Source organism: Pseudomonas asplenii, assembly GCF_001293465.1.
Taxonomy (GTDB): domain Bacteria; phylum Pseudomonadota; class Gammaproteobacteria; order Pseudomonadales; family Pseudomonadaceae; genus Aquipseudomonas; species Aquipseudomonas fuscovaginae_B.
The window spans coordinates 59802-117472 of the sequence record NZ_JSYZ01000003.1 but is presented as its reverse complement, the minus strand read 5'-3'; the positions used below and the strand labels follow the sequence as shown (position 1 = coordinate 117472).

Annotated in this window: 49 protein-coding genes and 1 tRNA gene (2 of these 50 cut by a window edge); 20 read left to right on the top strand and 30 right to left on the bottom strand. The window is 64.7% G+C overall.

All coding sequences use genetic code 11. The annotated features are described in order from the left end of the window. The 4 genes from PF66_RS04470 to betT all read left to right on the top strand — a co-directional run. A protein-coding gene (locus PF66_RS04470) for a hypothetical protein (RefSeq protein ID WP_054060574.1) crosses the window boundary here: on the top strand, positions 1-727 show its 3' portion. Its footprint begins 50 nt before the window's first position; 727 of the gene's 777 nt are visible here — the last part of the coding sequence; its start codon lies beyond the left edge, outside the window; its stop codon occupies positions 725-727. 7 nt (positions 728-734) lie between these two features. Continuing rightward, positions 735-941 (top strand): hypothetical protein, encoded by a 207-nt coding sequence (locus tag PF66_RS04465; protein ID WP_054061995.1) that lies wholly within the window; start codon positions 735-737, stop codon positions 939-941. A 106-nt stretch (positions 942-1047) separates the two neighbouring features. Next, entirely contained in the window at positions 1048-1674 is a 627-nt protein-coding gene (ycaC, locus tag PF66_RS04460; protein WP_054061994.1) for an isochorismate family cysteine hydrolase YcaC, read from the top strand. 587 nt (positions 1675-2261) lie between these two features. Beyond that, positions 2262-4223 carry a choline transporter BetT gene (gene betT / locus PF66_RS04455; protein WP_193394191.1) on the top strand — a complete coding sequence of 654 codons (1962 nt, stop codon included), beginning with the start codon at positions 2262-2264 and terminating at the stop codon, positions 4221-4223. 133 nt (positions 4224-4356) lie between these two features. On the opposite strand, the gene PF66_RS04450 is transcribed toward betT, so the two are convergent. Together PF66_RS04450 and PF66_RS04445 are read right to left on the bottom strand one after the other, a co-directional pair. Further along, positions 4357-4806: a DoxX family protein gene (locus tag PF66_RS04450; RefSeq protein WP_054060577.1), complete on the bottom strand. Its 450-nt coding sequence runs from the start codon at positions 4804-4806 to the stop codon at positions 4357-4359. Between the two features lie 98 nt (positions 4807-4904). Next, positions 4905-5645 (bottom strand): SDR family oxidoreductase, encoded by a 741-nt coding sequence (locus tag PF66_RS04445; RefSeq protein WP_054061992.1) that lies wholly within the window; start codon positions 5643-5645, stop codon positions 4905-4907. Positions 5646-5769: 124 nt separating this feature from the next. Between PF66_RS04445 and PF66_RS04440 the strand changes: the two genes are divergently transcribed. After that, positions 5770-6660 (top strand): LysR family transcriptional regulator, encoded by an 891-nt coding sequence (locus tag PF66_RS04440; protein WP_054061991.1) that lies wholly within the window; start codon positions 5770-5772, stop codon positions 6658-6660. 9 nt (positions 6661-6669) lie between these two features. Here the strand turns inward: PF66_RS04440 and PF66_RS04435 are convergent, their stop codons facing one another. Next, the gene (locus PF66_RS04435) at positions 6670-7713 is read right to left on the bottom strand and encodes a LacI family DNA-binding transcriptional regulator (RefSeq protein WP_054060580.1); all 1044 of its coding nucleotides are present in this window, start codon (positions 7711-7713) and stop codon (positions 6670-6672) included. Positions 7714-7923: 210 nt separating this feature from the next. Between PF66_RS04435 and PF66_RS04430 the strand changes: the two genes are divergently transcribed. From PF66_RS04430 to mgrA, 3 genes are all read left to right on the top strand, one after another. Beyond that, positions 7924-10173 (top strand): TonB-dependent receptor, encoded by a 2250-nt coding sequence (locus PF66_RS04430; protein ID WP_054060581.1) that lies wholly within the window; start codon positions 7924-7926, stop codon positions 10171-10173. A 44-nt stretch (positions 10174-10217) separates the two neighbouring features. After that, entirely contained in the window at positions 10218-11555 is a 1338-nt protein-coding gene (locus PF66_RS04425; RefSeq protein WP_054061990.1) for an LLM class flavin-dependent oxidoreductase, read from the top strand. A 451-nt stretch (positions 11556-12006) separates the two neighbouring features. Beyond that, positions 12007-13044 (top strand): L-glyceraldehyde 3-phosphate reductase, encoded by a 1038-nt coding sequence (gene mgrA / locus PF66_RS04420; RefSeq protein ID WP_054060583.1) that lies wholly within the window; start codon positions 12007-12009, stop codon positions 13042-13044. A gap of 193 nt (positions 13045-13237) precedes the next feature. Here mgrA and PF66_RS04415 read toward each other — a convergent pair whose 3' ends face one another. From PF66_RS04415 to PF66_RS04405, 3 genes are read right to left on the bottom strand one after another with little or no spacing between them, the layout of a single operon-like run. Next, positions 13238-16291 carry an efflux RND transporter permease subunit gene (locus tag PF66_RS04415; RefSeq protein WP_054060584.1) on the bottom strand — a complete coding sequence of 1018 codons (3054 nt, stop codon included), beginning with the start codon at positions 16289-16291 and terminating at the stop codon, positions 13238-13240. Continuing rightward, complete coding sequence (locus PF66_RS04410; RefSeq protein WP_054060585.1) at positions 16288-17358, bottom strand: efflux RND transporter periplasmic adaptor subunit; 1071 nt, start codon at positions 17356-17358, stop codon at positions 16288-16290. Before PF66_RS04410 ends, PF66_RS04415 begins: the two co-directional genes overlap by 4 nt. Beyond that, complete coding sequence (locus tag PF66_RS04405; protein WP_054061989.1) at positions 17355-18455, bottom strand: efflux RND transporter periplasmic adaptor subunit; 1101 nt, start codon at positions 18453-18455, stop codon at positions 17355-17357. Before PF66_RS04405 ends, PF66_RS04410 begins: the two co-directional genes overlap by 4 nt. Positions 18456-18625: 170 nt before the next feature. Between PF66_RS04405 and PF66_RS04400 the strand changes: the two genes are divergently transcribed. Further along, positions 18626-19786: an AAA family ATPase gene (locus tag PF66_RS04400; protein WP_054061988.1), complete on the top strand. Its 1161-nt coding sequence runs from the start codon at positions 18626-18628 to the stop codon at positions 19784-19786. Positions 19787-20076: 290 nt separating this feature from the next. On the opposite strand, the gene PF66_RS04395 is transcribed toward PF66_RS04400, so the two are convergent. The 7 genes from PF66_RS04395 to PF66_RS04365 form a co-directional block, all read right to left on the bottom strand. After that, on the bottom strand, positions 20077-20859 hold the full coding sequence (locus tag PF66_RS04395) for a MetQ/NlpA family ABC transporter substrate-binding protein (protein WP_054058288.1): 783 nt from the start codon (positions 20857-20859) through the stop codon (positions 20077-20079). A gap of 251 nt (positions 20860-21110) precedes the next feature. Further along, positions 21111-22007 carry a sigma 54-interacting transcriptional regulator gene (locus PF66_RS04390; protein WP_054058287.1) on the bottom strand — a complete coding sequence of 299 codons (897 nt, stop codon included), beginning with the start codon at positions 22005-22007 and terminating at the stop codon, positions 21111-21113. Positions 22008-22063: 56 nt separating this feature from the next. Further along, positions 22064-22645 (bottom strand): alpha/beta hydrolase, encoded by a 582-nt coding sequence (locus tag PF66_RS04385; protein ID WP_054061987.1) that lies wholly within the window; start codon positions 22643-22645, stop codon positions 22064-22066. 320 nt (positions 22646-22965) lie between these two features. Beyond that, a complete protein-coding gene (locus tag PF66_RS04380; RefSeq protein ID WP_054061986.1) occupies positions 22966-23367 on the bottom strand; it encodes an ExbD/TolR family protein in 402 nt (133 codons plus the stop codon). A 1-nt stretch (position 23368) separates the two neighbouring features. Next, positions 23369-24094 carry a MotA/TolQ/ExbB proton channel family protein gene (locus PF66_RS04375; RefSeq protein WP_054061985.1) on the bottom strand — a complete coding sequence of 242 codons (726 nt, stop codon included), beginning with the start codon at positions 24092-24094 and terminating at the stop codon, positions 23369-23371. Between the two features lie 41 nt (positions 24095-24135). Next, on the bottom strand, positions 24136-24960 hold the full coding sequence (locus PF66_RS04370) for an energy transducer TonB (RefSeq protein ID WP_054061984.1): 825 nt from the start codon (positions 24958-24960) through the stop codon (positions 24136-24138). A 245-nt stretch (positions 24961-25205) separates the two neighbouring features. After that, complete coding sequence (locus PF66_RS04365; RefSeq protein ID WP_054061983.1) at positions 25206-27578, bottom strand: TonB-dependent receptor; 2373 nt, start codon at positions 27576-27578, stop codon at positions 25206-25208. 153 nt (positions 27579-27731) lie between these two features. Here PF66_RS04365 and PF66_RS04360 point away from each other — a divergent pair, with 153 nt between their 5' ends. Both PF66_RS04360 and PF66_RS04355 read left to right on the top strand, forming a co-directional pair. Further along, positions 27732-28679: a LysR family transcriptional regulator gene (locus PF66_RS04360; RefSeq protein ID WP_054061982.1), complete on the top strand. Its 948-nt coding sequence runs from the start codon at positions 27732-27734 to the stop codon at positions 28677-28679. Between the two features lie 195 nt (positions 28680-28874). Further along, entirely contained in the window at positions 28875-30479 is a 1605-nt protein-coding gene (locus tag PF66_RS04355; RefSeq protein ID WP_054061981.1) for an alkaline phosphatase family protein, read from the top strand. A gap of 58 nt (positions 30480-30537) precedes the next feature. Here PF66_RS04355 and PF66_RS04350 read toward each other — a convergent pair whose 3' ends face one another. After that, positions 30538-31446 carry a TauD/TfdA dioxygenase family protein gene (locus tag PF66_RS04350; RefSeq protein WP_054061980.1) on the bottom strand — a complete coding sequence of 303 codons (909 nt, stop codon included), beginning with the start codon at positions 31444-31446 and terminating at the stop codon, positions 30538-30540. Positions 31447-31628: 182 nt separating this feature from the next. Between PF66_RS04350 and PF66_RS04345 the strand changes: the two genes are divergently transcribed. Beyond that, positions 31629-32549, top strand: a complete 921-nt coding sequence (locus PF66_RS04345) for a LysR family transcriptional regulator (protein WP_054060965.1) — start codon at positions 31629-31631, stop codon at positions 32547-32549. A gap of 54 nt (positions 32550-32603) precedes the next feature. Here PF66_RS04345 and PF66_RS04340 read toward each other — a convergent pair whose 3' ends face one another. Next, on the bottom strand, positions 32604-33629 hold the full coding sequence (locus PF66_RS04340; protein WP_054060964.1) for an ABC transporter substrate-binding protein: 1026 nt from the start codon (positions 33627-33629) through the stop codon (positions 32604-32606). A 306-nt stretch (positions 33630-33935) separates the two neighbouring features. Here PF66_RS04340 and PF66_RS04335 point away from each other — a divergent pair, with 306 nt between their 5' ends. Genes PF66_RS04335 through PF66_RS04325 form a run of 3 tightly spaced genes read left to right on the top strand, consistent with a single transcriptional unit; the run spans position 33936 to position 37970 of the window. Next, positions 33936-35534 carry an ABC transporter permease gene (locus tag PF66_RS04335; protein ID WP_054061979.1) on the top strand — a complete coding sequence of 533 codons (1599 nt, stop codon included), beginning with the start codon at positions 33936-33938 and terminating at the stop codon, positions 35532-35534. Continuing rightward, positions 35531-36346 carry an ABC transporter ATP-binding protein gene (locus PF66_RS04330; protein WP_054061978.1) on the top strand — a complete coding sequence of 272 codons (816 nt, stop codon included), beginning with the start codon at positions 35531-35533 and terminating at the stop codon, positions 36344-36346. Before PF66_RS04335 ends, PF66_RS04330 begins: the two co-directional genes overlap by 4 nt. Positions 36347-36359: 13 nt before the next feature. Then, on the top strand, positions 36360-37970 hold the full coding sequence (locus tag PF66_RS04325; protein WP_054058219.1) for an arylsulfatase: 1611 nt from the start codon (positions 36360-36362) through the stop codon (positions 37968-37970). 122 nt (positions 37971-38092) lie between these two features. Here PF66_RS04325 and PF66_RS04320 read toward each other — a convergent pair whose 3' ends face one another. Continuing rightward, the gene (locus PF66_RS04320) at positions 38093-39181 is read right to left on the bottom strand and encodes a fatty acid desaturase (protein ID WP_054061977.1); all 1089 of its coding nucleotides are present in this window, start codon (positions 39179-39181) and stop codon (positions 38093-38095) included. Between the two features lie 96 nt (positions 39182-39277). On the opposite strand from PF66_RS04320, the gene PF66_RS04315 reads away from it, so the two are divergent. Beyond that, on the top strand, positions 39278-40282 hold the full coding sequence (locus tag PF66_RS04315) for an AraC family transcriptional regulator (protein ID WP_054061976.1): 1005 nt from the start codon (positions 39278-39280) through the stop codon (positions 40280-40282). 57 nt (positions 40283-40339) lie between these two features. Here the strand turns inward: PF66_RS04315 and PF66_RS04310 are convergent, their stop codons facing one another. Next, complete coding sequence (locus PF66_RS04310) at positions 40340-41026, bottom strand: Crp/Fnr family transcriptional regulator (RefSeq protein ID WP_054061975.1); 687 nt, start codon at positions 41024-41026, stop codon at positions 40340-40342. A gap of 86 nt (positions 41027-41112) precedes the next feature. On the opposite strand from PF66_RS04310, the gene PF66_RS04305 reads away from it, so the two are divergent. Further along, a complete protein-coding gene (locus PF66_RS04305) occupies positions 41113-41637 on the top strand; it encodes a DUF962 domain-containing protein (RefSeq protein WP_054058216.1) in 525 nt (174 codons plus the stop codon). 146 nt (positions 41638-41783) lie between these two features. Here PF66_RS04305 and PF66_RS04300 read toward each other — a convergent pair whose 3' ends face one another. The 6 genes from PF66_RS04300 to dibA all read right to left on the bottom strand — a co-directional run bounded on the left by PF66_RS04300 (position 41784) and on the right by dibA (position 48207). Beyond that, positions 41784-42773 (bottom strand): sulfate/molybdate ABC transporter ATP-binding protein, encoded by a 990-nt coding sequence (locus PF66_RS04300; protein WP_054061974.1) that lies wholly within the window; start codon positions 42771-42773, stop codon positions 41784-41786. 3 nt (positions 42774-42776) lie between these two features. Next, positions 42777-43649 (bottom strand): sulfate ABC transporter permease subunit CysW, encoded by an 873-nt coding sequence (gene cysW, locus PF66_RS04295; protein ID WP_054058214.1) that lies wholly within the window; start codon positions 43647-43649, stop codon positions 42777-42779. 12 nt (positions 43650-43661) lie between these two features. Then, positions 43662-44480 (bottom strand): sulfate ABC transporter permease subunit CysT, encoded by an 819-nt coding sequence (gene cysT, locus PF66_RS04290; protein WP_054058213.1) that lies wholly within the window; start codon positions 44478-44480, stop codon positions 43662-43664. Between the two features lie 83 nt (positions 44481-44563). Next, positions 44564-45574, bottom strand: a complete 1011-nt coding sequence (locus PF66_RS04285; protein WP_054058220.1) for a sulfate ABC transporter substrate-binding protein — start codon at positions 45572-45574, stop codon at positions 44564-44566. 164 nt (positions 45575-45738) lie between these two features. Further along, complete coding sequence (gene oscA / locus PF66_RS04280; RefSeq protein WP_007941032.1) at positions 45739-45921, bottom strand: sulfur starvation response protein OscA; 183 nt, start codon at positions 45919-45921, stop codon at positions 45739-45741. 351 nt (positions 45922-46272) lie between these two features. Beyond that, entirely contained in the window at positions 46273-48207 is a 1935-nt protein-coding gene (dibA, locus tag PF66_RS04275; protein ID WP_054058212.1) for a phosphodiesterase DibA, read from the bottom strand. Between the two features lie 167 nt (positions 48208-48374). Here dibA and desA point away from each other — a divergent pair, with 167 nt between their 5' ends. Both desA and PF66_RS04265 read left to right on the top strand, forming a co-directional pair. After that, positions 48375-49559: a delta-9 fatty acid desaturase DesA gene (desA, locus tag PF66_RS04270; protein ID WP_054058211.1), complete on the top strand. Its 1185-nt coding sequence runs from the start codon at positions 48375-48377 to the stop codon at positions 49557-49559. Between the two features lie 148 nt (positions 49560-49707). Then, complete coding sequence (locus PF66_RS04265; RefSeq protein WP_054061973.1) at positions 49708-50697, top strand: GGDEF domain-containing protein; 990 nt, start codon at positions 49708-49710, stop codon at positions 50695-50697. Positions 50698-50737: 40 nt separating this feature from the next. Here the strand turns inward: PF66_RS04265 and PF66_RS04260 are convergent, their stop codons facing one another. The 6 genes from PF66_RS04260 to PF66_RS04235 all read right to left on the bottom strand — a co-directional run bounded on the left by PF66_RS04260 (position 50738) and on the right by PF66_RS04235 (position 56416). Further along, entirely contained in the window at positions 50738-51949 is a 1212-nt protein-coding gene (locus PF66_RS04260; RefSeq protein WP_054058209.1) for a response regulator, read from the bottom strand. A 136-nt stretch (positions 51950-52085) separates the two neighbouring features. Continuing rightward, positions 52086-53363, bottom strand: coding sequence for a 4-aminobutyrate--2-oxoglutarate transaminase (gene gabT, locus PF66_RS04255; protein WP_054058208.1), 1278 nt, complete (start codon positions 53361-53363; stop codon positions 52086-52088). Positions 53364-53538: 175 nt separating this feature from the next. After that, positions 53539-54981, bottom strand: coding sequence for an NADP-dependent succinate-semialdehyde dehydrogenase (gabD, locus tag PF66_RS04250; RefSeq protein WP_054058207.1), 1443 nt, complete (start codon positions 54979-54981; stop codon positions 53539-53541). Between the two features lie 310 nt (positions 54982-55291). Further along, positions 55292-55609: a RebB family R body protein gene (locus tag PF66_RS04245; RefSeq protein ID WP_054058206.1), complete on the bottom strand. Its 318-nt coding sequence runs from the start codon at positions 55607-55609 to the stop codon at positions 55292-55294. Positions 55610-55655: 46 nt separating this feature from the next. Next, positions 55656-56192: a hypothetical protein gene (locus PF66_RS04240; RefSeq protein WP_054061972.1), complete on the bottom strand. Its 537-nt coding sequence runs from the start codon at positions 56190-56192 to the stop codon at positions 55656-55658. After that, on the bottom strand, positions 56189-56416 hold the full coding sequence (locus PF66_RS04235) for a RebB family R body protein (RefSeq protein WP_054058204.1): 228 nt from the start codon (positions 56414-56416) through the stop codon (positions 56189-56191). The genes PF66_RS04240 and PF66_RS04235 overlap by 4 nt, the downstream gene beginning before the upstream one ends. A 217-nt stretch (positions 56417-56633) precedes the next feature. Between PF66_RS04235 and PF66_RS04230 the strand changes: the two genes are divergently transcribed. Continuing rightward, a tRNA-Arg gene (locus PF66_RS04230) sits at positions 56634-56710 on the top strand. A 71-nt stretch (positions 56711-56781) separates the two neighbouring features. Here PF66_RS04230 and PF66_RS04225 read toward each other — a convergent pair. Beyond that, positions 56782-57671, bottom strand: the 3' end of a protein-coding gene (locus PF66_RS04225) for a dermonecrotic toxin domain-containing protein (protein WP_054061971.1). 4327 nt of this gene lie beyond the right edge of the window; 890 of the gene's 5217 nt are visible here — the last part of the coding sequence; its start codon lies off the right edge, out of view; it ends in the stop codon at positions 56782-56784.

Genomic DNA, 57671 nt, shown 5'->3' with positions numbered 1-57671 from the left:
CAAGGACAAATACGTACTGATTGGAGGCGTCGCATCCGCTCTCACAATGGATGATGCGGGTCGCGATTTCAGAGCGACAAAAGATCTCGATATTGTTCTGATCATTGAGGCTTTGGACACCGCATTCGTGGCCCGCTTCTGGGACTTCGTGAAGGCGGGTGGGTACCAGATCAAGCAGGCGGGTGGAGAGCGCCCAGTCTTCTACCGCTTCCAGCATCCGACTGATGAGTCTTACCCGGTACAAATCGAGTTATTCTCGCGTACTCCCGAGGGGCTCGAACATGAGGAAAACGCGACGCTGACACCGATTCCAACTGATGAGTCAGTCTCCAGTTTGTCCGCAATTTTGCTCGACGATGCCTATTACGAGTTCTTGTTGGATGGCCGCCAGCAGAATGATGAGTTGTCGTATATCAGCGCTGACCGGCTGATCCCACTCAAGGCGCGGGCCTGGCTTGATCTGTCAAAGCGCAAGGATACGGGAGAAAAGATCGACTCTCGTAACGTCAGAAAGCATCGTAACGATGTTTTGGTATTGGCAGGCCTACTCTCTGGTGAGCCCATTGAGCTGACCGAAATCATCCTGGCCGACATGAAAGAGTTTTTGGAGCGCCTGGCCAAGGAAGAGGTGAATCTGAAAGATATTGGGCTGAGAGGCAGCCTCGCCGAACTCATCTCTCGCCTTGAGCAGAGCTTCGGGCTCGTGCAAGAACAGGCGGCAACGTGATGGCCACATGATGCCGATGGAAGAGCCACCGCCAGATACACAGAAGCTCATGGTGGAAACGCGTCTCGCGGCTGCTTCCTTCGTTTTCCTGAAGATCGAACACGGCCTCTCAGACAGCCGCCGCGAGAGCAGCGATGATGTCCTCGGCAGCATCATTGAACCATTAGTTAATTCACCTACCAATTCCTTGATCGGACTGTCCATTCCAGGGTGACAGTCAAACCGATTTGAGCCGCTTTTTCCTTTTTCGGCGGCTCATTAATCTGGTCACAAGTTGAACGACACCGCTTCCAGCCACTTAAACGAAAAAGGATTCCCCCATGAGCAAGCCAACCTACAACCGCCTGAACAAAGACGACGCCGTAGTCCTGCTGGTCGACCACCAGACCGGCCTGATTTCCCTGGTACAGGACTTCTCGCCGAACGAGTTCAAGAACAACGTGTTGGCGTTGGCTGACCTCGCCAAGTTCTTCGACCTGCCGACCGTGCTGACCACCAGCTTCGAGCAAGGTCCGAACGGCCCGCTGGTTCCAGAGCTGAAGGAAATGTTCCCGGATGCGCCGTACATCGCCCGTCCCGGCCAGATCAACGCCTGGGACAACGAGGATTTCGTCAAGGCGATCAAGGCCACCGGCCGCAAGCAGCTGGTCATCGCTGGCGTGGTGACCGACGTGTGCGTGGCGTTCCCGACGCTGTCGGCACTGGCTGAAGGTTTCGACGTGTTCGTGGTGACCGACGCTTCCGGCACTTTCAACACCACCGTGCAGCAGGCCGCGTGGAACCGCATGACCCAGGCTGGCGCACAGATGATGAACTGGTTCTCGGTGGCCTGTGAGCTGCACCGCGACTGGCGCAACGACATCGAAGGCCTGGGCAACCTGCTGTCGCAGCGGATCCCCAACTACCGCAACCTGATGAACAGCTACGCGGCGCTGACGGCCCGTTAATCCACCCGGAACCACAAGGCCCGCCTCCGAGCGGGCCTTTTGCTTTCCAATCATTCTCACGCCCCACGCCGATCGTTCCCACGCTCGGCGTGGGAATGCAGCCCGTGACGCTCTGCATCACCAGAGCGGACGCGGAGCGTCCTGTGAGGCATTCCCACGGGGACCGTGGGAACGATCAGATCATTCTCACGCCCTCGCCGATCGTTCCCACGCTCAGCGTGGGAATGCAGCCCGTGACGCTCTGCGTCACCAGGGCGGACGCGAGCGTGCTGTGAGGCATCTCACGGGGACCGTGGGAACGATCAGACTCCAGCCCCCACCAAATGAAGCCGCTCAATCCACCGATCACTACCTACAACCTTTGCTGAAAGGCACTGTCAGAACAATACCGTCGAGCCCTGCGATTGGTCCCAGACACCCGATTCATGTTTAACTTGAATGCTCGTTCAAGTTAAACCGGCAGCTCGCTGCCCGCTCACAACAGGAGGCCTGCCTTTGCTGAGTCCGAAATATCCAGCCACGTGCCACCCCTTCGAGGTACCCGCCGCATGAGTACCTCCACGACCGCAACCAGCGGCCTGATCCGCATGAACCCGCCCGTTTTCTACTTCGCCGCGACCTTCATCCTGCTGTTCGGCCTGCTGGTCATCAGCCAGCCCGAAGCCGCCGGCCAGTGGCTGTTGGCCGCGCAGAACTGGGCGGCCAACACCGTCGGCTGGTACTACCTGCTGGCGATGACCCTGTACCTGGTCTTCGTGGTGGTCACCGCCTTGTCCGGCTACGGCCGGATCAAGCTCGGTGCCGACCACGACGAACCCGAGTTCAGCTACCTGTCCTGGGCCGGCATGCTGTTCGCCGCCGGGATCAGCATCACCCTGTTCTTCTTCTGCGTCTCCGAGCCGCTCACCCACATGCTCCAGCCGCCCCAGGGCGAAGCGGGCACGCCGGCCGCCGCGCGCCAGGCGATGCAGATCCTGTTCCTGCACTGGGGCCTGCACGGCTGGGGCGTGTTCGCCTTCGTCGGCATGGCCCTGGCCTACTTCGCCTACCGGCACAACCTGCCGCTGGCACTGCGGTCGGCGCTGTACCCGCTGATCGGCAAGCGCATCAACGGCCCCATCGGCTACGCGGTGGACGGCTTCGGCATCATCGCCACGGTGTTCGGCCTCGGCGCCGACATGGGCTTCGGCGTGCTGCACCTCAACTCGGGGCTGGACTACCTGTTCGGCATCTCGCATACCCAGTGGATCCAGGTCGGGCTGATCGTGCTGATGATGGGCGCGGCCATCGCCGTCGCGGTGGCCGGCGTCGACAAGGGTGTGCGGGTGATGTCCGACATCAACATGCTGCTAGCCTGTGCGCTGCTGCTGTTCGTGCTGTTCGCCGGGCCCACCCAGCACCTGCTCAACACCCTGATCCAGAACCTCGGCGACTACCTCGGGGCGCTGCCGACCAAGAGCTTCGACCTCTACGCCTACGACAAGCCCAGCGACTGGCTCGGCGGCTGGACCGTATTCTACTGGGCCTGGTGGATTGCCTGGGCGCCGTTCGTGGGCCTGTTCATCGCGCGGATTTCCCGCGGCCGGACCATCCGCGAATTCGTCTTCGGCGTGCTGCTGATCCCGCTGGGCTTCACCCTGGCGTGGATGTCGATCTTCGGCAACAGCGCCATCGAGCAAGTGCTCAACCACGGCATGAGCGCCCTCGGCCAGTCGGCCATCGACGATCCGTCGCGCACCCTGTACCTGCTGCTGGAAACCTACCCGTGGAGCCGCACGGTGATCGCGGTCACGGTGTTCATCAGCTTCGTGTTCTTCGTCACCTCGGCCGACTCCGGCACCGTGGTGCTGTCGACGCTGTCCGCCCGTGGCGGCCATGCCGACGAGGACGGACCGAAATGGCTGCGGGTGTTCTGGGGCGCGATGACCGCGCTGATCACCAGCGCGCTGCTGTTCTCCGGCAGCATCGATGCGCTGAAATCGGCGGTGGTGCTGACCTCGCTGCCGTTCTCGCTGATCCTGCTGTCGATGATGTGGGGGCTGCACAAGGCGTTCTACCTGGAGTCGCAGAAACGCATCGCCCAACTGCACTCGCTGGCGCCGGTCTCGCAGGCACGTCGCGGCCGGGGCGGCTGGCGCCAGCGCCTGAGCCAGGCGGTGCACTTCCCATCGCGGGACGAGGTGTACCGTTTCCTCGATCAGACCGCACGGCCGGCGATCGAAGAGGTCACCGCGGTGTTCGTCGAGAAGGGCCTGAACGTGCTCACCCAGCCCGACCCGGCCAACGACAGCGTGAGCCTGGAGATCGGCCATGGCGACCTGCACCCGTTCGTCTACCAGGTGCAGATGCGCGGCTACTTCACGCCCTCCTTCGCCCTGGGTGGCCTGGGTTCGCGGGACCTGCGCAACCGCCGCTACTACCGCGCCGAGGTGCACCTGAGCGAGGGCAGCCAGGACTATGACCTGATGGGCTACAGCAAGGAGCAGATCATCAACGATATCCTCGACCAGTACGAACGGCACATGCAGTTCCTGCACCTGGTACGTTGACCCGCCAGGCGCCCAGGCCTTGTCCGGCAGCATGGACAGGGCCATGGCGATGGCCGGCACACCGACGATGAACGTGATCGCGGGGTGCATGACAATACCCGCGCGGGGAAGGCCGTGATCGATCGTGGTCGTCTCAACGCCGGCAGTGCAGCCTGTGATCCAGGGAATAGCGTCCTGCCCCCCGGAACACAATGTAGCCCGCCAGGAACAACATCAGCACCGGGTACTCGATGCCCCGGTCGATCCACGGCCAGGTCGGGCCCAGCAGGTAGCTGATCACCGCCATCTGCACAGCCATCATCGCCGCCAGCAGGCGGGTGCCCAGCCCCAACGCCAGCAAGGCGCCGCCCACCCCTTCGAGCAGCGCCACCAGCAACGCCAGGGTGTCCGCCGCCGGCAAATGCAGAACATTGCCGATCAGGTTGGCCGAGGCCGCCAGCGGATCAGCCATGGAGCCATGGGCCTCACCCAGCAGCTTCGGCACCCCATGGGTCACCATGATGATGCCGAAACACAGCCGCAGCAGGCTGTAGGCGATAGGTTCGAGACGGCCATTGAACAACGGGGAAAATACAGACGGCATGATCGCGCTCCAATCCTGGCAAACCTTCACTGAGGGGCCCACGCATCACCAAGCAACGGCCGGCGAACCGGTCGGTCACCCGGGAGCTGCGCGGACGATCAGACCAACCCACCATTGGCCCGCAGCACCTGCCCGTTGACCCAGCCCGCCGCCGGGCCGACCAGGAACGACACCACCTCGGCGATATCCTCCGGCTGGCCCAGGCGCTCCAGCGGCGGCATCCGCGCGAAGGTCTGGACCTGCTCCTCGCTCTTGCCCTGCAGGAACAATTCGGTCGCCACCGGCCCCGGGGCCACGGCATTCACCGTGATGCGCCGGCCACGCAGTTCCTTGGCGAACACCTGGGTCAACGACTCCACCGCCGCCTTGCTGGCGATGTACACCGCGTACCCCGGCAGGTTCAGCCCCACGGTACTGCTGGAGAAGTTGACGATGCGCCCATCGTCATTCATCCGCTTCGCCGCCTCGCGCAGGGTGTTGAAGGTGCCGCGGGTATTGATGGCGAACGTCTGTTCGAACAGCTCGTCACTGTGCTCGGCCAGCGGCAGCACCTTGAGGATGCCGGCGTTGTTGACCAGCACATCGACCTTGCCCAACTGCAACTCGACCTCATCGAACAACCGCGCGACATCGGCAGAGTTGCCCACGTCGGCCTTGACCGCTATGGCCGGGTGGCCGGCCTGGCGCAGTTCCACTACCAGCGCCGAGGCCTCGCTGGCACTGCTCGCATAGTTGATGGCCACTGCAAAACCCTGCGCAGCCAGCTGGCGGGCGACCACCGCGCCGATACCCCGCGAGGCGCCGGTGACGATGGCCACTTTTCGGGAGTGCTGAGTCATGTCGAATCTCCTGGGATGTGCGTTGAAGTGAAGCCAATTTCACATGTTTATCCAGGGCGATAAATGCGCGATAGTTGACCTGACTATTCAACAATCACCAACAATCGAGTGTCGCGGAGCCGCCATGGACCAGGTCAGGGCAATGAAGGTTTTTGTACGGATCTATGAGCGCAGCAGCTTCACCCTGGCCGCCGAAGACCTGAACCTGCCACGCGCCACCCTGACCCACACCCTCAACCAGTTCGAGGCCTGGCTCGGTACCCGGCTGCTGGAGCGCAGCACCCGCCGCGTGCGGCCGACCCTCGACGGCGAGGCCTACTACCCGCGTTGCGTGCAATTGCTGGCGCAGCTGGAAGACGCCGAACTGGCCTTCCGTACGGTGGCGCCCAAGGGCCGCCTGCGGGTCGACCTGCAGGGCACCCTGGCGCGCTATTTCGTGATTCCGGCGCTGCCGGCATTCCTCGAACGCTACCCGGAGATCGAGGTGTCGATCAGCGAAGCCAGCCACTTCATCGACCTGATCGCCGAAGGTGTCGACTGTGTGCTGCGCTCGGGCAACCTCGGCGACTCGTCACTGATCGGCAAGCGCGTGGCCAACCTGCGCCAGGTGACCTGCGCCAGCCCGGCCTATCTGCGCCGGCACGGCGAGCCGCGCAACCTGGCCGACCTCAGCCGGCACCAGGGGGTGAACTACGTGTCGCGGGCCACCGGCAAGCTGTTCCCCTTCGAGTTCATCGAAAACGGCGAGCCACGGGAAGTGCCGCTGGCCGGCCGGGTCTCGGTGTTCGGTGCGGAAATCTACGCGGCCTCGGCGGTGGCCGGGCTCGGCCTGATCCAGGTGCCGCACTATCGGGTGGCGGAACAGATCGAACAGGGCCTGCTGCGCGAAGTGCTGCCGGACCATCCGCCGCCGCCGATGCCGGTGTCGGTGCTCTACCCGCAGAACCGGCACATGTCGCCGCGGGTACGGGTGTTCGTCGACTGGATCAGCGAACTCTTCGCCGACGCCGCCTGAGGCAGCGGCTCAGGCGCTCTCGCGCTCGATCACCTGGCAGGTGAGCAGGTTCAGGCGCTGTACTTCATCCACCGGCAACACGCCCAGGCTCTCCAGCACCCGGGTCGCCGCCAGCACGCCGATGTCCAGCGCCGGCGGCTTGATGGTGCTCAGGCTCGGCAGGAGCATTTCGGCGAACGGGTAGTCGCCAAAGCCCAGCACCGCGCAATCCTCGGGGATCTTCAGCCCGGCGCGCTGCCCGGCCAACTGGCCGCCGGCGGCCAGGTTGTCGTTGGCGAAGATGATCGCGTCGGGCCGGGTCGCCCCGCTCATCAGCGCCTGCATCGCCTGCTTGCCGGCCTCGAAGGGTGCCAGACCGGCCTGTGGCGCGAACACCCAGGGCTCCAGCCCCAGCTCGCGCACCGTCGCCGCATAACCGTCGCGGCGCTCCAGCGCACTGAAATCGCCGGGGGCGCTGTTCTGCACGAAGGCGATGCGCCGATAGCCCTTGCCATGCAGGTAGCGGGCGGCGCTGACCCCGACTTCATGGTGGGAAAAGCCGATCTGCAGCGGCCCGCGCTGCGGCTGGTAGTCCCAGGTCTCGACCACCGGGATATCCGCCTCGGCGATCATCTTTTCGGTGCCCGCACTGTGGAAGCGGCTGGTCAGCACCAGGGCCGCCGGTGACCAGCCGAGAAATGCCCGAACCGCGCTTTCCTCCTGCTCCGCCGAGAAGTAACTCGACGCCAGCAGCAACTGATAGCCATGCCGATTGAGGGTGTCGCTGAAGCCCTGGATGGTGTTGGCGAAGATCGGTCCGGAGATGTTCGGAATCACCATCGCGACGATCCGCCCGCGGGCCGAGGCCAACCCGCCGGCCACCAGGTTCGGTACATAGCCCAACTGCTCGACCACCGCCGCGATCCGCTCGCGACGCTCGGGCGAGACCTGCTCGGGGTTGTTGAAGTAGCGCGAGACGGTGATCGCCGACACCCCGGCCTCCTGGGCGACCGTGCTCAGGGTGACCCGCCCGGCCCCCCGGCGCTTGCGGTTTGGCGCTTTGTCAGCAGTCAAGGATGCGACCCTTATTGAAAACCAAAAGGAATATAAAAGTAATTTTTCAGTATTGGACGGTCTATATCGACCTTTCCGATACTGGCGATGTTAGCGCTAACAAAACGCTTTGTCTGCCTGCTACTCGCTCGAGCGAATGCCCCAAGACAAATCAGGCGCTGTCGACGCAGAGCGACGGCGGTTCAGGGTCATTTTTCGAGCGGGCAACACATGCACAACAGATTCGGGGAGCAACACACACTGGCACGGGCGATCCAGGCCGCCACGCCGCGGCGCCCACACCTGGCCTGGCTGCTGGCCGGGTTGGCGGCACTGCCGTCGCCCGCGGTATTCGCCGCCGACACCGGCAGCGACCAGGAGCCGACACTCAAGGCGGTCACCGTCACCGCCACCCGCCGCGAGGAATCGCTGCAAAAGGTCCCGGTGGCGGTCTCGGTGGTCGATGGCGAGCAGTTGGAACGCGACAGTCGCAACGGCGTCTCCAGCATCGTCCAGCAGGTGCCGACGCTGAACTTCCGCACCGGCGCGTCGAACAAGGACACCTCGCTGTTCGTCCGCGGCGTGGGCACCATTTCCACCTCGCCCGGGGTCGAGCCGACCGTGGCCACGGTGATCGACGGCGTGGTCTACAGCCGCCCCGGCCAGGCCACCCTCGACCTGCTCGACCTCGACCGCATCGAAGTGCTGCGCGGCCCGCAGGGCACGCTGTTCGGCAAGAATGCTTCGGCCGGTGTGCTGAACATGGTCACCAAGGCACCGACCGCCGAAACCCACGGCTACATCGACCAGTCGTACTTCAGCGGCAACGAAAGCCGCACCCGCTTCGGCATCGGAGGCAGCCTGGTGCCCGACACCCTCAAGGGCTCGCTGACCACCCTGTTCGGCAGCTACGACGGCAACGTCGACAACAAGGCCAACGGCCAGGAAGTCAACGGCTACAACCACAAGGGCGTGCGCGGCAAGCTGGAGTTCACTCCCAACGAGGACGTGACACTCACCCTCGCCGCCGACTACATGCAGTCCCACGACGACGCGCCCAACGGCGTGGTCAGCAAGTCCCTGAGCCCGGCCTTCACCAACGCACTGAACCCGGTGCGGCCGTCCTCCGACAACCGCGACATCAACACCGATACCCGCAGCTACGTCGACGACATCAACAAGGGGCTGTCCGCCCAGCTCGACTGGAGCCTCGGTGACTACACCCTGACCTCGATCACCGCCTGGCGCGGCTGGAACAACCACCAGTACCAGGACGGCGATCGCCTCGGCAGCGTCACGGCGGCCTTCCCCGGCACCGCCGACCGCGGCGCGCTGGACTTCAACCAGTACTCCCAGGAAATTCGCCTGGCCTCGCCCAAGGGCCAGTTCCTGGAGTACGTCGGTGGCCTGTTCTACCTGCACGGCAAGGACGAAGAGACCTACCAGCGCACCCTGACCACGACCACCAGCGTCAACCGCGGCGTGGCCGACTACAGCACCACCAGCGACAGCTACGCGGTGTTCGGCGAGAGCACGCTGAACTTCACCCCGACCTTCCGCGGGATCGCCGGCCTGCGCTACACCCACGACGACCTGTCCTACGATCACCGCCGCGTCTCGACTTCCGCGACCACGGTCAGCGGCATACAGCCGGCCACCAGCAGCCATGGCTCGGTGGACGAGGACGGCTGGTCCGGGCGCCTCGGCGTGCAGTACGACCTGAGCGACAGCGTGACCAGCTACGTGACCTACTCGCGTGGCTACAAGGGCCCGGCCTACAACGTGTTCTTCAACATGCAGCCGCGGGACACCAACGCACTGAAACCGGAAACCTCCAACACCTGGGAAGCCGGGATCAAGGCCACCAGCTGGAACAACCGCCTGACCACCAACCTGGCGGTGTTCCACAGCGACTACGACAACTACCAGGCGAATTTCTTCGACACCGTCGCCGGGCAGGTGGTGACCCGCCTGATCAACGCCGGCAGCGTCAGCACCGAAGGCGTGGAAGCCGACTACGCGCTGCAGGCCACCAGCAACCTCAAGCTCTCCGGCGCCCTGGCCTACACCAAGGCACGCATCGACGAGTTCTCCTGCCCGCCGGGTGCGGCGGCCAGTTGCAACGTCAACGGCAAGCCGCTGCCGTTCAGCCCGGACTGGAAGAGCTATGTGCGTGCCGACTACACCGTGCCGCTGAACAACGGCCTGGACCTGGAACTGGGCACCGACTTCAGTTGGCAGAGCGAAGTGCAGTACGACATCGCCCAGAACGTCGACACCAGACAGGGCGCCTACGGCATCTGGAACGCGAGCATCGCCCTGGCCGACTACAACCAGGGCTGGCGCGTGGCGCTGCTGGGGAAAAACCTCGCCGACAAGTCCTACTCGCCGTTGCTGGCCAGTGGCGGCAACTACATCTACCGGGCCGTGCCACGGGATGACGAACGCTACTTCGGTATCCAGGTACGTAAGGATTTTTGAGCCGTTGCGTGCACAACCCTCAATCAACCGCCAAGGAACCTGCCATGACCCAAACTCCGCGCCAGTTGAAACTCGGTGCCTTCCTGATGGCCACCGGGCACCACGTCGCCGCCTGGCGTCACCCGGAGGTGCCGGCCACCGCCGGCCTGAACTTCGCCCACTACAAGCAGTTGGCGCGCATCGCCGAGGCGGCGAAGTTCGACGCCCTGTTCGTGGCCGACAGCGTCGCCGCCGCCGAAGGTGAAATCGCCAGCCGCATGGCCCGCTCGGATCACTTCGAGCCGCTGACCCTGCTCTCGGCACTCAGCGCGGTGACCGAACGCATCGGCCTGATCGCCACCGCCACCACCAGCTACAACGAGCCGTACCACGTGGCCCGCAAGTTCGCCTCGCTGGATCACCTGTCGGGCGGACGCGCCGGCTGGAACCTGGTGACCTCGGACGCCGCCGCCGAAGCGCTGAATTTCGGCCGCAGCGAACACATCAGTCACGCAGAGCGTTATGCGCGGGCCCGCGAGTTCCAGCAGGTGGTCACCGGCCTGTGGGACAGCTGGGAGGACGACGCCTTCAGCCGCGACAAGTCCAGCGGCCAGTACTACGACCCGGCCAAGCTGCACGTGCTCGATCACCAGGGCGAACACTTCCGCGTCCGCGGCCCGCTGAACGTCGCCCGCTCACCCCAGGGCCAACCGGTGATCGTCCAGGCCGGCTCGTCGCAGAGCGGCCTGGAACTGGCCGCGCAAACCGCCGAAGTGGTGTTCACCGCGCAGTCCTCCCTGGCCCGGGCCCAGGCGTTCTACGCTGACCTCAAGGGCCGCCTGGCGCGCTTCAACCGCTCGGCAGAGGCTCTGAAGATCATGCCGGGCGTGTTCGTCGTGGTCGGCCAGAGCGAGAGCGAAGCCCGGGAGAAACACGAGGCGTTCCAGGCACTGGTCGAGCCGCAGGTCGGGGTCGCCCTGCTCGGGCGCATGCTGGGCAACTTCGACCTGTCGGGCTATCCACTGGACGGCCCGTTGCCCGAGCTGCCGCTGACCGACAGCGGCCAGCAGAGCCGGCAGAAACTGCTGACCGAACTGGCCGGCACGGAAAACCTGACCCTGGCGCAACTGGGCCGACGCATCGCCGGTGGCCGTGGGCACTACAGCCTGGTCGGTACACCGACACGGATCGCCGACGAGTTACAGGCCTGGTTCGAACAGGGCGCGGCGGACGGCTTCAATGTACTGGTACCGCACCTGCCGGGCGGGCTGGAAGACTTCGCCACCCACGTGGTGCCGGAACTGCAGCGCCGCGGGCTGTTCCGCCGCGAGTACCAGGGCACCACGTTGCGTGAACACCTGGGGTTGGAGCGGCCGGCAAACCGCTTTGCACTACCTTTGTAGGGCTGGCCGCAGGCCAGAAAAACGCTGCCGGACGACGATTTGATCATTTTTTGAGCAAAATCAGTCACCAAATCGTACTATATCGTAATACGTAGTACTTGTACTGACTGTAACTTTTTGAATCTTCTATAGATTGCTGGACAAAAACGAAGTTTCGCCGGAGGGTCAAAAGTAAGCAGGTATGTACTAACTTGTACTGACCAAAAATTACCCAACCATGGAAAATTGAAAGTCAAGCGCAAATTTTCGGAGCAGGCAGAAATTCGCCGGCCAGGAAATTTGCGCGAGCGACGACACGCCCGGACCGAAATCCGGAAAAACATGAAACGTTTCAGTCACGGATCGAATCCGAGACAGGTGTGGTCTGTCCAAGGCGTATGCTGGTTGATCCGGACCGCAATAGAAGTGGGCGCTGCCCTGTGAAATTTTCCGCGCAATGAGAGAGGATTCGATGACTTATCAAGCTGCCGAAAACCGCTACGACTCCATCCCCTACCGCCGCGTCGGGCGCAGCGGCCTGGTGCTGCCGGCACTGTCCTTGGGGCTGTGGCACAACTTCGGCGACAGCACGCCGATCGACACCCAGCGCGCCCTGCTGCGCACCGCCTTCGACCTGGGCATCAACCACTTCGACCTGGCGAACAACTACGGCCCGCCCTACGGCAGTGCCGAAATCAACTTCGGCCGCCTGCTGCGCGAGGATTTCAGGCAGTACCGCGACGAGCTGATCATCTCCAGCAAGGCCGGCTGGGACATGTGGCCCGGCCCCTACGGCCAGGGCGGCGGATCGCGCAAATACGTGCTCGCCAGCCTCGACCAGAGCCTGCAGCGCCTGGGCCTGGACTATGTGGATATCTTCTACTCGCACCGCTTCGACCCGGACACGCCACTGGAAGAAACCGCCAGCGCCCTGGCCACCGCCGTGCAGCAGGGCAAGGCGCTGTACATCGGCATCTCGTCGTATTCCGGGGTGAAAACCCGCGAGATCGCGGCCCTGCTCAAGGAATGGAAAGTCCCGCTGCTGATCCACCAGCCGGCCTACAACCTGCTCAACCGCTGGGTGGAAAAGGACCTGCTGGACACCGTCGAGGAGCTGGGTACCGGCGTGATCGCCTTCACCCCGCTGGCCCAGGGGCTGCTGACCGACAAGTACCTCAACGGCATTCCGCAGGACGCGCGGATCAACCGTCCGGGCGGTGGCTCGCTGCGCGAGTCGCACCTGTCCGAGCAGAACATCGCCCATGTCCGCGCCCTCAGCGAAATCGCCAGGCGCCGCGGCCAGAGCGTGGCGCAACTGGCCCTGGCCTGGACCCTGCGTGATCCACGGGTGACTTCGGCGCTGATCGGCGCGAGCCGGCCGGAGCAGATCGTCGAGAACGTCGGGGCGTTGCAGAACCTGGCGTTCAGCCAGGAGGAACTGGCGGAGATCGACCGCTTTGCCCGGGAAGGCGGGATCAACTTGTGGGAGAAGCCGTCGACGGCCGAATGATTGTCGCCCGCCCCGCCCCCTCATCGCGGGCGCAGGCAACCTCCCCGTTTGGCACCACCCTGCAGGCGCAGGCGGTGCGGCCACCCGACTTGCCCGCGAAGGTTTTAGCGCCCTTGAGGCCCCTTCGCGGGCAAGCCGCGCTCCTACAATATCGCGGGCGCAGTCCAGCACCGGGTGGATGCCATACCAGGCCTCAGGCCGCGTCGCGTTTCGGCTCGCGAATCCGGTACCACGCCACATACAGCGCCGGCAGGAACATCAGCGTCAGCACCGTCGCCGCGACAATGCCGCCGATCATCGCGTAGGCCATCGGCCCCCAGAACACTTCCCGGGCAATCGGGATCATCCCCAGGCTCGCCGCCGCCGCCGTCAGCAGGATCGGCCGCCGTCGGTGTTCGGTCGCTTCCACCACCGCGTCCCACGGCTCGTAGCCATTGCGCTCGTATTCGTCGATCTGGGTCACCAGTATCACCGAGTTGCGAATGATGATGCCGATCAGCGCGAGAATCCCGAGGATCGCCACGAAACCCATCGGCGTGCCGGTCGGCACCAGCGCCAATACCACGCCGATCAGCCCCAGCGGCGCAACGCTGGCCACCAGGAACATCTTCTGCACGCTGTGCAGCTGGATCATCAGGAAGGTCGCCATGAGGAACAGCATCAGCGGCACCACCTGGGCAATAGGCCCCTGGGCCTTGCCGCTCTCCTCCACCGTACCGCCGGTGACCACCTTGTAGCCCGCCGGCAGGCCGGCGGCGAACCGGTCGATATCCGGCTTCAGTTGCCGCACCAGGTCGGTCGGCTGGATGCCGCCACGCACGCCGGCCTTGAGGGTGATGGTCGGCAGCCGATCGCGCCGCCAGACCAGCGGCTGCTCCAGCTCGTAACGCACCGTGGCGAACGCCAGCAGCGGGATCGAGGTACCGTTGGGTGTGACGATCTGCAGGTTCTGCAGGGTTTCCGGCGTACCGCGCTCGCTGTCTATCGCACGCCCGACCACGTTGATCAGGTAGATGTCGTCTTTCACCTGGGTCACCGGCGCGCCGCTGACGATGGTGTTCATCAGCTTGGCGACGTCCTCGGATGACAGGCCGAATTGCCGTGCCTTGTCCTGGGCGATGTCGATGCGCAGGACCTTGCCCGGCTCGTTCCAGTCGTAGATGGTCTCGCCGACATTGGGGTTGCGGTCGAGGATCGTCGCCAGCTCGATGGCGTGCTTGCGCACCTGGTCGATGTCCTTGCCGCTGACCCGGTACTGCAGCGGCCGCCCCACCGGCGGGCCCATCTCCAGGGTCTGGACGAAGCTGCCGATGCCGACGAAGTCGTCACGCAGGCGCTTGTTCAGCCGATCCATCAACGCCGCGCGCTGCTCCAGGCCCTTGCTGACGATGATCAACTGCGCGTAGTAGGGGTTCTGCAACTGCTGGTCGAGCGGCAGGTAGAAGCGGATCGCGCCCTCGCCGATGTAGGTGCTCCAGCGCAGGATGTCCGGGTCGTCCTTGAGGCTGGCCTCCAGCCGGTCCACCGCCTTGCGGGTCTCGTTGATCGAGGCGTTCTGAGGCAGGTTGAGGTCCACCAGGATCTCCGGGCGGTCCGAGGACGGGAAGAACTGGTTCTGCACGAAGCGCATGCCGAACACCGACAGGGCGAAGATCAGCACCGTCAGGCCGATGGCCCACCAGCGATTGCGCAGCGACCATAGCAGCCCGGCGTTGAAGGCCCGGGCCACCCGGCCATTGCCACTGTCGTGGGCCTTCACCTGCTCGCTGAGAATGTGCACGCCGATCACCGGGGCGAACAGTACCGCGACGATCCACGACACCAGCATCGCCACCGCGATCACCGCGAACAGGGTGAAGGTGTACTCGCCGGCCGAGCTGGCGTTGAGGCCGATGGGCACGAAGCCGGCGACGGTCACCAGGGTCCCGGTGAGCATCGGAAAGGCCGTGGAAGTGTAGGCGAAGGTTGCCGCCTGTTCCTTGCTGTCGCCCTTTTCCAGCCGGGTGACCATCATCTCCACGGTGATCATCGCATCGTCCACCAGCAGGCCAAGGGCGATGATCAACGCGCCGAGGGAGATGCGCTGCATGGTGATGCCGCTGTACTCCATGAACACGAAGACCATCGCCAGCACCAGCGGGATCGAGCAGGCCACCACCAGCCCGGCGCGCAGGCCGAGGGCGACGAAGCTCACCACCAGCACGATGATCACCGCTTCGAACAGCGCGCTGGTGAAGCCGCCGACGGCCTTCTCCACCACCTCGGCCTGATCGGAAACCTTGTGCACGCCGACCCCCACCGGCAGGTCGGCGGTGAGGCTGTCCATGCGCTCGTGCAGGGCCTTGCCGAACGCCTGGATATTGCCGCCCTTCTTCATGGCGATGCCGAGACCGATGGCGGTCTGGCCGTTGTAGCGGAACAGCGGCGTCGGCGGATCGACGTAACCGCGGCTGATCTCGGCGATGTCCGCCAGCCGGTAGAAGCGATCGTTGAGCTTGAGATTGACCGCCTGCAGGTCCTTCTCCGAGGCATACTGCCCGGACGCGCGCACCGAGATGCGCTCGGGCCCGGCCTCGATCACCCCGGCCGGCGTCACCGCGTTCTGCGATTGCAGGCTCTGCACCACCTGGCGCTGGTCGATGCCCAGAGCCGCCAGCTTGCGGGTGGAGAAGTTCAGGTAGAGCACCTCGTTCTGCTCGCCGATCATCTCGATCTTGCCCAGCCCCGGCACATCGCGGATCTGCGCGCGAACCTGCTCCACATAGTCGCGCAGCTGGCGCATGCTCAGACCGTCGCTGGTGAAGGCGTAGACCGAGCCGAACACATCGCCGAACTCGTCGTTGAAACCCGGGCCCTGGATGTCCTGGGGGAACTCGCCGCGGATGTCGTCGATCTTCTTGCGCACCTGGTACCAGATCTCCGGAATGTCCTTGCCGCTGGTGGTGTCGCGCAGGTACACGAACACCGTCGACTCGCCGGGCCGGGTGTAGCTCTTCACATAGTCGAGGGAGTCGAGTTCCTCGAGCTTCTTCTCGATACGGTCGGTGACCTGTTCCAGGGTCTCGTCCACCGTGGCGCCGGGCCACTTGGTCTGGATGATCATGGTCTTGATGGTGAAGGACGGGTCTTCCTCGCGCCCCAGGTTGATGTAGGAGAACACCCCCATCAACAGCGCGACGAACATCAGGTACCAGACGAACGACTGGTGTTTGAGTGCCCACTCGGACAGGTTGAAACTCCCTTTCATCGTGGGTTTTCCTCGTCGATTCTGACTTTCTGTCCGGGTTTGAGACTGTTCACCCCGGCGCTCACCACCTTCTCGCCGGCCTTGACCCCCGAGCCCAGCAGCATCGTCTCGCCCTCGCGGCTGACAACCTTGACCTCACGGGGCGAGACGGTTGAGGTCTGCGGGTCGACGATCCAGACCTGCGTCCTGCCCTGGCTCTCCCACAGCGCCGACAGCGGCAACTGGGTGCGCGGCTCGATGGCCGAGCTCAGGGTCACGCTGATCGACGTGCCCAGGCGAAACGCCGCCGGGGTTTCGGCCAGGGTCAGCCGGGCCCGTCGGGTACGGGTGGCGCTGTCGGCCTGGGGCTCGATTTCCCGCAGGCGGGCGGTGGTGTTGACGCTCGGGTCGAGCTGGCTGGCGACGCGGAACTCGACCCCTTCGCGCAACTGGTCGGCCAGGGCGGCCGGCAGGTCGATCACCGCTTCCTTCACGTCCGGCCGGGCCAGGGTGACCACCTCCTGGCCGGCGCTGACCACCTGGCCGGCCTCGACCTTCCAGTCGGTGACCACCGCGGCGTGGTCGCTGCGCAGTTCGGTGTAGCCCAACTGGTCCTGGGCCTGGCCGACCGAGGCACGGGCCTGTTCGCGGGAGGCGCTGGTGGTTTTCAGGTCGGTCTGGGCCACGTCCAGTTGCGCCTGGGCACCGACGCCCCGGTCGAACAATTCCTGCTGGCGGCGGGCATTGGCCTGGGCATTGATCCACTGCGCCTCGATCCGCGACAGGTCGCCCTGGGCCGCGCGCAACTGGTTCTGCTGATCGGTCGGGTCGAGGCTGGCCAGCAGCGCACCCTGGGCCACCTCGCTGCCGACATCGACATGGCGCCGGGCAATGCGCCCCGAGACCCGGAAGCCCAGGGTGCTCTCGTAACGGGCCTGGATGCTCCCGGCAAACCGCCCGAGGCTCTGCACCGACTCCGGCCTGACCTCGATGAACAACACCGGCCGCACCGGTTCCGGTGCCGGCTCCTGCTTCGAGCAGGCGGCGACCAGCAGGCCACCGAGCAACAGCAGCGACAGACGCTTCATGGCGGGTTCCCTCCGGCGACCTGGGCCGATGGCTGGGCGATCTCCACCAGCATCCCCGGATGCAGCAGTTGCCCACCGGCGACCACGACCTTTTCGCCGCCCTGCAGGCCCTCGCCGATCAAGACATGGCCGGTCAGGTAGCGCGCGACCTTGACCTGGCGCAGGCTGACCTTGCCGGCCTCGTCCACCAGCCACACGGCGGGCTCGCTGACGTCCTTGGTCAGGGCCGACCAGGGCAGTTCGATACTGGCCTTGGCCGGCGCCGTCACGGTGGCGCTGACCACCGAGCCGAGGTCCATGCCGGCCGGCAACGGCGCCAGGGCCACCTTGACCTGCACCGTGCCGCTCTGGGCGGAGACCGCCGGGGTCACCTCGCGGACCTTGCCCACCGCCTTGATCGCCGGGTTGTCGAGCAGGGTCACGGTGATCGGCTGGTCCTGCGGCGGCTCCACCAGCAGCGACTCGTAGACATTGAACACCGCATCACGCTCGCCATCGCGCGCCAGACTGAAGATCGGCATGGTCGCCTGCACCACCTGGCCGACCTCGGCCTGGCGCGCGGTGATCACCCCGGGCGCCTCGGCGATCAGCGCGGTGTAGCCCAGTTGCTCGCGGGCATTGGCCAGTTGCGCCTGGGCCGCGGTCAACGCACTCTTGGCGCTGAGCAGGCCGGCCTGGGCGGCATCGTATTCACTGCGGCTGGTGTAGCCCTTGGGCAGCAGCTTCTGCTGGCGGACGAACGCCGCGCTGGTCTGCTGCACCCGAGCCTGCTGGGCGTTGACCTCGGCCTGGGCGCTGTCGACGTTGGTCTGCAGATCCTTGGGATCGAGTTTGGCGAGCACCTGTCGGGCGGAGATTCGCGCGCCGACATCGACGTTACGCTGGATGATCTTGCCACCGACGCGGAACGACAGATCGGTCTGCACCCGCGCCTGGATATCGCCGGTGAGGGTGACGGCGGCACCGAAGTCCTGGCGCTGAACCTGTTCGACGAAGACACGCGGGCGTAACGGTTCCGGAGGTTTTTCATGGCCGCAACCACTCAGGAGCGCCAGCGACACCAAGGCGACTTCCCACTTCATTCGACGCCCATTCATACACACTCCTTCGCGTAATACCTACTCGCAGTGTCGTTACGACTGATAGCGTAGAACAGGGTTCCGTCTCTGCACGACGATGCCGTTGATCTGTGGCAGCGCGACTGCGAATCGGTGTTTCGCGGCGGCCAATCGGGCACACTGGAGGTTCAATCGCCAGGACCCGTCCCATGCTCAAGACCCTCGCCGTGGCCAACTATCGCTCGATCAACAAGCTGGTGGTGCCCCTGGAGCGCCTGAACCTGATCATCGGCCCCAACGGCAGCGGCAAGTCCAACCTGTACCGCGCCCTGCGCCTGCTGGCGGAAACCGCCCAGGGTGGGGTGGTCAACGCGCTGGCCCGCGAAGGCGGGCTGGACTCGACGTTCTGGGCCGGCCCGGAGACGATCAGTCGACGCATGCGCAATGGCGAGGTCGACGTGCAGGGCGTGGTGCGCCAGGGGGCCAAGCGCCTGCGCCTGGGCTTTGCCGGCGAAGACTTCAGCTACGCCATCTCCCTGGGGCTGCCGGAGCCGAGCAACTCCTGGTTTTCCCTCGACCCGCAGATCAAGCGCGAATGCATCTGGGCCAGCGCCCTGTATCGCCCGGCCAGCCTGCTGGTGGATCGCTCCGGGCCGATGGTGAAAGCCCGCGGCGAACAGGGCTGGGAAGTGCTGGCGCAGCACACGCCGACCTTCGACAGCCTGTTCGACCAGGTCGGCAACCTGCGCAGCTCGCCGGAGGTGCTGTTGCTGCGCGAGCACATTCGCGGCTGGCGCTTCTACGATCACTTTCGCAGCGATGCCGACGCACCGGTGCGCCAGCCACAACTGGGCACACGCACACCGGTGCTGCATCACGACGGCCGCGATCTGGCGGCGGCGCTGCGCACCATCATCGAGATCGGTGATCCACAGGCGCTGCAGGAAGCGATCAGTGACGCCTTCCCCGGCTCGCGACTGGGCATCGCGGTAGCGCCGGGCGCACGCTTCGCCATCGAGTTCCACCAGGACGGCCTGCTGCGTCCGCTGTCCGCCGCCGAACTGTCGGACGGCACCCTGCGCTACCTGCTGTTGGTGGCGGCCCTGCTGACACCGCGGCCACCGACGCTGATGGTGCTGAACGAACCGGAAACCAGCCTGCATCCCGACCTGCTGCCGGCGCTGGCACGGCTGATCATCCGCGCGTCGCAACACTGCCAGGTGTGGGTGGTGTCCCATGCCAGCCGGTTGATCGCGGCCTTGCAGCAGGACTCGGCGTGCAACGCCATCGTGCTGGAGAAGGTGCTCGGCCAGACCCAGATCGTCGGCCAGGGCATGCTCGACGAACCGGCCTGGAAATGGCCGGACTGAGCGGACGATCCTGAATTTGCCGGATAGTCGGCGGGCAGCTATTTTCCTTGCAGCGGGTACGGATCTTTTCCCGCGAAGAACGCTCCAAGCACGGACGAAAACGGTCCGGTCGGTGACCGTTCCATAACAAGGAAGACACTATGGCCCAGGTACAAGCGCCGCAAAAACTCGACCCAAAGGACATCGTCAAACTGCTGGTGGCGTTGCGCCGGGCGGTGAAAGCCCAGGCATAAAAAACGCCGACGCTAATCGCTCGTCGGCGTTCAAACCTTGAAGGGGTTGTCGCTGGATCAGAACGCCGGCAGCACCGCGCCCTTGTACTTCGAATCGATGAAAGCCTTCACTTCAGGGCTGGTCAGTGCCTTGGCCAGCTTCTGGATGGCGTCGCTGTTCTGGTTGTCAGGACGGGCCACCAGGAAGTTCACGTAAGGCGAGTCCGAACCCTCGATCAGCAGGGCGTCCTTGGCCGGGTTCAGGCCGGCTTCCAGCGCGTAGTTGGTGTTGATCAGGTCCAGGTCGACCTGGTCCAGAACCCGTGGCAGCAGAGCCGATTCCAGTTCCTTGAACTTGAACTTGTGTGGGTTCTTGGCGATGTCCTTGGGCGTCGACAGCGCGTTTTTCGGGTCCTTCAACTCGATCAGGCCCTTGCTCTGCAACAGCAGCAGGGCGCGGCCGGCGTTGCTGCCTTCGTTCGGGATCGCGATGGTCGCGCCGTCCTTCAGTTCGGACAGGCTCTTGACCTTCTTCGAGTAGCCGCCGAACGGTTCGACGTGCACACCGATCACGGTGACCAGGTTGGTGCCCTTGCCCTTGTTGAAGCCATCCAGGTAAGGCTTGGTCTGGAAGTAGTTGGCGTCCAGGTGTTTCTCGGCGACCTGGGTGTTGGGCTGTACGTAGTCGGTGAAGACCTTCACTTCCAGATCCACGCCTTCTTTGGCGAGGGTCGGCTTGATCAGTTCGAGGATTTCCGCGTGCGGAATCGGCGTGGCCGCCACCACCAGTTTTTCCCCAGCCTGGGCCAGGCCAGCGGTCAGAGCAGCCGCCAATGCAGTAAACAGCAGAACCTTTTTCATGCAGTGTCCTTATCGAAAATCACGGTCGTCACCGACGACAGCCTGGAGAAGAGAGGTGCAAGCAATTTGATATCGCTTGCATGGAATGGAAGATACCGGGATTTTTTATTCCCGAACAATACCTTTTATTCATCTTCATATTCCATTTTGCTCATACAGCTTTCCCCGCCTTGCACCACACCTGTAGGAGCAAGTCACAGGGAACGCACACGCCGCAGGAGGAATGAGCGCTCCACAGCATAGACGTTCGATCAATCCAACAGACGCTTGAGCGCCGCCCGCTCCTCGGGCGAACTGCCGGCAAGCAGGTGCTCGATCACCGCCAGCGGCTGCGGCAGGTTCAGGTGCTCCGGCAGGATTTCGTCGCCACTGCTGACCAGCAGGGCGAAGTGAATGACGTTCTCCAACTCGCGGGTATTGCCCGGCCAGCTGTGGCGTTCCAGGGCGCGCTGGGCACTTTCGCTGATCAGCGGCACCGGCAGGCTCAGCCGCTGGCTGTAGATGCCGAGGAAATATTCGGCCAACGACAGGATGTCGCCCACCCGCTCGCGCAGCGCCGGCAGCTCCAGGCGGCCTTCGCTGAGGTAACTGTAGAGCCGTTCGTGAAACTTGCCCACCGCGACCGCCTGGGCCAGGTCGATACTGGTCGCCGCGACCAGCCGCACGTCCACCGGGCTCGGCTGGTGTGCGCCGACGCGGGTGACTTCATGGTTCTCCAGGGCCGCCAGCAGCTTGATCTGGATCGGCAGCGGCAGGTCGCCGATCTCGTCCAGGTACAGGGTGCCACCATTGGCCGAGCCGAACCAGCCGGCGCGGCTGCTCGCCGAGCCACTGTGGGCCCCGGCCGCATGGCCGAACAGCTCGGCATCGGCATAGGTCGGGCTGATGGCGCCGCAGTTGACCGAAACGAACAGCCCGCCCCGATCGCTGGCCCGGTGAATATGCCGGGCCAGCAGCTCCTTGCCGCTGCCGGTTTCGCCGCGGATCAATACCGGCAGCGCCTTCGGCGCCAGTTGTTCAAGCTCCTCGCGCAGTTGGCGCGAGCGCGGATCGACGAACACCAGCGCCTTGGCGCGAATGCTCAGCGGACTTTTCTCCGCATCGGGAAAGGTCAGCAATGGCTGACCGAAGGTTTCATGCAGACTCATGACAGACTCCCGCCCGGATCCGCCGGGTGGCGGGGGCGTTGAACGAGGAAAGACATTCAGGCGCGGCGCAGGGAATGGTGTTCCATGCGGGTTTGCAGGCGATACAGGTAGGCGAATCCCTGCTCCCAGCGCTGGTGGCCGGACTTGACGTTGATGTGCCCGGCACCGCTGATGATGCCGGCCTCGGCGCCCCACTGGCGGGCCAGTTCCAGGGCGCGCGGGGCGCTGACCGCCGGATCGTTGTCGGAGGCGACGACCTGGCTCGGGAAGGGCAACGGATCGCCCGGGATCGGCGCGAAATGACGCAACGCTGGCGCGCAAGCGGGCCGCTCGACATCGGCCGGGGCCACCAGCAGCGCCCCCTGGACCTGATGCAGCAGGTGCGCCGGCGCGGTGCGGGCCCAGTGGGCCACGGTGATGCAACCCAGGCTGTGGGCGATCAGGATCACCGGCGTGCTGTCGGCGGCGATGGCTTCGGCCAGGGCCGCGACCCAGTCTTCGCGGCGGGGCGTCAGCCAGTCGGCCTGTTCCACCCGCGCGCTGTTGGGCAGGCTGTTCTGCCAATGGGTTTGCCAATGATCTTCTGGCGATCCTTGCCAGCCCGGCACGATCAGATAACGAATCGACTCGTTGCGCATGGGGTACACCTCCTCCAGCGTTTGCGTTCCTGATCGAGTATAGGGAGGCGAGATATATTCGTTAAGGAATAAGAAGCTATTTATTAATACCAATAAGAAATATCAGAGCATCCCCTTGTGGGAGCGAGGCTTGCCCGCGAACCGCCCATGGGCGGCCATCCAATCCGGTTTCTGATGGCGGCCTACGGCGGTTCACGCCGATTCGCCGCCCCGACAAGCCTCTCACCTACAGAAGCTCCGACGGCACACGCCTGGCGGAAATAAAAAAGGGCCGCACCCTGCCAAGGAAACGGCCCGAGAAACGCGAGGTTCGGTTGCGGTCAGCGTGCGGTGATCACCGACAACTTGGTGATGCCCGCCCGCTCGATGGAGGCCATGGCTCGCGCCACTTCGCCGTAGTTCACGCCATTGTCGGCCTGCAGTTGCACGCGCAGTTCCGGGTCCTTGGCCTTGGCTGCCTGGAGGTTGGTTTCCAGCAGGTCGGGCTGGATCTCGTCCTTGTTGATGAACAGCTTGCCGTTGCCGTCGATGCTCACCACCAGCGGGTCCTTCTGCTCCACCGGCGCCACCGCTTCGGTCTTGGGCAGGTTGATCGGGATCGCGTTGGTCAAAAGCGGCGCGGTGACGATGAACACCACCAGCAGTACCAGCATCACGTCCACCAGCGGCGTGACGTTGATCTCGCTCAGCACTTCATCGCTGTCTTGAGTGGAAAAGGCCATGTCAGGACGCCTCCTTCACTTTCTGCGTCGAACCCTGGGCAGCGCCCTTGTTCACGGTCGGGTGCACCAGCACGCGGAACGCGCTCTTCTGCGCCAGGCTGTAGAAGTCGTGGGCGAAGTCGTCGAGGTCGGCGGCGGTGAGCTTCAGACGCCGCAGGAAGTAGTTGTAGACCAGCACCGCCGGCACGGCGACGGCGATGCCGACACCCGTTGCCACCAGGGCGGCACCGATCGGCCCGGCCACGGTTTCCAGGCTGGCGGAACCGGCGGCGCTGATGCCTTTCAGGGCTTCCATGATCCCCCACACGGTCCCGAACAGACCGATGAACGGCGAGGTACTGCCGATACTGGCGACCACCGCCAGGCCGGTTTCCAGCGAGCGTCGCTCACGCACGATCTGCTGACGCAGGGCGCGCTCCAGACGGTCCTGGTGGTTGATCGCCTGGCTCAGGTCGGCGGCAGGGCTGCCGTCACCAACCTGGATCGCCGCATAACCGGCCTGGGCCACACGGGCTGCGGCACCGGGCTGGGTTTCGCTCAACTCGGCGGCCGAGTCGAGGCTGGAGGCGGCCCAGAACTGTTTGTGGAAGCGCCGATCCTGGCCTTTCAGGCGACCGAACTGCACCGCCTTGAGCAGCGCCAGGCCCCAAGTGACGACGGAGAAGACCACCAGCAGCCAGATCACCGCGCTTTCGATGGATTGAAGTGGAGATGCCAGTAAACTCATGATGTGTTCCCTCTAAAAACGTTCAGCGCATTGGCGGCCGGTCAGTGGATCTTGAAGTCGATGGGCACGCTGACCCAGCCGACCTGGGCGACATCGCCCTGTTTGGCAGGGACGAAGCTCCAACGCTTCACCGCTGCCAGGGCAGCGTCGTCGAGTTGCTGGCGACCACTGCTTTTCTGAATCTGTATCTCGCCCGGTTTACCGCTGGCCAGGACCTGCACCCGCAGCACCACCGTGCCTTCCCAACCGCGACGCTGAGCCAGCGACGGGTATTCCGGCGCCGGGTTCTTCAGGTACGCGGCGTTGGCCGACGCAGGCGTCACCGGGGCCGGAGCAGGCGGCGCCGGCGGTGCCGGTGGAGCGGGCGGCGCGGCGGGCTGCGGCGGTGCGGGCGGTTGCTCGACCGGCTTGGGCACAGGCTTCGGCTCAGGCTTGGGCACCGGTTTCGGCTTGGGCTTGGGGATCGGCTTGGGCGGCGCGGGCTTGGCCGCCAGTTCGTCGACCACCGGTGGCGGTGGCTCCACCACGGGAGGTGGCGGCGGAGGCTGCACCGGCGGTGGCGGTTCGACCACGGGCGGTGCCGGCTGGGAGAACTCGATGGTCATCGGCGGGATTTGCGGCGGTACCACTGGCAGTACCGGGGTCTGCTGCCGGCTCAGCCAGTAGATCACCGCGCCATGCAGCACCAGGGCGAACGCCCCGAGCAACACCGCCTCGCGCCGGCTGAGAATGCCCTTGGGGGCTTTCTGCAGGCGCAGTTGCCCCAGCGGCGCACGGTGCGGCCGGCCGAGATCGACCAACTCGCCACCCGGTGCCTGGCGCCAGAGCACCTCATGTGCACTGGCAGCGGTCTGGACATTGCCCATTGAATCACTCCTGCGGTCTTCAGCTAAAAATCGTCGCGGCGCACGTGGGGGCCTTGAGGTGTCGATGATCCCCGCAGGCTGCTTAGTCCTTAAAGTAATCTTTGAGGTTATGGATATGCCTAAAGTGAATATGTATTTTTGCCGATCCGCGCAAGGCCGCGTGGTTCAAGGGCTGCAGCCTATCGGTGAAAAACCGATGCTTTTCAGGCATGAAAAATATTCCCCCAAGGCATCAGGCTGGACACCTAGAAGTCATAACGCCCGGTCACCCCCAGGGTCCGCGGCGTACCGAGCAAGCCTTCATAGCCGCCGTTGCTGGCGGTCCAGAGGGTGGTGTAGTAGGTCTTGTCGAAGGCGTTCTTCAGCCACAGCGAGACATCCCACTGGCCCTGGTTGAAATCGCCGCGCAGGCCGGTGGACAGGTTGACCACGGCGTAACTGGGAATCTGCCCGTAGCTGGAGTCCTCGACCGTGCCCACTGCCTTGGAGCGGAACGCATAGCTGGCGGTGACGTAGGGTTCCAGGCCGTTCTCCAGGTTCCACTTGTACTCGCCGTTGGCATTGGCGATCCACTTCGAGGCCCCGACCACCTGGTGCCCGGTAAGGTCGCAGGACGCCGGTGCCCCCGGACGCAGGCTGACTTCCGGCGGGCATGGCGCATCCTTATAGGACAAGTACCGCACATCGTTGTAGGAACCGTTGAGGTTGAGCGTCAGGCCACGCACGGGAATCAGTGTGCTCTCGACCTCCACCCCGAGCGAGCGCACCGAGCCGGCGTTGGTCAGGTACTGCACGCGGTTGGCGTCGTCGTAGGCGTTGGTCTGGTAGCCGTTGACCTGGGTCCAGAACAGGTTGGCATTGAGTTGCAGGCGCTTGTCCCACAGTGTGCTCTTGAAGCCCAGCTCGGCGTTGTTCGCCCGCTCGGTGCCGATCAGCAGTGAGTCGGCACCGGCGGTGGGTGCCGAGCCGACCGCGAGGTTCACCCCGCCGGACTTCTCGCCATGGGACAGGGTCGCGTAGCCGAGCAGGTCGTCACTGAAGCGATAGCTCAGGTTGAGCAGGCCGGACGGGCTGGTGCTGTACTGGCTGAGGTTGCCGGAGTCGTAGGCGCCGGCGCGGGCACGCCGGGCGTTGGCGGCGGCACCGGTCACCGCGGCACCGCCGAGCGGGGCATCACGGGTCACCCAGGCGCTTTTTTCCTCGTAGCTGCCACGCAGACCGGCGGTGAAGTCCAGGCGCTCGGTCAGGTGCCAGGTGCCCTGGGCGAACAGCGCGAAGCTGTCGGTTTCGATATGGCCGTTGCCGATGCTGGTGACATTGTTCAGCGCACCGGTGGCGGTGCCGTTCCAGATGTCGGCCTGGGGCCCGTAGTAGTTGAAACTCTTGTTATCGAGCCTGGAGCCGAAGTAGTAGGCCCCCAGCACATAGTCGAAGAAGCCGCCGGTGGGCGAGGCCAGGCGAATTTCCTGGGACCACTGCTTGTCCTCCACCGAGACCCCGGCGTTGTAGTACGCGGTGGTGTTGAGCCCGTCGTCGTTGCGTGGGGTGAAATTCCACCAGCGGTAGGAACTGACCGAAGTCAGGGTGAAGTCGCTGGGCAGGGTCCAGTTGGCCTCCAGGGAACTGCCGCCCTGGAACACCGTGACCCGCTGCTGGCCATTGAGATTGACCTTGCGATCCGCGCCATTGACCAGGGTCGCCCCGGCGGCAGCGGCCCGTGACCGGTAGAGATTGACGCCGTTGATGGTCGGCCCGGTGCTGTACAGCACGCGGGTACCGGCGCTGGAGTCTTCCTCGTTGTAGTCGCCGATCCAGCGCAGGTTGAAGTTCTCGCTGGGCTTGAACAGCAATTGCGCGCGGAAACCGTCGCGCGAGCCGCCGTTGAGGTCGTGACCGTCGTACTCATTCCTGATGTCGCCATCGCTGCGGGTGCGATAGGCCGACAGGCGCCCGGCCAACTGGTCGTTGATCGGCCCGGAAAGGCTGCCCTTGGTCTGGAAGTAGCCGTCCTCGCCCACCGACGTCTCGATGCTGCGCTCCGGGGTGAAACTCGGCGCGCGGGTGTTGATGTTGATCACCCCGGCGGTGGTGTTCTTGCCGAACAGCGTACCCTGGGGGCCGCGCAGCACTTCCAGCTGTTCGATATCCATCAGGTCGAACACCGCCATGCCCGGCCGCCCCAGGTAGACGTTGTCGATGTACAGCCCGACGCTGCCTTCCAGGCCGTCGCTGGCCGGGTTGTTGCCCAGGCCGCGGATCGACACGCTGGACTGGCGCGCATGCATGTAGGCAACGTTCACGCTGGGCACCAGTTGCTGCAGGTCCTGGATGCGATAGACCCGCTGGCTTTCCAGGGCCTGGCCACTGACCACACTGATCGGCGTGGGCACGCTCTGCGAACTCTCCTCACGGCGCCGGGCGGTGACGGTCACGGTGTACAGGCGCCCGCTGTCGGACTTGGCCTTGCTGGTAGTGGCGGCCGGCGCAGCCTCCTGCGGGGTCTCGCTCTCGGCGGCATGGCCCAGCGACCAGCTGGCGCTCCCCGCCAGCAACAGGGCCAGGGGCAAGCGCTTGAGCCGTCGGGAAGGGTGGTGCACTGCTGGATTGGGCGAAGTCATGGGCGGCTCCCGATCAAAAAATATACAACCTGTATATTCTTTAAAGTTATTTATTTATGTTTTTACAAAGATTTACTGCATAAGAGATTGCCTTTATAAGGAGTCGAGCGGATGCATAGCCAATGCATTTCCCCGATATTTTTTATGTGAAAAATGCATATCGATCTGCGCCAACTTCGCCACTTCATTGCCCTAGCCGAGCACCGCAGCTTCGTCGCCGCCGCGTTGGCGGTGAACCTCTCGCAATCGGCCTTCAGCCGCAGCATCCAGGCCCTGGAGCACAGTGCCGGCTGCCAGTTGGTGGACCGTGGCCGCAAGGACCTGGCGCCGACCAAACAGGGCCAGGTCCTGCTCGAACATGCCCGGCGGCTGGTCAGCGGCGCCCAGCAACTGGCCAACGAGATCAGCCAGTTCAACGGCCTGGAGGCCGGCGAGCTGCGCTTCGGTTGCGGCCCGGCGCCGGCCTCGGGGCTGATCCCGCAGGCCATCGGCCATTTCATCGACCGCTACCCCAGGGCCCGGGTACAGTTCCAGGTGGATGACTGGCAGAGCCTGGGCAAGCGTCTGCTCAATGACGAGTTCGAGTTTTTCGTCGCCGATACCCGTTATTTCGAGGCCAATCCGGACTACCAGACCCAGCGCCTGCGCCCACGCAAATGGTATTTCTGCTGTCGCGCCGGGCACCCGCTGGCGTCCCGCGAAAGCGTGACGGCCGAGCAGTTGCTGAGTTATCCACTGGCCTCGACGATCCGCCCACCGAACCTGCGCAAGGTGATCGCCGACCTCAGCAGCCGACCGGACTTCACCCCGCAGGTGGAATGCGAGAGCGCCTTCAGCCTGCTCGGCGTGGTGTTGCGCTCGGATGCCATCGGCATCTGTGGGGAGAACAGCGATGCCTGGGACTATGCCCGGGGTGAGTTGGTGAAGCTGAAGGTCGAGGGCTTGGCCGATGACCGGGAGGAGCTGTACACCCGCTACGGCATCGTCAGCCGCGCCGGCTATCGGCTGTCGCCGCTGGCCGAGGCGATGATCGAGCAGATCAAGTGCGAGGATGCGGTGGAGGTGGGTGAGGTGTGCAATCTGGAGCAGGTGGCTGTCTGAGATGACCTATTCGCGGGCAAGCCCGGCTCCTACATACGGTACGTGAACCCTGTAGGAGCCGGGCTTGCCCGCGAATAGGCCCTCATGCCCCACCGCCATGCACCGGATGCATGAAAAACAGTCACCGAATGCACTTGCCGAAACCCGCCCCGGCCCGCGAAATCGCCTACCTGTCCTCCACCGCGGTGAACCCCCATGTCCCACGTGCGCAACGTGCTCTACATCATGTGCGACCAGCTGCGTCGCGATTACCTGTCCTGCTACGGCCACCCTCACCTGCACACGCCGAACATCGACCGCCTGGCCGCCGCCGGCGTGCGTTTCAGCCGCGCCTATACCCAGGGCACCATCTGCGGCCCGTCGCGGATGTCGGCCTATACCGGGCGTTATGTCAGCAGCCACCAGGTGGCCTGGAACGCCGTGCCGCTGCCGCTGGAGGAACTGACCCTCGGCGATTACCTGCGGCCCCACGGCATCCGCACCGCACTGGTCGGCAAGACCCACGCCACGCCCAATCTCGACGCCCTGCAACGGTTGGCCATCGACCCCGACAGCCCGCAGGCCGAGCCGCTGAACGAGGTCGGCTTCGAACCCTGGATGCGCCACGACGGCATCTACCCCGACAGCCCGCTGTTCGCCGACAAGCGTGAATCGGCACCCTACACCCATTACCTGCGCGAACTCGGCTACAGCGGCGAGAATCCCTGGCACGACTGGGCCAACGCCGCCGAAGGCAGCGACGGTGAAATCCTCAGCGGCTGGAAGATGCGCAACGCCCACCGGCCGGCGCGGATTCCCCAACAGCACTCGGAAACCGTGTACACCACCGACCGTGCCATCGACTTCATCCGCGAACAGGGCGAGCGGCCCTGGTGCCTGCACCTGTCGTACATCAAGCCGCATTGGCCGTACATCGCCCCGGCGCCGTATCACGCGCTGTACGGGCGCGAGCAGGTGATCGCGCCGGTCCGCCCGGCGCCTGGCGCGGCCAGCGACCACCCGGTGTACAACGCCTTCCGCCAGCATGAGGAAAGCCTGAACTTCTCCCGCGACGAAGTGCGCCTGAACGTGGTGCCGACCTACATGGGCCTGATCAGGCAGGTGGACGACCAGCTCGGACGACTGTTCGATGTGCTGCAGCAGAGTGGGCGCTGGGACGACACACTGATCGTCTTCACCAGCGACCACGGCGACTTCCTCGGCGATCACTTCCTCGGCGAGAAGGAGTTCCTGCTCGAACCTGCAGTCGGCGTGCCGCTGATCGTGCGCGACCCACGTGCGGCAGCGGACAGTACCCGGGGCACGGTGGATGAGCGGCTGGTGGAAACCATCGACGCGCTGCCGACCTTTCTCGACGCGCTGGGGCTGCCGGGGGCGGAGCATCGGCTGGAGGGGCGTTCGCTGGTACCGCTGCTGCATGGCGAACAGCCGGACTGGCGCCGCTATGCCATCGCCGAATACGACTATGCCTTCCAGGCGCCGGCGCGGGAGCGACTGGGCCAGCCGATCGACCGTTGCCGGATCACCATGGTGCGCAGCGAGCGCTGGAAATACCTGGCCTACGACGGCTTCCGTCCGCAGTTGTTCGACCTGGAAAATGATCCACAGGAGTTGCACGACCTCGGCGCCGACCCGGCGTTCGCGGCGGTGCGCGAGGAACACCTGGGCCATCTGCTCGACTGGCTGCGCGGCCTCAAGCGCCGGACCACCATCAGCCATGAGGAGATCGACCTGCGTGGGCAGCGGTTCCGCTATGGCGAGCCGGAGACGGAGAAGGTGGTGCAGATCGGGGTCTGGTGACTGGCGGGATGAACTGATCGTTCCCACGCTCTGCGTGAGAACGATCGGGGTATGGTCTTCAGCTTGCCCCGCGAAGGGTCTGGCTGCGCTGCCCCTGCACCCCCACCGGCACCTCGCCCTTGAGCGTCACCCGGCGCACGATGCGCGCCTGGGTGCCGTAGTCGTCGACCGCGTAGTGCTGGGTCGCACGGTTGTCCCAGATCGCCACGTCACCGGTCTGCCAGCGCCAGCGCACAGTGTTTTCCAGGCGCGTCACGTGGCTCTGCAGCACGCTGAACAGATGCGCCGAATCCGCCGGCAGGTAGCCCTTGATACGCTTGACGAAGTGCCCCAGCAGCAGGCTGCGCTCGCCGCTGATCGGGTGCACGCGCACCACCGGATGTTCGGTTTCGTACACGGTGGAGGTGAACACCTGGCGATAGCGTTCCTGCGCCTGCGCCGAGACGTTCGGCCGCAGACCGGCGTAGTCGTACTCGTTGCTGTGCACCGCCCAGAGCTTGTCCGCCAGTTCGCGCAGTTCCGCCGGCAGTTCCTCGTAGGCCGCTGCCGCGTTCGCCCACACGGTGTCGCCACCGGCCGCCGGGGCCAGTACCGAGCGCAGGATCGAGGCTTTCGGATAGGCGTCGACGAAGGTCACGTCGGTGTGCCAGGAGTTGGCCCGCTGGCCCTGGGTGCCGTCCAGTTCCATCAGGTAGCGGGTGCCGTCGCGCACCGGCACCGTCGGGTGCGCTACCGGCTCGCCGAGCAGGTGGGCAAAGGCCTCCTGGCTCTGGTCGTCGAGGTGGGTCTGGCCACGGAAGAAGATCACCTTGTACTGCAACAGCGCCTGCTGGATCGCCTCGATGACACTGGCATCCAGGTCACCGGACAACGCGACGCCACGGATCTCGGCACCGATCCGACCGGCCACCGGGTGAATGTCCAGGGCGTGTACAGCGGGTTTTACAGCCAGTGCGGCATTGCTCATGGAAGGTCCCTCGTCGACTGCTTGCGGTTGGAGCCGCCGCGAAGCAATGCTCTATCTATATTCCATTTACATCTAATAGATATTGACATGCTTCGTTGACGGAATAAGAGCTTGCATTTAAAACCTCAAGCCCTGCTCGTCGCAAATACCTTCGAGCTATTTTTCGGATGCCGGGAAAGCATATGGATCTTCGCCAGTTGCGTTACTTCATCGCCCTCAACGAACACCGCAGTTTTGTCCGTGCGGCGGACGCCATGGGCATCACTCAGCCGGCCTTCAGCCGCAGTATCCAGGGGCTGGAGCAGGAGTTCGGCTGCGTGCTGGTGGACCGCGGCAACAAGGACCTGCGCCCCACCCCCGAAGGCCAGGTGGTGCTGCAGCACGCCCTGAGCCTGGTGCAGGGCGCGGCGCTGCTCAGTGCCGAAGTGACGCAGATGACCAAGCTCGATGCCGGCGAGTTGCGCTTCGGTTGTGGCCCGGCACCGGCGGTGAAGCTGGTGCCGGAAGCGGTGGCGCGGTTCCTCAACGCCCACCCGAAGGTGCACACGCGCTTCCGTGTGGATAACTGGGAACGGCTCAGCCGCAGCCTGAGCCGCGAGGAGATCGAGTTCTTCATAGCCGACATCCGTCATTTCGAGGCCGACCCGAATTTCCAGACCCAGGCGCTGCGGCCCCGTGGCGGGGTGTTCTTCTGCCGGCCGGGGCATCCGTTGCTGGCCAAGGAAAGCCTGTCGACCAACGACATGTTCGACTACCCGCTGGCGACCACGCTGATTCCGCCGGGCATTCGCAAGGTGCTGGCGAATCTGAGTGGGCGCACGGACTTTTCGCCGAACATCGAGACCGAGCATTTTCCGGCGCTGGTGAAGATCGTGCGCCGTTCCAACGCCATTGGGCTGGGCAGTCGGGAGGCGTTCGAGGAGGATGTGGAGAAGGATGCGCTGGTACAGCTGCATTGGCGCAACCTGCCGCAAAACATCGAGCACCTGAGCGCGCGCTGCGGCATCGTCAGCCGCACCGGGTTCCGGCTGTCGCCGGCGGCGCGGGCGATGATCGAGACGCTGGTGGCTGTGGATAGCCAGGAGGAACGGGTGGCGGTCTGACTGTCCTGTTCGCGGCGGTTCGCCGCCGCGACAAGCCCTAAAGAGCAACGCTGATCACAGCCCCGCCGCCGCCAGGTTCGGCGCCACCCAGTCCGTCACCTTGAACGGCCGGCGAATCAGCTTCTGCTGCGCCGCCAGGTCCACCGAATCCTGCAACTTGCCGAGGAAGACCGGGTCCAGCTGCGAAGGGAAAATTTCGCTCAGTTTCTCGTCCTTGAGGTCCTGTTGCAGAATCACCTGTGGATAACTCGCCAGTCCGGAAACCAGCTGCACATAGGCGTCCTTGTTGTCCTCCCGGGTCAGCCAGTCCACCGCCTGCTGTTGCGCCTTGAGCAGTTGGGCAACCAGTTCCGGGTGGGCATCGACGAACGCTCCCGAGCCCAGCAGCACACTCTGGATGCTGCCCGCACCGCCCAGTGTCCTGGTGGTCACCGGCAATTCGGCCAGGCCCTTGGCCTGCAACGCCGTCAGGTTCGAACCGCCCCAGGACGCATCGACCTGTTTTGCCGCCAGTGCCGCCACCGCCGCGCTGAAGTCCAGGTTGATGACCTTGAGGTCCTTCTCGCTCAGGCCCTGGCTGGCCAGCGCGGCATCGAAGGACAGTTGCGAGGCGGTGCCACGGAACACCGCCACGCGCTTGCCCTTGAGGTCCTGCAGGGAATTGATCCCGGAACCGGGCACCACGCCCAGGTACTGCTTGACCCCGCGTGCGGTCGCACTCAGCAGCCGCGTATCCAGCCCGTTGGACTTGCCGATGATCGCCGCCAGGTCGCCCAGATAGGCAAAGTCCACCTGACCATTGGCGATCGCCTCGTTGATCACCGGGCCGGCGCCCTTGAAGAAATTCCACTGGATCCTGATGCCCTGGTCGGCAAAGGCCTTTTCCAGGATCTGCTGGCTGCGCAGCACATCCACCACGCCCCCGCCGCTGTGCTGGGTGCCGGCGCTCAGGTCGGGCACCGCAATGCGGATCTCCCTGACCTCGGCCGCTGCGCCAGACAGCGACACGCCGCTCAGCACGCCGGCCAGCAAAGGGGTGGCGAACAGCCGGGCAAGACGGCCATTGAACAGGGTTTTCATGGTGGGTGCTCCTTGGTGACAGGCTTCGAGGCGCTGAAGGTAGGCACAGTTCTCACCAACAATAAAATACTAATAATTCACATTTTAGTAACTTTAGGAAATATAAGCCGTCAAACCCCGTCGCTGCGCGGATATGCAGCAAACGCATGGAAAATATTCTCCGAATGCATTGGATGCCTGCTCCACACGAGCCTTAAATGGCCTTTCCTTATCTCTCAATAGAATCGATAAGATTATTTATAGATCGAAGAAGCATATTTACCTTCACGCCGTGCATCGCCCGGAAACCGACAACGGAGGTCCGCCATGGCCCGTGTTTCTCTGCTCAGCCTGCCGCTGACGCTACCGCCCGCCGGGACCCACCGGCGCTGGCCCAACCTGGGTCGGCACCTGTTGCCCTGGCTGCTGCCGCTGGCCCTCGCCGCCTTGTGGTGGACCGCCAGCCGTCAGCACTGGATGAGCCAGCAGATCCTGCCGTCGCCCGCGCTGGTGGCGCAAAGCGCACTGGAGCTGGGCAGCGGCGAGCTGTGGGGCCATTTGTGGATCAGCCTGCAACGGCTGCTGTACGGCCTGCTCGCGGGTGTCGGCCTCGGCGCCTTGCTCGGCGCCAGTCTCGGTTTCAGCCGTCGCGCCGAGCGCCTGGTATTCCCCACCTTCAGTGCCCTGGCGCAGATTCCGACCCTGGCCTGGATTCCGCTGTTCATGGTGTTTTTCGGCATCGGCGAACTGCTCAAGCTGGTGGTGCTGATCAAGGCCATCGTGGTCCCGGTGACCCTGCACACCCTGGTGGGCGTGCGTGATGCCCAACCGCGCCTGCGCGAGGCCGCCGCGGTACTGCGATTGTCGCCCTACCTGCTGGTGCGCCGATTGATCCTGCCCGCCGCGCTGCCGGCGTTCATGGCCGGTTTGCGCCTGGCCCTGGCCGCCGGCTGGACCTCGCTGCTGGCCGTGGAACTGCTGGCCTCCAGCGAGGGCATCGGCTATCTGATGGTCTACGCCCGGCAGTTGTTCATGCTCGATATCGTCTTCGTCTGCATCCTGGTCATCGGTGTGATCGGCGTGCTGATGGATCGCGGCATCGCCCTGCTCGACCGGCGCCTGGTGCACTGGCCGCATCCGGCCACCGCGCAGATTCCCCAGGGCCCGCGTTACCAGGGCTGGCAGCGCCTGCAACCGTGGCTGCTGCCGCTGACGCTGCTGGTGCTCTGGCAACTGGCGAGCGAGCTTGAGTGGATCGACGGCGGCATCCTCGCCAGCCCCCTGGCGGTGCTGCACAGCACCTGGAACGGCCTGCTCGACGGCAGCCTGCCGGGCGGCCTCGGCCTGAGCCTGAAGCGCACCTTCGCCGGCCTGCTGCTCGGCGGTTCGCTGGGCCTGGGCCTGGGCTTGCTGCTGGGCTTGTCGAGGACCTCCGAACGCCTGCTCGGCCCCAGCCTGTCGGCGCTGCGCCAGATCGCGATCTTCGCCTGGGTGCCGCTGATCACCGCCTGGTTCGGCCTGGGCGAAGGGGCCAAGGTGGTGTTCGTCGGCCTCGCCGCGTTCTTCCCACTGTTCATCGCCACCCAACGCAGCGTCGCCAACCTTTCGCCACAACTGACCGAAGCGGCCCGGGTGCTGCGTCTGAACCTCTGGCAGCGGCTGCGCAGGCTGGTGCTGCCCGGCGCCGCGCCGGGGATCTTCGCCGGCCTGCGCCTGAGCCTGGTCTACGCCTGGCTCGGCACCCTCGGCGCCGAATATTTCATGCCGTCCAACGGCGGCATCGGCTCTCTGATGATCGGCGCGCAGCAGTTGCTGCAGATGAACGTGATCATGGCCGGCATGCTCGTGGTCGGCCTCACCGGCGCGCTGATCAACCTGCTCGGCCAACGCCTCGAAACCCGCGCCACCCGCTGGAGACACGCATGAACACAGCACTGGTCAGTTTCAACCAGGTCGGCAAATCCTTCGACGTCGACGGCGCCGAACTGCAGGCCATCGACAATTTCAGCCTGGACATCGGCGAAGGCGAATTCGTCGCCATCGTCGGCTCCAGCGGCTGCGGCAAATCCACCCTGCTGCGCCTGCTGATCGGCCTGGACACCGCCTTTCGCGGCGAAATCCGCGTCGATGGCCGGGTGGTCGACGGCATCGGCAGCGAACGCGGCATCGTCTTCCAGGAGCACCGGCTGTTTCCCTGGCTGACGGTCGAGGAGAACATCGGCCTGGGCCTGGTCAACGAAGCGCTGGACAAGCGCGAACGCCAGCGGCGCATCGAGCAGTTCATCCAACTGGTCGGCCTGGCCGACTTCGCCCGCGCCTATCCGCACCAGCTCTCCGGCGGCATGGCCCAACGCGTGGCGATCGCCCGCGGGCTGGTGGCCAGCCCGCGCATTCTGCTGCTGGACGAGCCGTTCGGCGCCCTCGACGCGCTGACCCGCCAGCAGATGCAGGACGAACTGCTGGCGATCCGCGAACGGGCGAAGATCACCACGCTGCTGGTCACCCACGATGTGGAAGAGGCTATTTTCCTCGCCGACCGAGTGGTGGTGATGGAGCCGCGCCCCGGGCGGATCAAGCGCGTGGTCGAGATCGCCCTGCCCCATCCGCGCCAGCGCAGCGGCTTCGAGTTCCACCGCCTGCGCGAGGAGCTGCTGCATGAACTGACCAGCGACGACCACTACCAGCCGCCGCAACCCGAACAGATCCGCGACCTGCCCCTGACCTTCATCGCCTGCTGAGAGGAACCCCGACATGGCGCAACGTCCGAACTTCCTGGTGATCCTGGCCGACGACCTCGGCTTTTCCGACCTTGGCGCCTTCGGCGGCGAGATCGCCACGCCGAACCTCGATGCCCTGGCCCATGGCGGCCTGCGCCTGACCGACTTCCACACCGCGCCGACCTGCTCGCCGACCCGCTCGATGCTGCTGACCGGCACTGACCACCATATCGCCGGCATCGGCACCATGGCCGAGGCGCTGACCCCGGAGTTGATCGGCAAGCCGGGCTACGAGGGCTACCTCAACGACCGGGTGGTGGCGCTGCCCGAGCTGCTGCGCGAATCCGGCTACCAGACCTGGATCAGCGGCAAGTGGCACCTGGGCCTGACCGCCGAACAGGCGCCTCACGCGCGCGGTTTCCAGCGCTCGTTCTCGCTGCTGCCGGGCGCGGCCAACCACTACGGTTTCGAGCCGACCTACGACGAGACCACCCCGGGCCTGCTCAAATCGACCCCGGCGCTGTACATCGAAAACCAGGATTTCGTCGAACGGTTGCCGGCCGATTTCTATTCCTCCGATGCCTTCGCCGACAAGCTGCTGCAGTACCTCAAGGAACGCGACCAGAGCCAGCCGTTCTTCGCCTACCTGCCGTTTTCCGCGCCGCACTGGCCATTGCAGGCGCCGGCCGAGGTGGTCGCCCGCTACAAGGGGCGCTATGACGCCGGCCCTGAAGTGCTGCGCCTGGAACGCCTGGAGAAGCTGCGGCAACTGGGTCTGGTCGACAGCGCGGTCGAGCCGCATCCGCTGCTCGGCCTGAGCACTGAGTGGGACTCGCTGAGCGAGGAACAGCGCCAGCGCTCGGCGCGGGCCATGGAGGTGTATGCGGCGATGGTCGAGCGGATGGACTGGAACATCGGCAGGGTCGTGGCTTACCTGCGCAAGCAGGGCCTGCTGGACAACACCTTCATCCTGTTCATGTCCGACAACGGTGCCGAAGGTGCCCTGCTGGAAGCCTTCCCCAAGTTCGGCCCGGAACTGCTCGGCTACCTGGACCGGCATTACGACAACAGCCTGGAGAACATCGGCCGGGCCAACTCCTACGTCTGGTACGGCCCGGCCTGGGCCCAGGCGGCGACGGCGCCGTCGCGGCTGTTCAAGGCCTTCACCACCGAGGGCGGCATCCGTGTGCCGGCGTTGCTGCACTACCCGCCGCTGACCCGGCCAGGGCAGATCAGCCATGGCTTTGCCACGGTGATGGACATCACCCCGACCATTCTCGACCTGGCCGGCGTGCGCCATCCGGGCAAGCGCTGGCACGGCAGGGAAGTGGCGCCGCTGCGGGGCAAGTCGTGGCTGGGCTTCCTGTCCGGCGAGACCGCGCAAGTGCACGACGAACACACGGTGACGGGCTGGGAGCTGTTCGGCCGCCGGGCGATTCGCCAGGGCCACTGGAAGGCGGTGTATATCCCCGGCCCGGTGGGCCCGGCGACCTGGCAGCTATACGACCTGAGTGCCGATCCAGGAGAAATCCACGACCTGGCCGAGGCACAGCCGGAGCGGCTGGCGATGCTGATCGAACATTGGCAGCGCTATGTCGAGGAAACCGGGGTGATTCTCAGCGCGTCGCCGTTTCAGCCGGATTGAGCGTTCCTCGCCCCTGCAAGCTGCACTGATCGTTCACGCTCTGCGTGGCAATTCAGCCTATAACGCAGCGTATCCAGGGAGGCGTTCCCACGCAGCGCGCGGGAACGATCGAAAGCAGCCCTTCAGCCCTGTACGACCCTCGCCGCCTGTACACGGCCACGTTCCTGGCGGACAAACCGGTTCGCCCGGGCAAAGGTGCCGAAATCATTGAAGCGCACGCCCATCTCGGCCATCACCTTGTGGGCCACCGGCGCGGTCATCTGGCGAAGGTAGAAGGGTTCCTTGACCACGAAGTGGTGAATGCCGTGGGTGCTGCCGAAGTTGAAGCAGAACGCCTGCAGCGGCCATAGCCACCAGGGGTTGAGCACCTGGGTCTGCTGGATCACGTTGCCCGGCTCGACATCGCCGTAGTAGTGCATGTTCGAGCTGATGAAATGCAGGCAGAAGGTACGCAGCACGTTCGGCCCGATGATCACCACCGCCGCGATGTCGATCACCCGCATCGTCGCCAGGGTCCCGGCCGACCAGTCGATCGAGGTCCCCAGCAGCGCGGCGACGCCGTTGGCGCCATGGAACCCGAGGAACACATACCAGGCGCCCCAGTGCAGCAGGGCCAGTGGTGCATAGACCAGCACCACACGCTTGAGAATGGCGCGCCGGTGCGCCCAGCTCTTCGCCCGGCCTGCGCGGATCAGCGCCGACATCACGTTGTCGCCGACCATCAGCAGCCGCGCCAGCCCCCACGGCTCGCCGTTGGTGATCGCACGCTCCTCCATGTCGGCCTCGGTGCCGGAAACCTTGTGGTGGTTGAGGTGCAGGTGACGGCGCACCCAGGGGTTGATGGTGCTCGGCCGCGCCAGCCAGACCAGCGCCAGCATCAGGTTGTGCGGCACGCGCCGCCTGCGGAAATACATGCTGTGGATCAGGTCATGCTCCAGCTCGTGGGTCAGCGAGGCGAGGAAGGCGTTGACCAGCAGGCACGCCCACCAGGCCAGGTAGCCCTCGATATAGAGCACCGCCGAGCCGATCATGCCGGCCAGGGCGAAGGCCAGGATGCCCGCGCCGATGGCGTCCTGGTGATTGAGCAGCGGGTAGCGCCGACGCAGTTCGACGCCCCGGGCCAGCACCACCTCACGAATGCGCGCGCAGCGCTGCTGATCGTCCAGCGCCTGAACATTCGTGGCCTGGGGACTTGCGCAAACACCTTCCATGATTCCATCCTCTGGTCATTGATGTTCGCATCTTGCGCCGTAGCATCTCTGAAGGCCGTAGCCGCGAACGCCAACCCGTTGACCGGACGCGCCAACATGCCTGAACCGACTTCGCTTTCCAGCTGGACCCGCGCCCTGCGCAAGCAGCTCGACGCCCTCGGCCTCGACAGTGCCGCCCTGTGCCGCGAGGCCGGGGTCGACCCGCAACTGATGGACGATCCCAACGCCCGCTACCCGCTGTCGGCCACCACCCGTCTCTGGCAGTTGGCAGTGCAGGCCAGCGGCGATCCGGCGATCGGCCTGCGGGTGTCGCGGTTCGTCAGCCCGACCACCTTCCATGCCCTCGGCTATGCGCTGGTCGCCAGCGGCAGCCTGCGCGAGGTGTTCGAGCGCATCGTGCGCTACCACACGGTGGTCAGCGATGCCCTGGAGCTGGAACTGAGCCGTGAAGGCGAGCGCTACCGCTTCAGCCTGCGGGTGCCCAAGGGCAGCCCGGAGCCGGCCCCGGAAGCCATCGATGCGTTCGCCGCGATCTACGTGCGCACCTGCCGCAACCGCCTGGGCCGCGAATACGCGCCGTTGGCGGTGCACCTGCGGCGGGCCGAGCCGACGGACCCCAAGCCCTGGCACACGGTGTTTCGCGCGCCGGTGTTCTTTGCGGCCGCGCAGGATTGCCTGGAGTTCGCCTGCAGCGATTTCGACAGCCATCTGGACGACGCCAACCCGGAGCTGGCCGAACACAACGAAGCGGTGCTGAACCGCACCCTGGCGCAACTCAAGCCGCTGACCTGGGAGCGCAAGGTGCGCCAGGCCATCGAGGCGCAGTTGCCGGAGGGCGAGCCTTCGGCCGAACGCATCGCCCAGGCCCTGCACCTGAGCCTGCGCAGCCTGCAACGGCACCTGGCCGACGAGGGCTGCCGCTATGACACGCTGCTCAACGAATGCAGGGAGAACCTGGCACTGCTGCACCTGCGCGATCCGCAGTGTTCACTGAGCGAGATCAGCTACCTGCTCGGGTTTGCCGATACCAGCAGCTTCAGCCGGGCGTTCAAGCGCTGGACCGGGATGACGCCGGGGCAGTTTCGTGACGGGTTGCGTTGAGGCCCTGCAAACTTCGTCAGGTTCAAGAGCCTATTCGCGGCGGTGCGGCGTCACACCTCAATTGCTGGCCGCATGACGCAGGCGCGCCAGGTCGGTGATGATGATCTCGCCGTAGTTCAGGCGCAGGATGCCTTCGTCCTCAAACCCCTTGAGGATCTGGTTGGTGGTCTGCCGCGACAGCGACAGCATCAATGCCAGCTGGTCCTGGGACAGCGGAATCAGTTGCCGCGAATGGTTGAGTTCGCCATAACCCTCGGCAATCTGCAGCAGCCGATGGGCCAGCCGCTCACGGGCCGGCAGCAGGCTCAACTGCTCCAGGCCGATGAAGGTCAGCCGCAGCTTCTGGCTCATCAGCAGGGCGAAATGCCGCCAGTACTCCGGGTGCTCGTCCAGCAGTTGCAGCAGCACACCCTGCGGCACCTGCAGCAGGATGGTGTGGCCCACCGCATAGGCATCGTGGGTACGCGGCAGGCCGTCGAACAGCGAGATCTCGCCGAACCAGTACGGCAGTTCGATCACGCTCAGCAGGGCCTCCTTGCCCTTTTCGCTGACCGCGCCGACCCGCACCGAGCCTTCGAGCACCGCGTACAGGCCACAGGGCGGGTCGCCGCGCTTGAACAGCCGCTGGCCGGGCGTCAGGCGTCGGCCCTTGGCTGCCGCCAGCAGGCTATCCTGCAAGTGAGCCGGCAGATTGCTGAACCAGTGACCCGTCAGCAGGCGTGAACGCCAGGCAGATACTTCCATGGGAACTCCGAGACGATTGTCGGGTAGCCGACAGCGCAAAGTTTTCGAGCAGGGCATGATCCCATCACCCTACAGGAGGAATAACAATGAAAAACCTCGTCGAGCATCTCAGTCAATATGCGGCGTACCACCGTGATCCGCGGAACATCGCCAGCCATTTCATCGGAATTCCGCTGATCGTGATCGCCGTCGCGACCCTGCTTTCAAGGCCGGGATGGCCGGTGGCCGGGCTCTGGCTGACCCCCGCAGTGCTTCTGACGGTGGCTTCGGCCTGGTTCTATCTGCGTCTGGAAGTGGCTCTTGGGGTACTGATGACGGTGCTGCTCGGCCTATCCGTTTGGCTAGGCCAGATCATTGCCGCGCAGAGCACCCTGGTCTGGTTGAGCAGTGGGATCGGTCTGTTCGTGCTCGGCTGGGTGATCCAGTTCATCGGGCATTACTACGAAGGGCGCAAGCCGGCGTTCGTCGACGACCTCAGCGGGTTGATCGTCGGGCCGCTGTTCGTGGTGGCCGAGCTGGCGTTTCTGCTCGGGTTGCGCAAGGCGCTCAAGCAGGAGATCGAGGCGCGGGCGGGGGGCGTACGGTTGCGCGAGAAGCGCGCGGCGGCCTGATGGTTTGGTGGTGTTTGGCAGGGCCTCTTCGCGGGCAAGCCCGGCGCCTGCGGATTTGAGATGTCCATCGCTCTTGTGTACGACGCGTACCTGGTAGGAGCCGGGCTTGCCCGCGAAGAGGCCAGCAAGCCCTGCAACCTTGAGGGTCAGACGTTCGCCAGCTTCTGCCAGACCTTGGGCTTGAAGAACAGCGTCTCGCCCCGCGCCAGGCCGATCAGGCTGTCGTGGTCCTTGACCACCTCGGCCTCGATCAGTTCGCTCTGGCCTTCCACCTTCAGCGTCACCCGGGTCGTCGCGCCCAGCGGACGGATGTCGCGCACTTCAGCGACATGGTGATCCTCCAGCTCATGGCGCGACAGCGACACTTCATGCGGGCGGAACAGCACGTGGTGGTTCTCGCCCAAGTGCAACCGGTTCGAGTCCCCGAGGAAGTGGTAGACGAAGTCGCTGGCCGGGTTCTCGTAGACCTCGCCCGGTGAGCCGATCTGCTCGATCACGCCCTTGTTCATCACCACGATGCGGTCGGCGACTTCCATCGCCTCTTCCTGGTCGTGGGTCACGAACACCGACGTCAGGTTGATGTCTTCGTGCAGCCGCGCCAGCCAGCGACGCAACTCCTTGCGGACCTTGGCATCCAGCGCGCCGAACGGTTCGTCCAGCAGCAGCACCTTGGGTTCCACCGCCAGGGCACGGGCCAGGGCGATCCGCTGGCGCTGACCACCGGACAATTGTTCCGGGTAGCGGTCGGCCAGCCAGTCCAACTGCACCATGTTCAGCAGTTCGTGGACCTTGGTGGCAATCTGGCTTTCGTTCGGCCGCTGGCTCTTGGGCTTCATGCGCAGGCCGAAGGCGACGTTGTCGAACACCGTCATGTGGCGGAACAGCGCGTAATGCTGGAACACGAAGCCGACGTTGCGATCGCGCACGTCATGGCCGGACACGTCTTCGCCGTGGAACACGATGTTGCCGGCATCCGGGGTTTCCAACCCGGCGATGATCCGCAGCAGGGTGGTCTTGCCGCAGCCGGACGGGCCGAGCAGGGCCACCAGTTCGCCGCTGCTGATATCCAGGTTGATGCTGTTCAGGGCCTTGAAGGCGTTGAAGTTCTTGCTGACGTTACGGACTTCGATCGACATGACTTATTCCTCCGCGGCGCTGGCGCGCAGGCGGTTGATACGGTTTTCGCTCCACTGCTTGAGCAGCAGGATGAAGAGCGCCAGGATCAGCAACAGGCTCGCCACGGCGAACGCGGCCACGTGGTTGTATTCGTTGTAGAGGATCTCGACGTGCAGCGGCAGGGTGTTGGTCACCCCGCGAATGTGCCCGGAAACCACCGACACCGCGCCGAACTCGCCCATCGCCCGCGCCGTGCAGAGCACCACGCCGTAGATCAGGCCCCACTTGATGTTCGGCACGGTCACATGCCAGAACATCTGCCAGCCGTTGGCGCCCAGCAGCCGGGCGGCCTCTTCTTCCTGGGTGCCCTGCTCCTGCATCAGCGGGATCAGTTCACGGGCGACGAAGGGCACGGTGACGAAGATGGTCGCCAGGACAATGCCCGGCAGGGCGAAGACGATCTGGATGTCATGGTCGGCCAGCCACGGACCGAACAGGCCCTGGGCGCCGAACATCAGCACGTAGACCAGGCCGGCGATCACCGGCGACACCGAGAACGGCAGGTCGATCAGGGTCACCAGGATGCTCTTGCCGCGGAAGCTGTACTTGCTCACGCACCAGGCGGCGCTGACGCCGAACACCAGGTTCAGCGGCACCGAGATCAGCACGGCGATCACCGTCAGCTTCAGCGCCGACAGGGCATCGGGCTCGAAGATCGCGGTGAAGAAAGCCCCCAGGCCGTTCTTCAGGCCCTGGGACACCACGATGAACAGCGGCAACAGCAGGAACAGGGCGAAAATCAGCCAGCCGAGGCCGATCAGGATCCGCCGCGAGGTGGCACTGCCACGCCGGGCGGCATTGGCCGAAGACGCGGCGGCAATGGACGATTGGGACATGTTCGCGCCTCCTTATGGGGTTTCGATACGCCGCTGCAGCAGGTTGATCAGCAGCAACAGGACAAAGGAAACCACCAGCATCAGCACGCCGATGGAGGTCGCGCCGGTGTAGTCGTACTGGTCGAGCTTGACCATGATCAGCAGCGGCAGGATCTCGGTCTTCATCGGCATGTTGCCGGCGATGAAGATCACCGAACCGTACTCGCCGACGCCGCGGGCGAAGGCCAGGGCGAAGCCGGTCAGCCAGGCCGGCAGCAGCGCCGGCAGCAGGACATGGCGGAACACCTGCAGGGGCTTGGCGCCCAGGCAGGCGGCCGCCTCCTCGACTTCACGGGGAATGTCGGCCAGTACCGGCTGTACCGTGCGAACCACGAACGGCAGGGTCACGAAGGTCAGCGCCAGGGTGATGCCCAGCGGGGTGTAGGCGATCTTGAAGCCCAGGTCGGCGGCGAACTGCCCGACCAGCCCGGTGGGGGTGTACAGCGCGGTCAGCGCGATACCGGCGACGGCGGTGGGCAGGGCGAACGGCAGGTCGACCATCGCATCGATGATCTTGCGGCCGGGGAAGGTGTAGCGCACCAGCACCCAGGCCAGCAGCGTGCCGATGACACCATTGATGACCGCCGCGTACAGCGCGGTGCCGAAACTCAGCTTCAACGCCGCGATCACCCGCGGTGCCGAGATGATGTTCCAGAACTGATCCCAGGTGAGTTGGGCGGCATGCACGAACATCGCCGCCAGCGGTATGAGCACAATCAGGCTGAGGTACACCAAGGTGTAGCCCAGCGTCAGCCCGAAGCCGGGTATGACGGGGGAGATACGACGCGACATAAAAGTCCTTGGTTTTGACGCACAAAAGCCCCGAACGGAATCCGGGGCCCTGGGCTTGGCTTATTTCAGTTTACCGACCCCGATCACTGGGCCTGGTAGATCTTGTCGAACACGCCACCGTCATTGAAGAATTTCGGTTGGGCAGTTTTCCAGCCGCCGAAGTCCTTGTCGATAGTCACCAGTTGCAGTTTGGGGAACTGCTTCTCGTACTTGGCGGCAACCTTCTCGTCACGCGGACGGTAGAAGTTCTTCGCGGCGATTTCCTGACCGGCCGGGCTGTACAGGTGCTTGAGGTACTCGGTGGCGATCTCGGTGTTGCCCTTCTTCTCGGCGTTCTTGTCGACCACCGCCACGGGCGGCTCGGCGAGAATCGACAGGGACGGCACGACGATGTCGAACTTGTCGGCGCCGCCATCTTCCTTCAGTGCCAGGAACGCTTCGTTTTCCCAGGCCAGCAGGACGTCGCCCTGGCCGTTGTTGACGAAGGTGATGGTCGAGCCGCGGGCACCGGTGTCCAGGACCGGCACGTGCTTGAACAGCTCCTTCACGTACTCTTCGGCCTTGGCTTCGCTGCCACCGGCTTTCAGGCCGTAGGCCCAGGCGGCGAGGAAGTTCCAGCGGGCGCCGCCGGAGGTTTTCGGGTTCGGGGTGATGACCGACACGTCTTTCTTGATCAGGTCGCCCCAGTCCTTGATGCCCTTGGGGTTGCCCTTGCGCACCAGGAACACGATGGTTGAGGTGTATGGGGTGCTGGCGTCCGGCAGGCGCTTCTGCCAGTCCTCGGGCAGGGTCTTGCCGAGCTTGGCGACTTCGTCGATGTCACCGGCCAGGGCCAGGGTCACCACGTCGGCGCGAAGACCGTCGATCACCGCACGGGCCTGTTTGCCGGAGCCACCATGGGACTGCTGGATCTTCACGTTGTCGCCGGGGTGGGCCTGCTTCCAGAAGCTGGTGAATTCGGCGTTGTAGTCCTGGTACAGCTCACGGGTCGGGTCATAGGACACATTGAGCAGTTCGTAGTCCTTGGCAACGGCGGAACCGGCAAACACGGCGCTGGCGAGCGCGGCCAGGGCATAACGGCGAATCGACGACATGGTGAAGCTCCCGAAAAAATGTGAGGTATCGGCTTTTTTCTTATGGCGCATCAGGCCCGCATCCGGGCCTGAACGCTGCTGTCTTTACGTGGAGGGGGGCATGAATGGATGCGCCCTCCGGTTGACCAGTCGGGCCTCTGATGGCTCAGAGGGTGTTGCGATGTTCAGCTTGGCTTGTTGCCGGGATTTTGCAGACGGAATTTTTCCTTGCGTTCGATCTGGACCACCTGGGCGTTGTGCACGGTGATCTCGACCGCGCCGAAACGCAGGTCGCGCAAGGCGCTCTGGATCTCACGCAGAATGGTTGCTTCGTCCTGGCCGTCAACGCTACGCAGAGATGCGCTCATGGTCGTGCTCCTGAAATGAGAGTTGCCGCGGCAGTGGCGGCACTGCTTTTGGGCGTTGAGGCCATCTTAGACAGGCGCATTTATTCTTAAAAATACTATTTAAGAATTTTGATATAACTAAATTTAGATAACGAAAGAGGATGGCCGTCGCATGCCGGCTCAAGGGTTGCGCGCCGTGCAGGAGCGTGGCTTTCCTGCGAATAGGCCTGCATCGGCACCGCCGATCCGGTTGAATGGCCGCCTTGCCTCGGTTCGCGGGCAAGCCCGGCGCCTACAGGAGCCTGCAGGAGCCTGCAGAGCTGGTGGGAGCCGGCGGGCTGGCGATGGCGCCCGAACAGGCGCCCCCCTGCCTCAGACTGTCGCGCAGATCTGCGGGGCGTGCTGCCAATCGAGCCGCGGCGCCGGCACCGGCCGGCCGAACCAGTAGCCCTGGCCCAGGTCGCAGCCCTGTTCGAGCAGGAACCGCGCCTGTTCCTGCTGCTCGATGCCCTCGGCATGTACCCGCATGCCCATGCTCTGCGCCAGGGCGATCACCACGCGAACGATCGCCGCATCGTCCTCGTCCCACGGCAGGCCGGCGACGAAGCCCTGGTCGATCTTGAGCTTCTGCACCGGCAGGCGCTTGAGCCGCAGCAGCGAGGAATAACCGGTACCGAAGTCGTCGATCGCCAGGCTCACCCCCAGTTCACGCAGGCGGTGCAATTGCTCCAGCGCCACTTCGGGATCGTCCATCACCGCGCTTTCGGTCACTTCCAGCTCGAGCAGCGCCGGGTCCAGGCCGGTGTCGTCGAGCACCTTCGCCACCTGCTGGTACAGTTCGCGCCGGGCGAACAGGCGGCTGGAAACGTTCACCGCGATGAACGACAACGCCAGGCCCTCGCGCTGCCACTGGCACATCTGCTGGCAGGCCTGCTCCATGACCCAGGCATCGATTTCGGCGATCAGCCCGGTGCGCTCGGCGATCGGAATGAATTCGCCGGGCGAGACCAGCCCACGCTGCGGATGCTCCCAGCGCACCAGTGCCTCGACCCCGACCAGGCGGCTGCCCTGCAGCTCGTGCACCGGCTGGTAGTACACCCGCAACTCGCCCTGCTCCAGCGCTCGGCGCAGCTCGCCGGCCATTTCCACCCGGTGCTGGGCATGGGCGGTCAGTTCCTCGGTGTACAGCGCGTAGCCCTCACGGCCGGCGCTCTTGGCCTTGAACAGCGCCGAATCGGCGTTGCGCAGCAATTGTTCGGCGTTCAGCGCATCGCTGGGGAACAGGCTGATGCCGATACTGGCATTGATGAACAACGAGTGGCCTTCGAGCTGGAACGGCTCCCTGAGGCCTTCGATCACCCGCTGGGCCAGGGCTGCGGCCTGGACCACCTGCGGGCAGTTCTCGGCCAGCACGGCGAATTCGTCGCCGCCCAGGCGCGCCAGGCTGATACCGGTGCCGAACAGGCCCTGCAGGCGCTCGCCCACCGCCTTGAGCAACTGGTCGCCGATGTTGTGGCCGAGGCTGTCGTTGATGATCTTGAAATGGTCCAGGTCGATCAGCAGCAGGGCGCAACCGCGCTTGTGCACCTGCGCCGAGGCCAGGGCCTGGGCGGCCCGGTCGGAGAACAGCAGGCGGTTGGGCAGGCCGGTCAGCGGATCGTAGTGCGCCAGCTGGCTCAACTCGTGCTGCGAGTTCTTGATCGCGCTGATATCGGAAAACACCGCGACGTAGTGACTGAGCTGGCCGTGATCATCGCGAATGGCCCGGATGGTCTGCCACTGTGGGTAGATTTCCCCGCTCTTGCGCCGGTTCCAGATCTCGCCGCTCCACTCGCCGCTGGCCTCCAGGGCCTGGTAGACCTTCTGGTAGAACTCCGCCGGATGGCGCCCGGACTTGAACAGGCTCGGCCGCTTGCCGAGCACCTCGGCCTCCTGATAACCGGTAATGGCGACGAACGCCCGGTTGACGTGGACGATCAACCCCTCGCGGTCGGAGACCAGCACCCCTTCGCGGGTACAGTCGAACACCGCCGCGGCCTGGCGCAGGCGCTCGCGGTCTTCGCCCGCATCCGCCGACTGCTGTTCCCGGGCGGCCTGGACAAACCGCTGGTAACGCGCATGGATCAGGAAAATCAGCACCGCACTGACACTGACCCACAGGTAGCCGCGAACGATCTGCCACTGCACCAACTGCTCGGGCTCATCGAAAAAACTGCTCAACAGCTGCTGGCTGAGCTGGATCCAGAGGATCGACAGCAACAGGTACAACACCCCCGCCTTCAGAGCATTGCGGTATGAACTTGCCATAAGCGGTGCTAATTCCCTCTAGAAATGCCAAATTGCCCTACAAAACGGCCGGAATTATAGAGTAAGAAACATCCCGGCACTCTTATCTGAAACGGCGACTGGTTTTCTCTGGTGGCTCGGTGATAATGCGACGGCTGTTCTTTACTTTATCGAGGGCCATACAGCCTATGTGGTACAACGGTTTTCTTGACCTGTCAGCCTGGCAACTGGTGGCGGTCACCCTGTTGATGACCCACGTGACGATTGTCGGCGTCACGGTTTACCTGCACCGCTATTCGGCCCACCGCTCCCTGGAACTCAACGGCGGTCTCAAGCACTTCTTCCGTTTCTGGCTGTGGCTGACCACGGCACAGAATACCCGCGAGTGGACCGCGATCCACCGTAAACATCACGCAAAATGTGAAACCGTCGACGATCCCCACAGTCCGGTGATCCTCGGCCTCTCCACCGTGCTGCGCACCGGTGCCGAACTGTACCGGGCCGAGGCGGGCAACGCCGAGACCCTGCGCATCTACGGCAAGAACTGCCCGGACGACTGGATCGAACGCAACCTCTACAGCCGCTACAAGCTGCTGGGCGTAGCCCTGATGGGCCTCATCGACCTGCTGCTGTTCGGCGCCATCGGCATCACCATCTGGGCGATCCAGATGATCTGGATCCCGTTCTGGGCCGCCGGCGTGATCAACGGCCTGGGCCATGCCGTCGGCTATCGCAACTTCGAATGCCGCGACGCCGCCACCAACCTGGTGCCCTGGGGCATCCTGATCGGCGGCGAGGAACTGCACAACAACCACCACACCTACCCCAACTCGGCCAAGCTCTCGGTGAAAAAATGGGAGTTCGACCTGGGCTGGGCCTGGATCAAGGTCTTTTGCCTGCTGCGACTGGCCAAGGTACAGCGTGTCGCGCCGATCGCCCATCGGGTCGAGGGCAAGGGCCACCTGGACATGGACACCGCCATGGCGATCCTCAACAACCGCTTCCAGATCATGGCCCAGTACCGCAAGCTGGTGATCGGCCCGCTGGTGAAACAGGAACTGGCCAAGGTCGATCATTCGGTACGCCAGAAATTCCACCGGGCCAAGCGCCTGCTGTCGCGGGAAACCAGCCTGCTCAGCGACAAGCACCAGTTGCGCATCCAAGGCATGCTGGAGCACAGCCAGGCGCTCAAGGTAATTTACGAGAAACGCCTGGCCCTGCAACAGATCTGGGTCAAGACCAGCTCGAATGGCCACGACATGCTCGCGGCGATCAAGGACTGGGTGCACGAGGCCGAGGCCAGCGGCATCCAGTCGCTGCGCGAATTCGCCAACCAGCTGAAAACCTACTCGCTGCGCCCCAGCGCCGCCTGACACCGCTGATCGGCGCGCCTCGCTTCGAGGCGCGTCGTTCGGAACTTAGCGACCATTCCTCTATCTCAAATGCACTTCGCCAGACAGGCGGATTGTCAGTGTCGTCGTGCCTGAAAGCGGCGCGGCCCACCTTCTGAGATGTGTGCCGATGGTGATAAAAAAACCGCAACCGTCCTTGCTCCAACAGTGGCCGGAGGCCGCTGAAACCCTGCTTGCGCTGGTCCATGCGCAAGGCGAGGTCGCGCGCCTGAGCGAGCGCGAACAGTTGTTCAGCTCCCTGCTGGTCAGCGTCAACGCGGTGCTCTGGGCCTTCGACTGGGAGGCGCGGCAAATGCTCTATGTCAGCCCGGCCTACGAGCGCATCTTCGGCCGTTCGGCCGGGCTGTTGCTGGCCGACTACGACGAATGGCGCAACAGCATCTACCCTGACGACCTCGACCACGCCGAGCGCAGTCTGGCCGAGGTGCTGGAGAAAGGCGCGGTGGAAGACCGCGAATACCGCATCATCCGCGCCGATGGCGAAATCCGCTGGCTCAGCGACAAGTGCTTCATCAGCCGTCACGCCGAACCGGGCCAGCGGGTGATCGTGGTCGGGATCGCCGAGGACATCACCGAGAAGAAGGTCCTGGAAGACGAATTGCAGCGCCTGGCCACCACCGACGTGCTGACCGGCAGCAGCAACCGCCGGCACTTCTTCGAATGTGCCCATCGCGAGTTCGAGCAGGCCCGGCTACAGGATTCGCCGCTGGCGTTCCTGCTGCTGGATATCGATGACTTCAAGCTGATCAACGACACCTACGGCCACCCGGCGGGCGACCAGGTGCTGCAGCGAATCGCCGAGACCGGCCGTGCGGCGTTGCGCAGCGGCGACCTGTTCGGGCGGATCGGCGGCGAGGAGTTCGCCGCCCTGCTGCCCGGCTGCGCCCCGGACATGGCCATGGCGATCGCCGAGCGCCTGCAGCGGGAGATTCAGCGCCTGGCGTTCAACCACGACGGGGAAAACTTCGGCACCACCGTCAGCCAGGGGCTGACCAACCTGACCGCAGAGGATCAATTGCTCGACAGCCTGTTCGCCCGGGCCGACGGGGCGATGTACCGGGCCAAGCGCCAGGGCAAGAACCAGATCGTGCTGGCCTAGACCCGGCGCCCACAGGTTCGGAGGGCTGCACGAGGGCCGGTCAGTTCTTGCGCAGTCGCGTCAGGTCCGCCAGGCCGATCTTGAGCAGCCTGGCGGCACGGCTCCTGGCCACTTCCTCGATACTCTGGCTGGGCGTCAGGTGCGTCAGCTGGGCCGCCAGGTTCATCGACAGCGCCTCGCGGGAATACACCCCGCCACCAAGCTGGTAGACCGCCGCAATCAGCTCGCGCAGCTCCAGCGGCAGGCGCCAGCGGGTGCGCAGCGCCGAACCGTAGCTGGCGCCCAGCGCGAACAGCGACTCGCCGATCTGCTCGTCATCCAGCTCGCCGCCCGCCTGCCGCCATTCCTGCAGGCAACGCAACAGGGCCAGGTCGCCCAGGCGATGCAGCAGCCCGGCGCAATAGCAGCGCTCCTGGTCGAGGTCGTACATCCGCGCCAGGGTCCGGCCATACTCGGCGGTATGCAGCGACAACTGCCAGTAGCGCTCGGCGTAATCGGCCAGCGCGGCATCGCTGAGCTTGGCACTGCGCTTGAGGCTCAGGCCGAGGATCAGGTTCATGCTTTGCGCCGAACCGAGGCGCTGCAGGGCCTGGGCCAGGGTCTGCACGGCGCTGCCGTGATGCTGCGCCGCGCTGTTGGCGGCGGCGATCAGCACCGCAGTGATCTGCGGGTCGGTGCCGATTTCCTGCTCCAGCTGCTTCAGGTCGAGGCCGTGGGGGTTGAGGCTGCGTTTCACCGCGACCTGCACGTCGGCCATCAGCGGTGCGCCGTCCGATTGCTCACGGCGGCGTTCGAGGAAGGTCCTCAGGTCCATGCCCGGCGCCAGGGCCGGCACTTCGCAGAAGACGCTCTGCCCGGCATCGAGCAGCAGGTCCTGCAGGCGCTGGGTCAGGCCATCGACATTCAGCGGCTTGGTCAGGTAGGCGGTGGGTTGCAGCGGCAGGGCTTCGCGGACGCTGGCAACGTCGCTGCGCGAACTGATCAGAATGAACGGCAACAGGGGAGAACGTTTTTTCTGGCGCATGCTGTACAGCAGGCTCAGGCCATCGACCCCCGGCAACTCGCGGTCGGCAATCACCAGGTCGAAGGCTTGCTCGGTGAGTTGCTGCAGGGCGTCCTGGCCGTTGGCGCAAAGGGCCAGTTGTGCGTCGCAGCGCACGGTCAGCAATACCTGTTTCAACAGGTCCCGCGCCCAAGGGTCCGCCTCGGCAATCAACACACGGGGTACAGCGGGTAAATCCAAGGCACTCATCTTGCACTCTCCGAGGGCAGTCCTGACACATTAGTCAAAACTGACCGGCAGGTACAACCGCCAGCCCCCGCAACCGGCCGTCGTGACACAAAAAAACCCGCCGAAGCGGGTCTTTTTGTCCAGCCCATCACCCGGCTCAGAGTTCAGCGAAGCACTCTTCGATGATCGCCAGGCCCTTGTCCAGTTGCTCGTCCGGCGAGGTCAGCGGAACCAGCACGCGCAGGACGTTGCCGTAGGTGCCGCAGGACAGCAGGATCAGGCCCTTGTCACGGGCCTTGGCGACGATCTGCGCGACGGCTGCCGCGTTCGGCTTGTGGGTGTCGCCGTCGTCGAACAGCTCGACCGCGATCATCGCGCCCAGGGCACGCACATCACCGATCACCGGGTACTTGGCCTGGATTTTCTTCAGACCGGCCACCAGGCGCTCGCCGACCGCCTTGCTGCGGTCCAGCAGCTGCTCCTCCTCGAACACTTCCATCACGGCCAGGGCAGCGGCGCAGGCGATCGGGCTACCGGCGTAGGTGCCGCCCAGGCCGCCTGGAGCGATGGCGTCCATGTACTCGGCCTTGCCGCACACGCCGGCCAGCGGGAAGCCGCCGGCGATGGACTTGGCGAAGGTGGTCAGGTCAGGCGCGACGCCCATCTGCTCCATGGCAAAGAAGGTACCGGTACGACCGGCACCGGTCTGCACTTCGTCGGCGATCAGCAGGATGCCGTGCTGGTCGCACAGGGCACGCAGGCGCTTCATGAACTCTTTGGGCGCAACGTAGAAACCGCCTTCGCCCTGTACCGGCTCGATGATGATCGCGGCGATGTCACGTGGCTCGGCGTCGTTCTTGAAGATGCGCTCGATGCTGGCGATGGAATCGTCAATGCTCACGCCGTGCAGTTCGTTCGGGTACAGCGCGCGGAAGATGCCGCCTGGCATCAGGCCCATGCCGGCCGAGTAGGGCACGACCTTGCCGGTCAGGCCCAGGGTCATCATGGTACGGCCGTGGTAGGCGCCGGTGAAGGCGATCACGCCAGCGCGGCCAGTGGCGGCACGGGCGATCTTCACGGCGTTCTCGACGGCTTCGGAACCGGTGGTGACCAGCAGGGTTTTCTTGGCGAAGTCGCCTGGAACGCGGGCGTTCACTTTCTCGCACAGTTCCACGTACGGCTCGTAGGCCAGGACCTGGAAGCAGGTGTGGGTCAGCTTGTTCAGTTGCTCGGTCACCGCGGCGATGATTTTCGGGTGCACGTGACCGGTGTTCAGTACGGCGATACCGCCAGCGAAGTCGATGAACTCGCGGCCTTCGACGTCAGTCACCGTGGCATTCTTCGCCGAGTCGGCGAAGATCGGGTGGATCTGGCCGACGCCGCGTGGAACGGCGGCCTGGCGGCGTTGCATCAGGGATTCGTTGGTCTTGCTCATATTGTCCTCATTCACCGCTCATCGGGCGGCGTGGTTCAAGGATGACGCGGCAGGGAGAGCACTGCACCAGCATACGATGATCGACTGGCACAGGGTTCCGGCCACATTGAAGTGACGTTTGAAACGCGACAGGAGCAGCGCTCTCGTGCCCCTGTCGCCGAAGCATCCGACCGGGTTAGACGCCCAGGCAGAGGTATTTGATTTCCAGGTAGTCTTCGATGCCGTACTTGGAACCTTCGCGGCCCAGGCCCGAGGCCTTGATACCGCCGAACGGCGCGACTTCGTTGGAGATCAGCCCGGTGTTGACGCCGACCATGCCGTACTCCAGTGCCTCGGCCACGCGGAACACACGGCCCAGGTCACGGGCGTAGAAGTAGGAAGCCAGGCCGAACTCGGTGTCGTTGGACATCGCGATGACGTCGGCCTCGTCCTTGAAGCGGAACAGCGGTGCCAGCGGACCGAAGGTTTCTTCCTTGGCCACGGCGGCGTTGTTCGGCACGTTGACCAGCACGGTCGGCTCGAAGAAGTTGCCTTCCATCGCGTTGCCGCCGGTCAGCACGGTAGCACCTTTGCTCAAGGCGTCGGCGATGTGCTCCTTGACCTTGGCCACGGCCTTCTCGTCGATCAGCGGACCGGTGGTGGTGCCTTCTTCCAGGCCGTTGCCGATCTTCAGCTTGGCCACCGCCGCCTTCAGTTTCTCGGCGAAGGCATCGTAGACACCTTCCTGCACGTACAGGCGGTTGGCGCAGACGCAGGTCTGGCCGTTGTTGCGGTACTTGGAGATGATCGCGCCCTCGACCGCCTTGTCCAGGTCGGCGTCGTCGAACACGATGAAGGGCGCGTTGCCGCCCAGTTCCAGGGACACCTTCTTGATGTCCTGGGCACATTCGGCCATCAGCTGGCGACCGATTTCGGTCGAACCGGTGAAGGACAGCTTGCGCACGATCGGGTTGCCGGTCAGTTCGCCGCCGACTTCGCCGGCGCTGCCGGTGACCACGCTGAACACGCCTTGCGGGATGCCGGCGCGCTGGGCCAGCTCAGCCAGGGCCAGGGCCGAGAACGGGGTCTGCGATGCGGGCTTGAGCACCATGGTGCAACCGGCGGCCAGGGCCGGGCCGGCCTTGCGGGTGATCATCGCGGCCGGGAAGTTCCACGGGGTGATCGCGGCGGTGACGCCGATCGGCTGCTTGATCACGATCAGGCGCTTGTCCGGCTGGTGGCCGGGGATCACGTCACCATAGACGCGCTTGGCTTCTTCGGCGAACCACTCGATGAAGGAGGCGGCGTAGGCGATTTCGCCCTTGGCTTCGGCCAGCGGCTTGCCCTGTTCGAGGGTCATCAGGCGGGCCAGGTCGTCCTGGTTCTCGATCATCAGTTCGAACCAGCGGCGCAGCTTGTTGGAACGCTCCTTGGCGGTCAGGGCACGCCAGGCCGGCAGGGCCTTGTCGGCAGCCTCGATGGCACGGCGGGTTTCGGCGGCGCCCATCTTCGGCACGGTACCCAGGATTTCGCCCGTGGCCGGGTTGTTGACCTTGATCGTCTGACCATTGTCCGCGTCGGCCCATGCCCCGTTGATGAAGGCTTGCTGGCGGAACAACTGGGTATCTTTGAGCTGCATGTAGGCTTTCCTTAACAGCACCGCGCACGCGCGGAGCGAATTATTGATTGTAGAAAGGCGCCTTGGGGGCTGCCGTCAGGAAATTCATTCACCGGGCCGAAGCACATAAATAGCGCACATGCGATCGATGTGCGGTTCAGCACCCAGACAGGAGCGTTTGAAATCTCAAACGAATCCTAGGAGCAATGGGGTCAAAGGACAATAGTCTGTTCGAAAAAAAGAACGAGAATAGACCACCGGCGGGGATTTTTCTGATCAACGTCATCTTGGGCCCGGCGCTGCGCCTGGCAGCACGGGGCCCGCCAGACAATCACTTGGACTGGAAGGATTTCAGCACGGTCAGCAGGCTGGTGAGGTTGTCGGAAACCCCGGTCTGCGCGATTTTCTCGTTGGCACCGGCGGCCGCGGTCGTGTCCAGGCTGTAGATCTGCATCACACCCTGGGTGGCGGCCGCCTGGGCCAGGGTGTTCTGCTGTTGCTGGGTACTCACCGCATTCTCGAACAGGATGCCGGTGGAATGGGCCATGGACTGGTAGAGGCTGCCCAGGGCCATGGCGGGTGCTTCGGCCACGGTCTGGACGTTCGACTGGGTGACGGCATCCGTGATCTGCGGGTTCACTTCGGTCATGATCTGACTCCTTGTGCTGGACGATAGGGCCTGTTGCGAATGTCGTTCACTCGGAAGACGTGCGTTCGCAAAGATGCGCGCTGAAGCGGGCAATGCTCTGGTCGATGCGCTCGATCGCCCCGGTCACCGCCTCGGCGTCCAGTACCCCGGTGGCCGCGGCCACTGCGGCGGCGCCACTGACCAGCAGGTGAGTGTTGAGCGCGCCCAGGGCGCTTTCGTTGGCCGCATCGAGATCATCCTTGAGAATGCTCTCGGTCATCTGCCTTAGCAATACCCCCTGGGAAGCCAGGGCCAGCTTGGTGACCCCGTCGAAGTAGCTGGCCGCCGACTGCGCGACCAGGCCGCTGGCCTGGCGGGTCAGCAACTCCGGACCCAGTGCCGACAGCGCCGGCACCTGGGCCGTCAACTGGGCATTGATCAGGTTCACCGCCTCGACGATCTGCCGGTTCAGGGCCTCGTTGCCGATGCCGGCGGCGGCCTGCTTGAGCAACTGTTCGTTGAGTTCTCCCAACAGCGCCGATGCCGTTGCCGCCGGATCCTGCGCCGGTTGTTGCTGGGCGCCAGCCTGGTCCTCGCTGCTCATGAGCGCCCTCCTACCGCGAGAATCTGCTGCACGGCGGACGCCACCGTGGCATTGCCGATGATGTTCAGCGCCTGCTGTTGGCTGACCGCATTCTGCAGGGCCAGGCTGACCGCGTGGCTGCTGACCTGGCAGAGCGAAGCGATCGCCGTGGCGGGCGCGCTACCGACGACCTGGACGTTCGACTGGGTGACCGCGTCGGTGATTTGCGGGTTGACGGTGGACATGCCTCTCTCCTGGAAGTGGCGACAACGAGGAAAACGCTCGGCGAACCCGTAGCAGGAGAACGATAGATCAGTTGCGCCAAAGCGCCAGAAAGCGCCCTGCCGGGGAATCCGTGCCACTGGCGTGCAGGAAAATGAGCCGCCGGGACAGGATAAGGTCGACGGCTGAAAACCACCGTGGACGCCCAAGGCCGAGATAGGTATGATGGCGCCCGCACAAGCACTCGTAGCTCAGCTGGATAGAGTACTGCCCTCCGAAGGCAGGGGTCGTGGGTTCGAATCCCGCCGAGTGCGCCATCTTTCGAAAATGCCCTGGATCGTCGATCCGGGGCATTTTTGTTTTCAGGGTACCGACAGCGCTCAGCCATCTAGGCGACTCGAATGAAGAACACCACGATCCGCTGCGAATCCGGCACCCGCTGCAACCCGGCGACCAGCTTCACCAGCCGCCCCTGCTCCAGCGCCTCCCTGGCCGGTCGCAGCCTCTCGCTGTAGCCGATCGAACGGGTATCGACCAGCCGGCGCAGCCAGTCATCCGTCAGTTGCAGCGGTGCCCCCCGGGAACGGAACAGCTCCAGGGCATCGGTACCGGTCCACTTGAGCAGGAGCAGGTAACGGTGCTCGGAACCCGGGTGGGTGCACTCCAGGTTGACCGAGATGAAGGAGCGGCCCTTGGGTACCTCGTTGACCACGAAACCATGGCGCAGGAGGACGTCTTTGACGGCGCGCTCGGCGTGCAGGGACAGGTCCATGACGCGGTGCCGTCCCTCGACATCGAAAAAGCGCGGGTTGATGACGTGGGAAGGCTCGAAGTCCAGTCGGGAAAAGCCCGCCTCCCCCTCCGGCAGACCGATACGAAAGAGCCGTCGGGCAGTTCGGCCGTCCAGCTCCCTGAACAGCACATGCAGGTCCACCCCCCGGGTACCCCAGGTCTCCAGCGTGCGCTTGAGCGCCACCATGCGGCTGGCAGTGACTGCCGTGCCGCCGCCGGTGTCGGAACGCTCGATCAGTCGATTGAGCGTACGGACCCGGCTGTCCGCGGTCATGCGCCTGGTGAGGGGTTCGAGCAGCTCTCGTCCGGGAGCGTCGAACAAGGGCGCGCGTGGCGTCCAGATGCCGGTTCGTGGGTCGAAACTCACCGGGATCGGCTGCTGGTCCAGGTGGGACCACCAATGCTCGAATTCGCTCAGCGCCAGATCGGCCAACGGGCCAGGACGCCTGATGAAAACGATCTCGGGCTCGATGTCCGAGCCATCGG

Coding starts and splice junctions, on each gene's coding strand:
- PF66_RS04465 (WP_054061995.1), top strand. CDS start 735: ATGATGCCGATGGAAGAGCCACCGCCAGATACACAGAAGCTCATGGTG.
- ycaC (WP_054061994.1), top strand. CDS start 1,048: ATGAGCAAGCCAACCTACAACCGCCTGAACAAAGACGACGCCGTAGTC.
- betT (WP_193394191.1), top strand. CDS start 2,262: ATGAACCCGCCCGTTTTCTACTTCGCCGCGACCTTCATCCTGCTGTTC.
- PF66_RS04450 (WP_054060577.1), bottom strand. CDS start 4,806: ATGCCGTCTGTATTTTCCCCGTTGTTCAATGGCCGTCTCGAACCTATC.
- PF66_RS04445 (WP_054061992.1), bottom strand. CDS start 5,645: ATGACTCAGCACTCCCGAAAAGTGGCCATCGTCACCGGCGCCTCGCGG.
- PF66_RS04440 (WP_054061991.1), top strand. CDS start 5,770: ATGGACCAGGTCAGGGCAATGAAGGTTTTTGTACGGATCTATGAGCGC.
- PF66_RS04430 (WP_054060581.1), top strand. CDS start 7,924: ATGCACAACAGATTCGGGGAGCAACACACACTGGCACGGGCGATCCAG.
- PF66_RS04425 (WP_054061990.1), top strand. CDS start 10,218: ATGACCCAAACTCCGCGCCAGTTGAAACTCGGTGCCTTCCTGATGGCC.
- mgrA (WP_054060583.1), top strand. CDS start 12,007: ATGACTTATCAAGCTGCCGAAAACCGCTACGACTCCATCCCCTACCGC.
- PF66_RS04415 (WP_054060584.1), bottom strand. CDS start 16,291: ATGAAAGGGAGTTTCAACCTGTCCGAGTGGGCACTCAAACACCAGTCG.
- PF66_RS04410 (WP_054060585.1), bottom strand. CDS start 17,358: ATGAAGCGTCTGTCGCTGCTGTTGCTCGGTGGCCTGCTGGTCGCCGCC.
- PF66_RS04405 (WP_054061989.1), bottom strand. CDS start 18,455: ATGAATGGGCGTCGAATGAAGTGGGAAGTCGCCTTGGTGTCGCTGGCG.
- PF66_RS04400 (WP_054061988.1), top strand. CDS start 18,626: ATGCTCAAGACCCTCGCCGTGGCCAACTATCGCTCGATCAACAAGCTG.
- PF66_RS04395 (WP_054058288.1), bottom strand. CDS start 20,859: ATGAAAAAGGTTCTGCTGTTTACTGCATTGGCGGCTGCTCTGACCGCT.
- PF66_RS04390 (WP_054058287.1), bottom strand. CDS start 22,007: ATGAGTCTGCATGAAACCTTCGGTCAGCCATTGCTGACCTTTCCCGAT.
- PF66_RS04385 (WP_054061987.1), bottom strand. CDS start 22,645: ATGCGCAACGAGTCGATTCGTTATCTGATCGTGCCGGGCTGGCAAGGA.
- PF66_RS04380 (WP_054061986.1), bottom strand. CDS start 23,367: ATGGCCTTTTCCACTCAAGACAGCGATGAAGTGCTGAGCGAGATCAAC.
- PF66_RS04375 (WP_054061985.1), bottom strand. CDS start 24,094: ATGAGTTTACTGGCATCTCCACTTCAATCCATCGAAAGCGCGGTGATC.
- PF66_RS04370 (WP_054061984.1), bottom strand. CDS start 24,960: ATGGGCAATGTCCAGACCGCTGCCAGTGCACATGAGGTGCTCTGGCGC.
- PF66_RS04365 (WP_054061983.1), bottom strand. CDS start 27,578: ATGACTTCGCCCAATCCAGCAGTGCACCACCCTTCCCGACGGCTCAAG.
- PF66_RS04360 (WP_054061982.1), top strand. CDS start 27,732: ATGCATATCGATCTGCGCCAACTTCGCCACTTCATTGCCCTAGCCGAG.
- PF66_RS04355 (WP_054061981.1), top strand. CDS start 28,875: ATGTCCCACGTGCGCAACGTGCTCTACATCATGTGCGACCAGCTGCGT.
- PF66_RS04350 (WP_054061980.1), bottom strand. CDS start 31,446: ATGAGCAATGCCGCACTGGCTGTAAAACCCGCTGTACACGCCCTGGAC.
- PF66_RS04345 (WP_054060965.1), top strand. CDS start 31,629: ATGGATCTTCGCCAGTTGCGTTACTTCATCGCCCTCAACGAACACCGC.
- PF66_RS04340 (WP_054060964.1), bottom strand. CDS start 33,629: ATGAAAACCCTGTTCAATGGCCGTCTTGCCCGGCTGTTCGCCACCCCT.
- PF66_RS04335 (WP_054061979.1), top strand. CDS start 33,936: ATGGCCCGTGTTTCTCTGCTCAGCCTGCCGCTGACGCTACCGCCCGCC.
- PF66_RS04330 (WP_054061978.1), top strand. CDS start 35,531: ATGAACACAGCACTGGTCAGTTTCAACCAGGTCGGCAAATCCTTCGAC.
- PF66_RS04325 (WP_054058219.1), top strand. CDS start 36,360: ATGGCGCAACGTCCGAACTTCCTGGTGATCCTGGCCGACGACCTCGGC.
- PF66_RS04320 (WP_054061977.1), bottom strand. CDS start 39,181: ATGGAAGGTGTTTGCGCAAGTCCCCAGGCCACGAATGTTCAGGCGCTG.
- PF66_RS04315 (WP_054061976.1), top strand. CDS start 39,278: ATGCCTGAACCGACTTCGCTTTCCAGCTGGACCCGCGCCCTGCGCAAG.
- PF66_RS04310 (WP_054061975.1), bottom strand. CDS start 41,026: ATGGAAGTATCTGCCTGGCGTTCACGCCTGCTGACGGGTCACTGGTTC.
- PF66_RS04305 (WP_054058216.1), top strand. CDS start 41,113: ATGAAAAACCTCGTCGAGCATCTCAGTCAATATGCGGCGTACCACCGT.
- PF66_RS04300 (WP_054061974.1), bottom strand. CDS start 42,773: ATGTCGATCGAAGTCCGTAACGTCAGCAAGAACTTCAACGCCTTCAAG.
- cysW (WP_054058214.1), bottom strand. CDS start 43,649: ATGTCCCAATCGTCCATTGCCGCCGCGTCTTCGGCCAATGCCGCCCGG.
- cysT (WP_054058213.1), bottom strand. CDS start 44,480: ATGTCGCGTCGTATCTCCCCCGTCATACCCGGCTTCGGGCTGACGCTG.
- PF66_RS04285 (WP_054058220.1), bottom strand. CDS start 45,574: ATGTCGTCGATTCGCCGTTATGCCCTGGCCGCGCTCGCCAGCGCCGTG.
- oscA (WP_007941032.1), bottom strand. CDS start 45,921: ATGAGCGCATCTCTGCGTAGCGTTGACGGCCAGGACGAAGCAACCATT.
- dibA (WP_054058212.1), bottom strand. CDS start 48,207: ATGGCAAGTTCATACCGCAATGCTCTGAAGGCGGGGGTGTTGTACCTG.
- desA (WP_054058211.1), top strand. CDS start 48,375: ATGTGGTACAACGGTTTTCTTGACCTGTCAGCCTGGCAACTGGTGGCG.
- PF66_RS04265 (WP_054061973.1), top strand. CDS start 49,708: ATGGTGATAAAAAAACCGCAACCGTCCTTGCTCCAACAGTGGCCGGAG.
- PF66_RS04260 (WP_054058209.1), bottom strand. CDS start 51,949: ATGAGTGCCTTGGATTTACCCGCTGTACCCCGTGTGTTGATTGCCGAG.
- gabT (WP_054058208.1), bottom strand. CDS start 53,363: ATGAGCAAGACCAACGAATCCCTGATGCAACGCCGCCAGGCCGCCGTT.
- gabD (WP_054058207.1), bottom strand. CDS start 54,981: ATGCAGCTCAAAGATACCCAGTTGTTCCGCCAGCAAGCCTTCATCAAC.
- PF66_RS04245 (WP_054058206.1), bottom strand. CDS start 55,609: ATGACCGAAGTGAACCCGCAGATCACGGATGCCGTCACCCAGTCGAAC.
- PF66_RS04240 (WP_054061972.1), bottom strand. CDS start 56,192: ATGAGCAGCGAGGACCAGGCTGGCGCCCAGCAACAACCGGCGCAGGAT.
- PF66_RS04235 (WP_054058204.1), bottom strand. CDS start 56,416: ATGTCCACCGTCAACCCGCAAATCACCGACGCGGTCACCCAGTCGAAC.